Genomic DNA, 56086 nt, shown 5'->3' with positions numbered 1-56086 from the left:
CGCGCAACGATAGGACGTCTGGATAGAGTAACGGGAGCGCAGTACTCGTCTGTGGGGTCGTGGCGCTCAAAGAAAGAGATGACGCAGCCGGTTTCCAGGATCGAAGAGAAGGGAGATGTAGGGGATTATGAAGGATTTTCCGAAGCTGTAGCGGATGCTAGTCGCAGTGGTGACACCTACGGCATCATGTGTCGCTATTTGTTGTTTGGGTCGGAAAATCGGGATCAAGCCGAAGAGATGCTGGAACGTGCCGGGCGGGATGGAAATGCATACGCCCTGATTGAATTCGCAAACAATAGGGAGAATAACGGTAGGCTGGGTGAGGCGGAAGCGTTATATCGAACGTTGCTTGACTCTGGCAATAATGCTCCGTTGGCCCCCCTCGCTGGATTGATGAAAAAATCTGGAAATATTAAAGAAGCTGAGTCTCTTTATTGGCGAGCAATTGAAGCGGGAAGTACGTATGCCATGTGTCGACTCAGTGAACTCAAAGAAGATATGGGTGACCACGCTGGTGCTGAGGAGATTGCGCTACAGGCTGCTAATGCCGGGGACGGAGCTGCCGTACGTGCGCTATCGAAGGCGAGAGCAAGACGCGAAGAGTTCGATGACCCGTGGCCGTATGGCCTCGACCCGGACGGCACGCCGACGGCTGAACCTTGGTAGCTGTGACGTGGCTCCTGGGGATCAGGTGGAGGGCGCCAGTATGTGAACGACCTGGACGCCAGAGGCCGCGTCTGCTCGGCTCAGCCTGGGGCGACGGTGGACGGGATGAGAGCCCCCGCGCAGGCCACAGCGAACTCGCAGTAGACAGCGGCGATCCCAGCGCCGGCGCTCAGCCGACTCATGTCTGACGGAGCGCGGGCGCAGTCGGACCTTGTGCAAGTAGAGAAGGTCCCATCAAGCCGACGAGGCAGCGGAGTCTGACCAACATCATGGTCCTGCCCAGCATGGGAAGCTGGGATAGGACGATTGGCTGAGGGAGAGGGAGAGCGGGTGTCGCAGCAGGCCAACCCTCGGGGAACCTTCCTGAAGATTGCTGACGCGCTGAAGACGCAGATTGAGGGAGACCCGGACATGACGGTGCTGCCGTCACTGACCGAGGTTGTGCGCGATTACAAGGTCTCGCGTGGCGTGGCTGTCCGCGCGTTCGGCGTGCTGAAGCAGGAAGGCATTGCCGAACCGGCGCCGGGCGAGCGGTGGCGCGTCGTGCGCTCGGGGGTGCAAGTCGAACGGCGTCCGCTCCATCAGAGGATCGCGGACGTCATCACGGCTGATGGGCTCGAAGTAGGGGAAGCCTTCCCGAGTGCTTCGGCGCTTGCCGAGCGGTTCGGCGTCTCACGTCCGACGGTAGCCAAGGCGCTGGAGAAGCTGGACGCCGCCGGCGTGCTGGCGGAGGGAGGGCAGGGCAAGGTGCGGACGGTCCGCGCCGTGCCGACGCGAGAGGAGTGTTCGTAGCTTGCCGAAGTTGACGGAGTGGGCTTATCCCCTAGCTGAGTCCCTGCTGGCTGAGCCGTTGCCGCGACGGTGGAAGCACTGCCTGGGGGTCGCAGAGAGGGCGCGTACGATCGCGCTCATCCTCGACCAGGACGCGGATCTGCTGGAGGCTACGGCGGTCCTGCACGACGTCGGCTACGCACCCGACCTGGCCAAGACGGGCTTTCATCCGTTGGACGGCGCACGCTATCTCCGGGACGTGGCTGGCGCAGATGAACGGGTGATCAACCTGGTCGCCCACCACTCCTGTGCCTGGATGGAGGCGGAAGCCCGAGGCATGCGCGAGGAGCTGGAAGGGGAGTTCCCCCGCGAGCGCGAGCACCTGAACGACGCCCTCTGCTACTGCGACATGAACACCACACCGGACGGTTCGCCGACGAACCCGATCGATCGGATCAACGAGATCGCGGGGCGGTACGGGCCGGACAGCCTGATCGGGCAGTTCATCCGCCGAGCCGAACCCGAGATCCTCGCGTGCACGTCTCGCGTGCTCGATCGGGTTGCCGCGGCCAGGCGTCAGCCGATGTAGGGAACCGGACGCGTCCGGTCCATGGCGTGCTCGATCCGGAGCCGCATGGTCGGGTGCACGTCCAGCGTCGCCAGGTCCGCGGGGGCGACCCAGCGGACCTGAGTCGTCTCGTTGCTCGTGCGGAGGTCGCCGCCGACCGGCCGGGCGCGGAAGCAGATACTGAACTGCTGCCGCACCTCGCCGTCGTCGTACTGCATCACGTGTCCGGGGTCCGTGTAGAGCCCGGACACGTCGGCCACTTCCACCTTGATCCCAGTCTCTTCCCAGACCTCGCGCACGACTGTGTCGCTGATGGATTCGCCCACGTCGTGCCCGCCACCAGGGAGTGCCCAGCGTCCGTTGTCAGATCGCTGAATCATCAGCACCTGGCCGGCGTCGTTCCGCACGAAGGCGACGACAGACGGTACAACCGAGTTGGCCGGCGGGGCATCGGGATCATGCAGGTAGTCAATGCGTCCCATGCTCAGGCTCCTGTGAGGTCTCGATCTGTGACCTGGCGGGCACCGCCCCAGGTCTGCTCGATGCTATTCGCGTAGGTGTCGAACAGGCCGCCGCCCGGCATGCGCCGGAGGTGAAAGACCGGCGCCATGTAGGCCCCGATGCCGTAGACATGGGGGTTGACGAGCATCTCGTCATCCGACCGATATACGGAGTTGTAGAGCGTCGTTGCATGTAGCCGGAAGCCGATTTCTGGGTGGCTCTCGAAGAGGGGCCTGTAGTTAACCAACGCGTTCCGGATCTTGCCGTCCATGATCCGGTGCCCTTCATCGATGCCGCGCTGCCGGACCGCTTCGCACTCCGGGTCCCCCAGCAGGATGCGCACCTGGGTGGCCCCTTCCACCTTTCTCTTCAGGAGGTCGAGGAAAACAGGATCCTCGGACAGGAAGAGCCCCGAGTAGACGAGCACATCTAGGTTGCCCTCTGCACGTGCGTAGAGGTCACGCCAGAGACCTGAGGGCACAGTGTGCCGATGCGGGTAGACCGCAATGATCTCAGCCTTGGTCAAGTCCGTCGCGCTGTCGACAGCACGACTGTCATCCCAGAGCGTCGTCACGTCGACCTTCAACGCCGCCGCGGTCGCGTACTGGTGACGCCGGTACGGAACCTTGCCCTGCGTGATCCAGCGCTCGACAGTCTTCGGGTTGACCTCGATCAGCTCGGCGAGGCTCTGCACAGTCATGCCCCGCGCGAGGAGGGCGGACCGTAAACGCTCGTTCGACATCTGCACCACCGTCGGGACCTCTAGGGACTTCTTGACCGTAGTCAGAAGTCCTACAGCTGTCCATGCCTGGGGTAACCAACGCCCCTGATCTGCACCGATTCTGAATGTGCGCCAAGAAGTTCCGGCGCGAGACCAAGGGGTTCCAGCAACGTACTTGACGAACCCTTATGCAGTACCTGTAAAACAGGTACTGCAACGCTGAAGGCAAGCAACTCGGCAGAAGGCGACTTCATGCCGCATGCGCAGATGGCGGGGACGCTGCAATCCCGCTAAAGGCCAGGTGGAACAGGGTTCCGACCCGTACTGGCGAGGTGGCCCGGCGACCGCGAGCAACGGCCGGAGAGTGGGGACACAGTCCCCCTTGCAGTGCGTATCCCCTGATCAGAGCCCTGAAGGAGTGGAAGTGAGTCGACGACATACGACGGTGCTGCCGGACGGACCGGCCGGCAGCACCGCAGTACCTGTTCCGGTCCGTTCTGGCTTCGCGGCGCTTGGCGCTGCGGCCGGCTGCCTCTCCCGCCCGTGTTCCGGTCCGCTTGTGCGGCCGGGGATAGGCGGGGGTGCGGGGAGTCGGAGCCGCCGACCCCACGGCGAGCGGCTCCCGGGGTGCCACCCGGGAGCCGCGTTCGGGCCGTTCCCAAGCGAAGGAGTCACGACCCATGGAGTACATCGGTGCTGTTCAGGCGGTTGTTACCGCTGCTGAGTACGACCGCGAGCCGACGGCTGCGGAGCTGGACGCGATCGACGCGGAGATGCCGCTGATCTCCGCTGAGGTGGAGCTGTTGGACGTGCGGATCGCCCTCATGGACCGACCCGCCAACCCCCTGGCCACGCGGCGGCTACGCAGGGCGGAGCACCGCGTGATGGCTGCCCGGCGCGACCTGGCCAACCGTGGCGGCGCCGGCATGCCGGAGGTCGCGTGATGCCGAAGGAGTTCACCGCGCAGATCGCGGTTCGGCGGGGCTGCGGCCGGTGGCGCCTGTACGTGGCGCTGCTGAACACCACCGCCCCCTGGCCCGAGCGCATGTTCAACCGCACGGTGCCGACGTTCACGCAGCGCACGGAAGCACTTAGCGCGCTGGGCTACGAGCCGGTGCCGGACGCTACGTGGACGTGGGAGGAGCACGGCGAGACCCACGGCGATCCCTCTTCGCCGGTCTTTCTGTTCGCCTCGATCCGGGTGCGTTCACGGGCGGGGGTGGTCGCGTGAACGCCGTTCATATCCGTTCAGCCGAGCGCGCGCTGTCGGCCGGGACGTGGCTGATCGTGGCCGGGGCGATGCTCTACTCGGTCCTCACCGTCACACCCCTCGCCGCCCAGCACACCCCCGCCCGGTGGGACTGGACCGCGCCGATCCTGCCGCTCGTGGTCGATGCCGCGGTGGTCATCGTGGTCCGCCTGGACGCGGTCCTCGCCCGGCTCGGCGGACACGGCGGCCGGTGGCCCGTCGTCCTGCGGTGGATGACCGGCTGCATGACCCTCGCCCTCAACGTCGCCGACTCAGCCCTGAATAACGACCTGGTCGGCGTTGCCGTGCACGCGGTCGCACCACTCCTGCTCATCGTCACCGCAGAGACCGGACTCGCCTACCGCCGCGCGATCACAGCGGCCGTGACGAGGCTGGAGGCCGAGCAGCGCGCCGAACACGAAGCCCGCGAGCGGGCCGCGGTCGAGCGCCGTGAGGCGGCCGAGCGGCGGGCCGGGGAGGAGCGCGAGCACGCGGCGATGCTGCTGCGTGAACAGCGTGAGCATGAAGCCCGGCTGGCCCGTGAGCAGACCGAGCGGGAGGAAGCCGCCCGCCGCGCCGAACGGGCCGAACAGGTGGAGCGGGAGCGGGTGGAGCGGGAGGCCCGTGAACGCCGTGAGCGTGAGCGTGAACAGCAGCAGCGCGAGCGTGAACGCGTCGAGCGGGAGGCCGCTCAGCGCCGGGAGCGGGAGCGGCTGGAGCGTGAGCAGGAGGCGCGCCGGCAGCAGCAGGAGCGGGCCGAGCGTGAACGACGTGAACGCGCCGCGCTCCTCGCCGCCGGCCCTGCCTCCGAGAAGCTCCCGGAGGACCGGGCCCGTCTCGTGGTGCATGCGGCGTTCGGTGAGGGCCTGCCGGTGCGGGCGGCTGCGGAGCTGTGTGGCTGGTCGGTCGGCTGGGTTTCGGCCCGCTACGCCGAGCACCGCGACGGCACCGGACTCGTTCTCGAAGGCACGTCGTCGTGAGCACGCTGCCGGTGTACCGGTGGCGTCTCGCCCCGGACGGGTTGGCCACGCGCCGCCAGCTGCGTGCGCTCGGGATGCGGCCCGGTGGTCAGGACGTGGCTGCGCAGGTCGAGCGGCCGCGGCGCCGTCGCGGTCCGCTGGTCGCCTACCTGTATGCGGTCGAGCAGGCCAAGCCCGTCCGGCCTATGGCCCCCGCGAAATGGGCGGCCCTGGCGAAGGCGAATGCCGCCCGGCGCACCTGTCCGCAGTGCGGTCGAGACGCCGGATACGTCATCCCCACGGCTCTTGGTGCCTGCGGGGCCTGCGCCTACCCCGAGGAACAGCGCGCTGCTTAAGCCCTGTTGGCAGGCCCGGCCGGACGACTTCCTACGGCCCCGGCCGGGCCCTACTCCCGTGAAGGAGTGCTCTCAGCATGACGGATCTCAGCACTGAGCCGGTAGCCGTCGAGGCTGCCCCGACCGCACCGCCCCCGCCGGACGCTCCCTCTCCGGGCGCGGACGGGAAGGAGGTGGAGCACACGCCCGGTGGCTGGCCGGTCGTCCCTCTCGCCCTGTCCGGGGCGAACACGACCGTGAGCATGGTCGCTGCCGCCTCGCTGGCCGGCGGGCCCATCGCGGCCGCGGTCGCCGCTACCGGCGCGGTGGTTCTGGGCACGGTCGCCGCCAACCGCTCCCGCAAGCCCAACCCGCGCCGAGACGCCCGGCGAACCGCGGCCCGCGTCGCCGGCCGCTCGGCCGCCCGCACTGCGGCGCTGCGCCGCGGCGGCGCCGGAGCCGGAGGCGGCCGGGTGGGAAGCCGCGCGGCTGGCCGTTCCGGCGGTCGGTCGAGCGGCGTGCCAGGCCAGCGCCGGGCCACTGGCCTGGCCGCCCGCAACGGCAGCACCGGAGTCAGCCCGAAGACCGGCCGCAAGCTCGGGTCGGGCTTGTCCAAGCCCGCGGCCGGCGGCGCCGGTAGGGGTGCCGGGCGGGCCGGGCAGGTCAAGGCCCTGCGTGCCGGGCAGAAGGCCGCAGGCGGATCCCGCGGGGACAAGCGGGCGCAGACGACCGCGGCCCGCAGGGCGGTAGCCGACGCTCGGCGCAACGCCAAAAGCACGCCCGGTACCAGCCTGGGCAAGCGCACCAAGGGCACAGGCAGTGGTCGGCTGTTGGGCGGTGCCGCCCGCAAGGCGCGCGCGGCACGAGACGCGGCGGCCGCAAAGCACCGCACGAAGCGGGACGCGAAGACTGGCGCCACTGTCGCCGCGCAGCGCGCCGCGGTCCGTAAGGCCCCCGCTCGCCGGGCGGCCCGGCAGGCGCTGCGCCGGTCCGCAGCCCGCTTCCACGGCCGCCGCCTGCTCGCCGCCCTGCTGGCTCTGCCGGTCGGTCTCATCGGCTGCCTGACCACGCCAATCGGCCGCAAGCTCGGCATCGGCTGGCTGATGTATCCCGGCCGCCGCCTCTACCGGCGCCTGGCCGGTCTCGCAGTCGAGCAGCGGGCCGCGCGTGATGAGGCGATCCGCCAGGAGCAGGCCGAGCAGGAGGCCAGCGCCGACGCGGAGGCCGCCAAGGACGGCTCGGACGGTATTGCGGACGGCGTCGAACGGCCCGCGGTCACGGTCCCCACCAGCACCAATCCCGAGGTGAGTGAAGGAGAGCACGTGTCCGGTTTCCGGTTCGAGGAGGCCGCTTCCGAGATGGAGCAGGCCGCCACCCAGTACGACCCCGAGAACGCCATGGAGATCCTCGCCATGGTCGAAGGGCTGCCGGCCGCGCTCACGAGCGTGGCGAACGTGATGAAGACCCTCGCGGAGCGCTCCGACAGTGAGTTTCCGCTGGAGAAGGAGGTCGCGGACGGCTTCAACGACATCTTCGGCGCCCTGATGAGCGCCGTCGCCGTGGCGGAGGACATGGGCCCGCTGTTTAGGCAGGCCCACGAGCAGGACATCGCCCGCCACGAAGACCCCCGCAACGGCACCGAAGCCGAGAAGGGCTGGAACGTCTGAGATGAGCAGCACCGCCACCGCCAAGCAGGCTGCCGGCAGTGGCCCGGTGCTGGACTGGGCTGCCGGTCACGGACCCGTGACCGGCGCCCTGTCCGCCACCACCGGAGCCTTCGCCGTCGCCACCACCGGCGCCGCCACCACAATGCCACCCGGCTGGGCCCTCGCCGTCGGCACCGCCGGAGCACTCGGCCACACCATCGCCGGACTACGCGTCCGCAACGCGGGCCGCACCCTCGCCGCCCGCGCCGGATCCTGGCTCGTGGGCGCCGGGTGGACGACCTGGGCCATGACCCACGGTCCCCTCACCTGGGCCGCCCTCGGGTCGCTGGCCACCATCGGTGTCGGTATCGGCGCCGCCACCCGCTCCACCAACCTCTACGAAGAAGCCCGCGAAGAAGAAGCCCTCGCAGCCGAGCAGCGCGCCATCGCCGCGGAGCTGTCTGCGGAGCGGCGGGCGATCGCGGCGGAGTGGGTGGACCGTATCCAGCGCGTGTGCAGCATCTCCGTGCGTGTGGTGGGGGTGGAGCGTTGGGAGACCGGGACCGGGTACTCCATCGATGCCGAACTGCCGCCGGGCGGCGCGACCTGGAACAAGATTGCCGCGGAGTCGGCGCGGCTGTCCGCGGATGCGCGGCTGCCGCACGGCTGCACCGCCACCGCCTCCCCCGGCATCCACCAGGGCCGGGTCATCGTCGATGTGACCACGGTCAACGTGCTGGAGGAGGAGCGGACCTACCCGGCCGACTACGGGCCGCTGTCCCTGCACACCGGCATCCCCTGGGGATATCGCACCAACGCCGAGGAGATCCGCACCTACCTGCGCGAGCAGTGCGCGCTCATCGTCGGGCCCACGGGGTCGGGTAAGACGAACCTGGTCCACTCCATCCTGGCCGGGTTCGCCCGCGCCGAGGACATGCTCACCTGGGTGATCGACCTCAACGCCGGCAGCGCCGGCCTGCCCTGGGTCCTGCCCGCCCTCAACGGCGAGATTCAGGCCGAGGACGGCAAGCCTGTCCGGCCGGGCGTCGACTGGCTCGCCGGGACGTTCGACGAGGCCGTGACGATGCTGGAGACCGCGGTGAAGGTCGCCAAGCAGCGCAAGATGGGCTATCAGGACCTGCTCGCCAAGGCGAACACGGACCTGCTGCCCATCAGCGCGAAGATTCCACAGATCATGCTGGTCATCGACGAGGGCGCGGAGATCCTGGCCAGCCCGGACCGGCAGATGCGCAAGCTCGCCGAGCGGATCCTTGAGGTCATCCGGATCGCCCGCGCCATGGGCATCCGCACCGTCCTCACCGCCCTCGGCGCGACCGGCTCGGTGTTGAGCAACCTGATGATCCGCCGGGAGGCCAAGGTCCGGGTCGCCCTGACCGGGGGCGAGACCGAGGGCATGGACCTGTCCAAGATGTTCCCCGGCTCCCGCGGGCTGCGCGTCGACCAGGCCCCCTACAAGGGCGCCGGGTTCATGGGCACCCCCGAGTCATCGGCCGCGCTGTTCAAGGCGTGGCGGATCCTGCCCGACCAGATCCGGGAGATCATCGCCGCCACATCCGACCGACACCCCGTCCTGGACGAGGTGTCGGCGAAGGCGGCCGGCCCCGCCTACGCCCGCCGCTGGGATGCCGACCGCACCGCCTGGATGCTCGACCGCACGCCCGCCGAGGAGCCGACCGACAACGGCACCCCGGCCGGAGCGTTGAACCTCTCCGCTCTGCGGCAGGAGCGGCTGGCGGAGAAGGCCTCGCCGGAGGACGAGATGCTGCGGCGGTTCCGGGAGCAGATCGACGCCGAGTTCGGCACCGCCCCCGACCCGCGCACCCCCGCCCCGGACGGCCCGCCGCCCGCGGCGGCCGGGTTGAACCTGTCGGCACTGCGGGGCGAGCAGGACAGCCCCGCGCAACAGGATGCGCTCGCGCTGCTGCTCGCCGCCGGACGCGAGGGCACCGGAGCGTCCGCGATCGCCCGCGCACTCGCTAACGCCCACGGCACGAACCGTCAGACGGTAGTCGGCTGGCTCAAGACCTGGGTGCAGGACGGTACCGCCGTCCGGATCGGCGAGGGCACCAAAGCCCGCTACGTCCACCGCCACCACGCCCCCGAACAGCCCGGCGAGGACTGATCACTTGTCGCTTGTCGATCGCCCCAAACGCAAGCCGCCGGGTCGGTCCTGGAGGCCCGGAAACGGCTTGTGACCTGCATGGCGACAAGCGACAAGACAAGACAAGCGACAAGCCGCACGACAAGACAGAAGACAAACAACGCGACAAGCCACAGCGCGGGCAGCACCCGGCGGGTGCTGCCCGCGCGATGTCTCCCGGGAGGTCGTTCGTGATCGTGACCCTGTCCGCCGTCGCACTCTTTGGGGTGCTGGCCTTCGTCCTGCTGCGCGGCCGCTATGTCGGCCCGTTCAGCGCCCTCGTCCTGTTCTTGTTCGGCTTCTTCACCGCCGGCACCGGAGCCGCCGGCCCCGTCCGCGCCCTGTGCCGCGCTCTCGTCGAAGCCGCCCAACAACTCACCTGACCAAGGCAGGAGCCCTCCATGCCCGACCACGACCAGCCCACCGCCTGGCACCCGCACCTGACCGACGCCGAAGCCACCGCGGAAGCCCGCCGCATCCTCACCGAGGCATACCGGCCCACCCCGCAGATACCGACCGCCTACCGCGACCCGAGCCCCCTACCCGCCTACGGCAGCACGCCCCCGGTCCTGCAGCCGGACCGGCGGATCGTCCCGCCGTGGGCCGCGGGCACGGCCGTCGTCGGTATCGGCGTCGGCGCCGGATGCGTCGGGCTCGGCTGCGGGATCTGGCTCGCCTGCCAGGGACTCGCCGCCGTGACCCTGACCAGCGTCCTGTTCATCACCCTCCCCATCGCCGCCCTCGCCGCCGTCACGGCCGCGGTCGGCTCCGCGGTCCGCTCACTCAAGACGGTCCGCACCGAGACCCACCACCACTACGCCGGCCCGGTCCGGCAGGAGACCAACACCATCACCGCCCCCGCCTACGGGCTGATCGCCCGCAACCGCAACACCCTGTCCCGCTGACCGGAAGGAACGCTCACATGTCGTTCGGAGAGACCCCCGTGACCCTCGTCGGCAACCTGACCGACGACCCGGAGCTGAAGTTCACCGAGGGCGGCGCCGCGCTCGCCAAGTTCACCATCGCCGTCACCCCGCGCAGCTTCGACCGCACCTCGAACCAGTGGAAGGACGGCACCACCGCCTTCTACCGCTGCGCCGCCTGGCGCACCCTGGCCGAGCACATCGCCGACAGCCTGAAGAAGGGCTCCCGCGTCGTCGCCTCCGGGCGGATGCGGCAGCACGACTGGACCACCGACCAGGGCGAGAAGCGCTCCATGCTCGCCGTCGAGGTCGACGACATCGGCGCCTCCGTCCGCTTCACCACGGTGCAGATCAACGCCAAGCACGCCACGGCGTCCGGCCCGGCCGGCGACGACCCGTGGGCCGCGGCCAACAGCTCCGCCGCCGCGGGAGCGGACGCCGAGCCCCCGTTCTAGCTACGCCAAGGGCGGCCCCCTCGTCTCGCCAAAGTCGCGGGGCCGCCCTTGCCCAACCAATCCAGATCAGATCTGTTGGAGGTCTTCCAGCATGACCCAACCCACCGGCATCCGGCGAGCCTTACAGACGGCTCCGCTGCACATCGAACCGCTGACCGTGGACCTGGAATCGCTGCACCTGTTCACCGCGGCCCTGCTCGCCGCAGAGCGCGACTGGCCCGTCATCCCCCTGCACCCCGGCACCAAACGGCCCGCCGGACACCCCGAACGGACCTGCCCCCACACCGGCCGCTGCGCAGACGGGCACCGCACCCCCGAGCAGCGCGCCACCACCGACCCCCAACTCATCCAGATGGCATGGGCGAACCGCCCCTACAACGTCGGCATCGCCACCGGCCCCGCCGGCCTGCTCGTCGTCGACCTCGACGTGCCCAAGCCAGGAGAAGAAGGAGCGCCTGACGGCGCCACTTCCTTCACGGCGCTCTGCGAGCGCGCCGGACAGCCCAACCCGCTCACCTACCAGGTGCGGACCCCCAGCGGGGGACGACACCTGTACTTCACCACCCCACCCGGCGCGCGGCTGAAGTGCAGCGTGAAGCGGCTAGCCCCGCACATCGACACCCGCGCCTGGGGCGGATACGTCGTCGCCCCCGGCAGCACCACCCCCGAGGGCACCTACGACATCGCCGAGCTGGCGCCCGTCGCCCCGCTACCCGTCTGGCTCGCCGACGTGCTCGCCGGGCCCGCGAAGCTCGAAGCCGCGACGGTGCCCGGGCGGGTGGGGGACGGCACCAAGGCTGCCCGCACCGCGCTGGAGCGGGAGTGCGCGGTCATCCGGGCCGCCAGTGAGGGCGGGCGGAACACCACCATGTATCGCAGCACGTGCAAGGTGGCCCGGTTCGTCGCCTGGGGACACATCGCCCGCCACACGGTCGAAGAAGCAATCCAGGCGGCGGGGGAATCGGCGGGACTGCCGGCGGCCGAGTGCCGCACGACGATCCGCAGCGCCATGGAATGGCTCCTCGCCAACGCCACACCGCGGGATGCCGTATGACCGGCCCCCGCTCCCCCCGCCTGGATTGCCTCACCCCCACCACCGACCGGCCGTACGACGCCCCGCCGACCGGTCGCGGGACGGCCGTGGGCGCCCAAGAGAAGGCCGCCCGCCAGGGCGTCCTTTCAGCCCTTCCCACGACTCACCGCACCCTGCGACCGCACACCAACCCCGAAGGGAGGAACGCCGCATGACCGCCAGCATCGACGGCGCCGCATTGCTCGACGAGGTGGAAGCCTTCCACCGACGCTTCAACGTCTTCCCCACCGAGGCCGCCTACGTCGCCGTGACCCTGTGGGACGCCCACGCCCACCTGATCGACGCGTTCGACGGCACCGCCCGCCTCGCGTTCCTCTCGCCGGAACCGGGCTCGGGCAAGTCCCGCGCGCTGGAGATCGTGGAAACCCTCACCCCGCGAGCGGCGACGACCGTCAACGCCTCCGCCAACGCGCTCTTCCGGCTCGTGGAGGCCGACGCAGGAACACCGACGCTGCTCTTCGACGAGATCGACACCGTCTTCGGCCCCAAGGCCGGCGGCAACGAAGAGGTCCGCGGGTTCCTGAACTCCGGCTACCGGCGCGGTGCCAAGTCCCTGCGCTGCGTTGGCGACGGATCGAACCAGAGCACCGAGTTCTTCTCCTCGTTCTGCGCCGTCGCCATGGCCGGGCTCGGCTCCCTCCCGGACACGATCCTGACCCGCTCCGTCATCATCCGCATGCGCAAGAAGGCACCCAACGAGAAGGCCGAGCCCTACCGCCGGCGCGTGCACGAGAAGCAGGGCCACGCCCTGCGCGACCGACTCGCCGAGTGGGCCACCACCGTCCATGGCAAGGTGGCCGAGGCGTGGCCGGAGATGCCTGAGGGCGTCACCGACCGGCCCGCCGACGTGTGGGAACCGCTCCTGGCGGTCGCCGACGCGGCCGGCGGCCAGTGGCCCGAGCGCTCCCGCGTCGCCTGCGCCGAGCTCGTCAAGGCTGCGCAGGCCGGCGACGAAGCATCCCTCGGAGTCCGCCTGCTGACCGACCTGCGGGACAAGGTGTTCTGCGGCGCCGACCGCATGCCCACCGCCGCCATTCTCGAAGTCCTCCTCGGACTCGACGACGCGCCCTGGGGCGACCTGAACGACGACGGGAAGCCACTCACCTCTCGCGGCCTGTCCAAGCTCCTGAGCCAGTACGTCCGGCCCGACAACACCCCCATTAGGCCACGCGGCATCCGCGTCGGCAGCGGCACCCCCAAGGGCTACTACGCCGACGACCTGACCGACGCCTGGGCCCGCTACTGCCCCCCAACCCCCGAGAAGTCCGCAACATCCGCAACATCCGCAACACCGCAGGTCAGTGAGGGTGGATCCGTGGCGGAAGACCCCGTCGAGACCCGCCACACGCTCACGGAAGCCGACACGCGACGGCTGCGCGTCGCCGGCTGACCGCCCTCACTACAACAGGTGCCGCCGCGCTACCGCGCGGCGGCACCTATCCGCAACACAACCGGCATCCGCAACAAAATCAGGCCGCTGACCTGCAATGTTGCGGCGTTGCGGATGTTGCGGATTCCCAGAGGGCCTACAGAGCGAGCGATCTATGAGGGAGGAACCCATGGACACGGCTGCCACCGCTTCTCTGGCACAGCGCCGTCTTCACAGCGTGGAAGCCGCAGCCACGCTCATCGGGATCGGTCGCACCGCGACCTACGACGAGATCCGTCTCGGGCGACTTCGCACCGTCCGCTGTGGCCGCCGGCGCCTGGTGCCCACCGAGTGGATCGACGAATACGTCGAACTACTCAAGCGTGAGGCTGAAGCCGCCGCTTAGCTCCGGCAACAACGCAGGGTCACACCCCAGGGTGTGGCCCTGCTTTTCTTGGAAGGCGAAAGCACATGACTGAGACGCCCAAGGGGCTTGCCAGAGCCGGGCACGGCGACGACTCGATCTACTGGGACAAGTCCAAGAACAGGTACATCGGCGCCGTGTCTCTGGGTTACACCCCAGCCGGCAAACGCAATCGGCCCAAGGTGTCGGGCAAGACGAAGGCCGAAGTCCGTCACAAGCTCCGCGAGTTGAGGAAGGAGGTGGCCGCGGGCGTCAGGGCGCCCGCCAACTACACCGTTGCTCAGGCTGTGACCGACTGGCTTGCCCAAGGACTCAAGGGCAGGGAAGTAACCAGCGTCGACACGTACAAAAGCCTTGCCGAGAACCACATCATCCCTCAGCTGGGTAAGGGCAAGCTGCGTGACCTCGAAGCTGATGATCTGGATGAGTGGTTGGAGGCTGAGGCCGAGACGCTGGCTACCCAGTCTTTGAAGATGGTGCACTCGGTCCTCCGCCGCTCGATCAGCCATGCTCAGAGAAGAGGCAGGACTGTCCGCAACGTCGCTGAACTGGTCGAGGTGCCAGAGGGACGAGCGGGGCGGCCAAGCAAGTCCCTCTCCTTGGAGCAGGGCGCGGCGGTCCTTCGTTCGAAGGAAGGTACCTGGATCCACGCCTACGCGGTCCTATCGCTACTCGTGGGGGTCCGGCCCGAGGAGGCGCGGCCCCTGACCTGGTCGCACGTTCACCTGACACGGTCAGGAATGGAGAAGCCGCACGTAGACGTGTGGCGCTCGGTACGCCGGCATGGCGACACGAAGACCCGGAAGAGCAGACGCTCGCTGGCCATGCCGCAGCAAACCGTCGCCGTCATGAGGGCTCACAAGCGTCGCGAACAGGCTGCATGCCTCACGGCCGGCGATGAGTGGACCGATGAGCGACTGGTTTTCCCGACGGAGACAGGCGAACTCCGTAGTGCCTTGAACGTGCGCCGGAACTTCAGGACTCTGCTCAAGGAAGCTGGTTTCGAGAACCCGAAGGAGTGGACTCCGCGTGAGCTACGGACGAGCTTCGTGTCCGTGCTGTCGGACCACGGGATCCCTATCGAAGTGATCTCTCGTCTCGTTGGGCACAACGGCAGCGGGACGACCGAGAGGGTCTATCGGAAGCAACTGCGGCCGGTCATCTCCGAGGGTGCGGAGGCCATGGATGTCATCTTTGGGGACGATGACGACGTGGTCGGGGGCGAGTCTCGAGACGGTCCCTGATTTCGAGGCCGTGGCTCCCCGTTTGGCTCCCCCCGCATATAAGGGTCCCGGATGGCCTGCCTCTGAGCTGCGCGAATGCCGTTCAGAGGGGCCTTCGGGCTCTTACGGCGGCGTTAAGCGAGCGCTGAGGCTGCGCTCAGGCAGGTACCGTGCGCGGCATGTCGAACGAGGGAATCCGGCCGGCCGGCACCGCCGACGTGCCCGCCGTGAAGTCCGTGACCGACGAGGCGTACCGCCCGTACATCGCGCGCATCGGCGTGGTGCCGATGCCCATGGAGGCGGACCACGCGGCGAACGTGGCCGCGGGCCGGGTGTTCGTCGCCGAGGACCTGATGACGGCCCGGGTGATCGGCCTCGTGGTGGTCGAGGCACACCCGGACCACCTCTTCCTCGACAGCATCGCCGTGCGTCCCGACGCCCGTGGCACGGGCGTGGGACGCAGGCTGCTGGAGTTCGTGGACGCACGCGCGCGTGCGCTGGGCCTGCCCGAGGTCAGGCTCTACACGAACGCGATGATGTGGGAGAACCAGCGGATCTACCCGAAGTTCGGCTACGAGGCCGTGGGGCGCCGGGTGGACGGGCCCTACGACCGGATCCACTACCGCAAGCGGCTGGTCCGACGCGTCCCCCGTCCCGGGCCCGCCGGCCGTCAGCCGTCCGGCCACCAGGTACGGGCGATGTCCTTGCGCACCTCGGGGCGGCCGGCGGGGCGCTCCTCGGCCTCCTCGCGGACCCGGCGGGTGTCCGTCTTCCTCAGGGGCTTCTGCACGGTCGCTCGGCGCATCGCTGCCTCCTTCGACGCCTACCGGGATCCGCGTTCCCACGGAGGTAGACCGTTCGGGTGAGAGTCACTCATCGGTGCGGGTCTGTCTGTGGCGGCCGTCACGTTGCGGCGGCCGGGGCGCTGTCAGTGGCGCGTGTCACGCTGGGGACCATGCGGACACGGATGACGACAGGCGCTGGCGGTGCGGCCCCGGAGGCCCCCGTGGACTGGGACGCGCAGGCGGCCGTCTTCGACGAGGAGCCGGATCACGGGCTGCGCGACCCCGAGGTGCGCGCCGCCTGGGCCGAGCGGCTGCGCTCCTGGCTGCCCGGCCGCCCCTCCGACGTCCTCGACCTCGGATGCGGGACCGGCAGCCTGGCCCTGCTCGCCGCCGAGCAGGGCCACCGCGTCACCGGCGTCGACCTCTCCCCGGCCATGGCAGCCCGGGCCCGCGCCAAGCTCGCCGGCCGGGCCGCGGAGATCCTCGTCGGCGACGCGGCCGCCCCGCCGGTCGGCGAGCGGCGCTTCGACGTCGTCCTGGTCCGGCACGTGCTGTGGGCGCTGCCCGCTCCGGAGCGGGTGCTGCGCCACTGGCGGAGCCTGCTGCGCCCGGCCGGACGGCTGGTCCTCGTCGAGGGCCTGTGGGGTTCGGTCACGCCGGTCGGCATACCCGCGCACCGGCTGACCATGCTTCTCGAACCCCTCGGCGGCCGCCTGCGCACCGAGCGGCTGTCGGACGACGCCCTGCTGTGGGGCAAGGAGGTGGACGACGAGCGGTACGCGGTGGTGGCGACGCTGCCGTGAGGCCGGGCCGGGGTCAGTGCGGGAGGGCCGTGAGGCCCCCCGTGCGGGCCAGGTCCTCCAGCGCGTCCAGCGCGGCGACGGCCGCCGCCGCGGCCGCGGGGTCCCGCTCCGCCAGGCCGCTGCCCGCGAACTCGTCCTCGTCCAGCCGCCGCACCTCCCCGCCGTCGGCCGGGCACCACAGGTCCAGGTCCAGGTCCTCGACGACGAGTACCGCGCCGGAGCGCTCGGCGGGCCGGGTGACGTCGCAGTACCAGCCCTTCCGGCGGCCCGCGGAGTCCCGGACCTCCTTCACCGAGTACCAGCGGTCCCGCCAGTAGTGCTCCGTGAAGACGTCACCCGGTTCGAACCGCACGAAGCCGAAGTCGCGCACCCCCTCGCCCGCCCAGGGCGCGCGGACGGAGATCCGGGTGCCGTCGTCCGCCAGCAGCCGCGCCGGGTAGCGGATCTTCGTACGGCCGCCCTTGACGAGGACGACCTCCAGCATCCCCTCCGTCTCAGGCCAGTTCCCGGACATGACGCACCTCCGTCGCGCAGATCTCGTACCCGAACCAGGTGTTGATCGCGATCATCGGCCCGTTGCCGGTGTCGTTGCCGGTGAACGCCTCCGTGCATCCCGCCGCGCGGGCACGGTGCAGGGAGTCGTTCTTCGCCAGCTTCGCCAGGCCCCGGCCGCGGAAGTCCCGGGCGGTGCCGGTCATGACCGTGCCGTAGCGCGTCCCGCCGTCCGTGCGGGCGGCGCTGAACGCGGCGGGTCGCCCGTCGACCAGGGCCACCGAGGTCAGCGCGGGGCTGAACAGCGGGTGCCGCCAGGTCTCGGCGAGCCAGGCCTCGTAGTCGGTGAACTGCGCGTCCACGTCGCTCGGTTCGTCCGCCATGGTCTCCGCGTCCAGCAGGAACAGGGGGCGCGGGTCGTCGGCGAAGTCCGCACCCGTGCGCAGTTCGACCCCGGGCGGAGGGTCCTGCCGCGGCGGAAGCGCGCCGCCCGCCAGGTCCAGTCGCAGGAAGTGCGCCGAGCGGCTCGCCCGGTAGCCGTGCCGTTCGGCGAAGGCGCGGTTGCCCGGCTCCTCCAGCACCCAGGAGAGCAGCCGGCGCGCGCCGTGCGCGGCGAGGTGCTCCTCGGCCGCGCGGACCAGCAGGTCGCCGGCGCCCAGCCGGCGGCGCCCGGGATGCACGTACACGTTGATGCTGCCCTGGCCCGGCTCGCTGCTCTCCCGCGCGAGGTGCACCTGCGCCGTGCCGATCACCTCGCCGTCCGCCACGGCCACCAGCGGCCGGTAGTGGGCGTCGGGATGCATGTGGAGGAGGTCGTGGGCGAGCGACTCGGCGGTGGCCAGGATGAACGGCAGGGCGAGGTGCCGGACCCGGGCGAAGCCCTCGAGGTCGGCCGGTGCGTCGGGGCGCAGGTCGCGCACGATCAGCGTCATGGGGGCGCACGCTACGGGGCGGGACGGACGGGCCGCCTCCCATTTTCCGGCCGGTACGCGACAATCACGGGGTGACACTGGAGATCGACATCGAGGACGGTGCGCCGCCGTACGAGCAGGTGCGGGCGCAGATCGCCGAGCAGGCGCGGTCCGGGGCGCTGCCCGTCGGGTACCGGCTGCCGACCGTGCGGGGGCTCGCCGAGTCGCTCGGACTCGCGGCGAACACGGTCGCCAAGGCCTACCGGGCGCTGGAGGCGGACGGGGTCGTCGAGACCCGGGGCCGCAACGGCACCTTCGTGGCCGCCGCCGGTCCGGCCGCCGAGCGGGAGGCCGCGGCGGCGGCGCAGGCGTACGCCGAGCGGGTGCGGCGCCTGGGACTGGACGAGGCGGCGGCGCAGGCCGCCGTGCGCGACGCGCTGCGGGCGGCCTACGGGAGCTGAGCGCCGCCGCTCCGGACCGGGGCCGCCACCGGACGTACGGTCGTGTGCCGGGGCGTGCGGGTCACGGTCAGCCCCGCCGCCGCGGCGACCCGCGCGAGGACCGTCGCGTCCTGGACGGCCGCCCCCGCGACGTCGTTGTTGAAGTACGCGTAGACGTCCGCACCGGCCGGCCAGGTCGTCGCGATCCGGTCGGCCCAGGTCTCCAGGGACCGCCGGCCGTAGTGGTGGGCCCGGGCGCGGCCCGCGTGGAAGCGGACGTACCCCCATCCGGCGGTGCGCCACAGCGGTGTGGCCGGGCGGGCGGCGACGTCCGCCCAGCACAGCGCGGCCCCGTGCGCCCGGAGCACCGCACGCACCCGCTCCGTCTCCCACGACGGGTGGCGCGGCTCGACCGCGACCCGGGTGCCTGCGGGGAAGCAGGCCAGACAGGCGTCGAGCAGCCCCGGATCCCCGCGCAGGGTCGGCGGGAGCTGGAGCAGCACCGGGCCCAGCCGGTCGCCGAGGCCCGCGGCGTGCGTCATCAGGCGCGCCACCGGCTCCGCGGGCTCCCGCAGCCGCCGGATGTGCGTGAGGTAGCGACTGGCCTTGACCGCGACCACGAAGTCCGGCGGGACCCGCGCCCGCCACCCGGCGAAGGTCTCCCGCTCCGGCAGCCGGTAGAAGGCGTTGTTCAGCTCCACCGTGGCGAACTGCGCGGCGTACTCCTCCAGCCAGCGCCGGACCGGGCAGCCCTGCGGGTACAGCACCCCCCGCCAGTCCCGGTACTGCCAGCCGGACGTCCCGACGAACAGGGTCATACCCTCATCAAAGCACCGTCCGGCCCGTCCCCGCACGCGCCTGCGCGCCCGGCCCGTGCGGGGCCCGGCCTACAGGTACAGCCCCGCGTCCGCCCCGCCGCGCGGCTCCGGCAGCGCCGTCGGCGACGTGCCCCGGCGCAGCGCGTACAGCTCGGCGAGCGTCGCCCCCTCCCGGCCGACGCCCTCCTCGGTGCCCAGCCAGTTCACCGACTCGGCGCGGGTCAGCGGGCCCACCTCGATGCGGGCCAGGCAGCGGCCGGGCCGCACCACGGCCGGATGCAGGCGCTCCAGGTCCTCGTTGGTCGTCACGCCCACCAGCACGTTGCGCCCCTGGCCGAGCAGGCCGTCGGTGAGGTTCAGCAGCCGGGACAGCGCCTGCCCCGCCGTGTGCTTGGCCTCGCCGCGGATCAGCTCGTCGCAGTCCTCCAGCAGCAGCAGCCGCCAGCGGCCCCGGCCGGCCGCGTCCTCCTCGCCGATGGCGATGTCCATCAGATAGCCGACGTCGGAGAACAGCCGCTCCGGGTCCAGCACGCAGTCGACCTGGCACCAGTCCCGCCAGGAGCGGGCCAGCGTGCGCAGCGCCGACGTCTTGCCGGTCCCCGGCGGCCCGTGCAGCAGGAGCAGCCGGCCGGCGATGTCCTCCGGGGTCGTCTTCATCAGCCGGCCCATCGCCTCCGCCACCGGCGCCGTGTAGTTCGCCCGCACCTCGTCCCAGGTGCCGGCGGAGATCTGGCGGGTGGTGCGGTGCGGGCCTCGGCGCGGGGAGACGTACCAGAAGCCCATCGTCACGTTCTCCGGCTGCGGTTCCGGCTCGTCGGCCGCGCCGTCCGTCGCCTCGTCCAGCACCTTCTCCGCCAGCTCCGCGGTGGTCGCGGTGACCGTGACGTCGGCGCCCCGGTTCCAGCGGGAGACCAGCAGCGTCCAGCCGTCGCCCTCGGCCAGGGTGGCGCTGCGGTCGTCGTCGCGGGCGATGCGCAGCACCCGTGCGCCCGGCGGCAGCAGGGTGGCGCCGGAGCGCACCCGGTCGATGTTGGCGGCGTGCGAGTACGGCTGCTCGCCCGTGGCGAACCGGCCGAGGAACAGCGCGTCGACGACGTCGGACGGCGAGTCGGAGTCGTCGACGGTGAGCCGGATCGGCAGAGCCTCGTGCGGGTTGGCAGACATGCCGCCATGATCCGCCACGGGGGCGCCGGACGCACCCGCTTTCCGCGGCACGCGCGAAGTGTCGCGATCCTGCCCCCCGTCCGCGCGGCCCCCGTCCGTCCCCGCCCCCTCCGTGCCCGGTCCCCGCCCGTGCCGTGACGGAGTCGTGCTGCGGCGATACCTGCCCCGCGGGCGATTTCCGCCGTTACTGTTGCCTTTGATGGGACGTCAAGGGTGGTGGTCGGGGGCACGGCGGTGGCGGCTCACCGCTCTGCTCGGCGTCGGCGCGGCCGCTCTCGCCCTGGTCCTGACCCTGCTGCACGGCCCGCCCGGCAGCGGCAGTACCGCCGGCACCACACCCGACGGCGACAAGGCGCACGGCACGCCCGGCACGGCGCCGCGGCACACCGGGCCGGACGTCGGCTGGGGCTTCACGCACACCCAGTACAGCGCCGACGAGGGCGACCCCGCGGCCGTCGGCCGGGTCGCCGGGCTGCTCGCGGCGTCGCCGGGCCTGCCGCAGAACCAGCACATCATGGGCTGGGGCGCCGACAACCCCGAGCCGGTCCGCGGGCACTACGACTTCGCCGCGCTGGACCGCCGCATCGACTTCGTCCGCCGCTCCGGCGGCACCCCGGTCGTCACCCTGTGCTGCGCCCCGGACTGGATGAAGGGCGGCCGGGCCGGCGCGGACCGCACGGACTGGAGCCGGTCCGCGCTGGAGACCGCGCCGACGCCCGCCCACTACCGGGACTTCGCCGCCCTCGCGGCGACCGTCGCCCGCCGCTACCCGGACGTCCGGCACTTCGTCGTGTGGAACGAGTTCAAGGGCTTCTGGAACGACGCCGAGGGCCGCTGGGACTACGAGGGGTACACCGCGCTGTACAACCTCGTGTACGCGGCGCTGAAGAAGGTCGACCCCGGCATCCGGGTCGGCGGCCCGTACCTCGTCATGGACAGCGTGGACCCGCGGGGGCGGTCGAACGCCTCCGCCGCCGTGCGCGGCCCCTGGGGAGCCATGGACCAGCGCGTGCTGGACGCCTTCGCCTACTGGAACGCGCACAAGGCGGGCGCGGACTTCGTGGTCGTCGACGGCTCCAGCTACACCAAGGACGACGCGCTGCTGCCCGACGCCTTCGGCGCCACCCGCAAGTTCACGGACGTCGGCCGGTGGGTGCGGCGGCAGACGCACGGCCTGCCCCTGTGGTGGGCCGAGTACTACGTCGAGCCGCCCGTGCCCGCCGACGACCGCCGCGGCTGGAGCGAGCCGCGCCGGGTCGCCGTCCAGGCCGCCGGCCTGATCGCCCTGGTCCAGGGGGGCGCCTCCTCCGGCTTCTACTGGAACCCCGAGAAGGAGGAGGGCAGCACCTGCCCGGGCTGTCTGTGGACGCCGACGGACACCGCGGACGGCGGGCGGGCCAAGCCCATGTACGACCTGGTGTCCCGCTTCGGCCGGGCGTTCCCGCCGGGCACCGGGTACACGAGCGTGCCCGTCGCCGGGGAGGACGCGCCCGGCCTGCGGGTCCTGGCGAGCGCGGCCACGGTCCTGGTGGTCAACACCCTGGACCGGACCGTCACCGCGCGGGTCGACGGCCGCCGCCTCACCGTCCAGCCGTACGGGGTGACCTGGCTGAAGCGCTGACCGGCCCGGCCCGCACCGCCGTCCGGCGACCCGCCCGGGCCGCGCCGGCGCTCGGGCCCCGGCACGGCCCCGCCGCTCAGCCCCGGCCCATCGTCAGGAAGCGCTGCACCAGGGAGGCGAGCAGCAGCGCCAGCAGCGGCAGCGAGAACCAGAAGCCGCCCTGCACCCACCGCAGCCGCCGCGGCCCGGGCCGCATCGCGACCCGCGCGACCTCCCGGGCCGTGAGCACCAGCACCAGCACGAGCGCGGCGATCCCGCCCGCCACCGACCACGGAGTCCACGTCACCCGCGGCCCGATCGGCCCCGGCCGAGGCTCGGGCACCGCGCCCGCCGGACGGTCGCGCAGGGCGTACAGCGCCGCGTCGCCGTTGGCCATGACCTTCCGGAGGTCCTTGCGGCCGTCGAGGCTCCGCATCAGCCGACCTTCCCAGCCGGCCGGGTAGCCCACGTCCATCCGCAGATAGGTGACCTGACTCCGGTTCACCATCAGGTACGCGTTCGGGCCGGCCTCCCGCAGCCCCGCGACCAATCCCGACACCCGCGCCGGGTCGGTCGGGGCGAGCGTCGGGACGTAGTTCACGCGCTCCATGTCGCGTGCGCCCCACGGCATGGCCGGGGTCACGTCGTTCACCGTGTCGTGGCTCAGCCACAGCAGCCGCACCGTCGGCCGGTCGTGGGCGTAGACGTAGTCCATGGCGGCGACCTCGCCGGGCCGGATCCGCTCGAAGGCCTCGTTGCCCCACCGGGCCACCAGGAAGCCGCCCATGAGCAGCAGCCCCGTCAGCAGTGCGGCGACCGGCGCGAGACGGGCCCGGACGCCGCCGGGCCGCTGCTCCCCGTCGTCCGTCCCGGCGCGCGGGAAGAGGGCCAGACCGGCGAGCAGGCACGCCCCGGGCAGGGCGAACATGAAGACCCGCAGCGCCATCTCCCCGCCGTAGGACTGCATGCCGAAGCCCAGGAACGGGACGAAGGTGAGGACCAGCAGCGACCGTTCGCCCCAGCGGTGCCTGCGCCGGCGCCACCAGCCCCAGCAGGCGAGGGCCAGCACGGCCCCGGCGAGCAGCACGCGCGCGTACAGCACCAGCTGGTGCGTGGGATCGCCGCCCTGGATGCGGCCGGACACGGACGTCGACACGTTGCTGCCGACGCCGCCCACCCCGCCGAACAGCTCGTCGAAGTGCCCGGACCAGTACGGCTCGGCCATGAAGCCGACCCAGAACGCGACGAGGACCGCGAACAGCAGCGGGAGGCCGCGCAGTTCGGACCGGCCCACCAGGACCAGCACGGCCAGCACCCCGAGCATGACGAACGGGGTGAGCTGGTGTGCGGGGACACTCGCCGCGAACAGTCCGATCAGCACGGCCAGCAGCACCGCCCGCTGCCGCCGGCCGGCCGGCTCCGCCTCGGTCTCGCCGGGCCGGACCCGGCCCCGGACCGCGTGCGGCGCCCGGAACCAGACCAGCAGCACGGCCACGAAGACGAGGTACAGCAGATACGTGAAGCCCTGCGGGGAGAAGTAGTCCTGCCCCACCCAGCCGCTCAGCACGAAGACCCAGATGCCCGTCCAGCGGGCCCGCCAGCTCGCCCGCATCGTCCGGGTCAGCAGGAACAGCGGGGGCAGGTAGAGCAGTTGGACGGTCAGCGGCCACCAGCGGATGACCTCGGTGAAGTCGCCGACGCCGCAGGCCCGGCCGGCGAGGGCGGCCACCGCGAAGAAGCCGGGCCAGCTCCAGCGGGCGTCCAGGTCCGGCACCGCCGACCCGGTCCGGTCGATGTAGTCGAGGAAGCCGAGGTGCTGCCAGGCCGTCGCGAACCGCGGTTCGGTCTCGATCACCGCGGGCAGCGCGTGCAGCGAGACCACGGTCGCCACCAGGGTGACCAGCAGCAGCACCCGGTGCTCGCGGCGCAGCCGCAGCAGCGCGGCGAACACGGCGGCCAGCAGCGCCGCCCCGGCCAGCGTCGGCACCGGCAGCACCGAGACCAGCCCGAGCCCGCCCATCCGGTCCAGGTCCCGCTCGCCGAGGCGCAGCGCGGGCACCCAGTACAGCAGCAGCGCCACGGCCAGCAGCGAGCCGAGGACGACACCGGCCCGGGTCGGGGCGTGCCGCGCCCACCGGGCGGCCGTGCCGCCGCCGGGCCCCGGCCGCCCGGGCGGTGCGGATGCCTCGGGCGCCGTGCCCTCCACGGACGTCCCTCCCGCAGGCCTCCCCTCCGCGGGCATCCCCTCCGCGGGCGTGCCCTCCGCGGGCGTGCCCGGCGGCGGGGTGCCGGGGCCGGGCCGCACGTCGGGCCGGCGTTCCTGGTGGTCGAAGTCGACGCGGACGCCGAGCGCGACGGTGTCGGAGTCCAGCGCCCAGGCCGGTCCGCGCCGCCGTGCGGTGGCGGCACCGGCGGGAACCTCATGCGCCCCCAGGTCGGCGAGGTCCCCGTCCGGTGCCGCGTCCTCGGGGACCTCCGGGGCCGGAGCGGCCCGGACGATCCGGTACAGCCGGGGCGCGGCGATCCCCACGAGCACGGCGAGGCTGGCGACCTCGGCCACGCCCGCACCGGTGAGACCCGTCCGGGGGAGCAGCAGCAGCGTCAGCCCCAGCACCAGCAGGCACAGCAGGCCCTGCAGCCAGGCGAGTCCGGCGGTGCGGCTCCGCGCGCGCAGCACCGCGAAGTACGTCTCCGTCACGACCCGCAGCAGCGCCCCGACCGCCAGCCAGCGCAGCAGCGGGGTCGCCGCGTGCGCGTACCCCGCGCCGAACACGTGCAGGATGTACGGCGCGCCGAGGAACAGCACCCCGCACACCGGCAGCATGATCCGCGCCATCCGCAGCAGCGCGGCCCGGGTGTCGGCGGCCAGTCGCCCCGGTTCGTGCGACCCCTCGACGGTGAGCGAGGCGCCCATGTTGATGGCGAGCAGGTCGACCGTGCCGCCGATCGTGGTCGTGATGTAGAAGTACGCGTTGTCCGCGGCGCTGACCTGGGAGGCGACGATCACCGGCACCAGGTAGACCACGGCGAGGGAGAACAGGGAGCCGGTGTAGTCGCCGGCCAGGAACCGGCCGATCTCCCGCGCCGCCGGCGGTCTGGCGCGGGCCCGGGTCGCCTCCACGTGCCGCGGCACCAGACGCCGGAACACCAGCCAGCCCAGCGGCACCACGGACGTGGCGATCGCCAGCACCCAGGAGACGAAGACGCCGCTGGTCGGGATCGTGGCGGCGAGCCCGACCAGCAGCGCCAGCTTCACCGCCGAGAACACGGAGTTGCCGACCGGCACCCACGGGGCGCTGCGCAGCCCGGTCAGCACCCCGTCCTGCAGCGTGAGCAGGTTCCAGGCCACGACGGCGACGACGAACCCCAGGCCGTGGCCGGGACCGTGCAGGAAGCGGTACGACGGCCCCCACAGGTCCAGGGTGAGCAGGAAGACGCCCGCCCCGGCCGCCACGAGCAGCGAACTCCCGCCGTAGGTGCCGGCGATGAGACGGCCGGTGGTGCGTCCGGCGACCGGGATGAAGCGGGCCAGTGCGCCGGTGAGCGTCACCGCGGTCAGCCCGGCCAGGAACTTCATCGCGGCGATCGCGGCCGAGCCCTGGCCGACCGCGGAGTCGGAGTAGTAGCGGGCGGCGATCAGCCAGTAGCCGAGGCCCAGCACCGCGGAGATGCCGGTGTTGAGCATCAGGGCGTAGGCGTTGCGGAACAACGGGCTGCCGCCGGGGGACCCGCCCGGGACGGGCAGGCGCAGGCGGCGCCCCGGCCGCTCGGGCGCCTCGGTGGCGGAGGCCGCGGCCCCGGTCGTGGTCGTCGTCGTGTCAGACACGGGCTGCGATGGCCTTCCGGCGTACCTGTCGGGCTCTGCGGACCACGGCGTAGCCCTTGGTGAGGGCGCGGTCCCGGGCGAAGTTCCGGGTGATCGCGCGGCCCTGCACCAGCCGCTCGAACTCCTCGGCCGTGGTGCTGCGGCGCACGGTGAGCCGCTGCAGTGCGTACGGCCCCTGGCCGCGCCGCGCCAGCCCGTTGCCGACGGCGAGCGCCTGGGCGAAGCCGGCCCGGCGGACCCGGGCGCGCACCCGGCGGCTGGAGTAGCCGTAGGGGTAGGCGAACGAGGCCGGGCGGGCGCCCAGTTCGCCGGCGACGACGTCCCGGCAGCGGACCAGCTCCGACCACAGGGCGTCGTCGTCGAGCTGGTCGAGCTGCGGGTGGGTGTGGCTGTGCCCGCCGATCTCGACCCCGCCGGCGGCGAGGGAGCGCACCTGGTCCCAGTCGAGCATGGTGTCCAGGGCGCCGCCGGTGTCGTGGTCCCCGCGGATCCAGCCCGTCGACACGAACAGCGTGGCCGGGAAGCCGTGCCGCGCGAGCACCGGCAGCGCGTACCGGTGCACGCCCTCGTAGCCGTCGTCGAAGGTGATCAGGACAGGGTCCGGCGGAAGCGCGGAGCCGGAGGGCGTGCGCCAGTGCGCGGCGAGCCCGGCGGTGGTCACCGGGGTGAGGCCCAGCCCGCGGACCGTCTCCATCTGCTCCGCGAACTGCTCGGGGCTCACCGAGAGATCGCGGGTGAGCGCGTTCGGCTCGCGTGCGACCGCGTGGTACATGAGCACCGGTACGGGTCCCGTCATGCCGGTCTTCCCCCCTCGTCGTGGCCGTCGCCCGCGCCGCGGGCTCCGATGAGCCGGGCCCCCGCCCCGCCCGGCGGGCCGCCGTGCGCCGGTTCCCGTCCGTCCGTGCGTGCCGCCGGGCCGGCGACGGGTGGGACGCGGAACGCCGTGCCGCTCCGGCGGGCCCGGAGCGTCCCGACGGCGTAGCCGCCCGCGGCCGTCAGCACGCCCGCGACGATCGCGCCCGCGCGGCCCGCGCCGCCGGGGCGGGCGAGCAGGGCGTCCCGCAGCCCCCGCGCCACCCCGGCGGGCAGCACCCGGGTGGCGTAGCGGCGTTCGGACTCCAGGCCCTTGCCGGCGCCCACGCTCCGTGCCACCAGCGCCTTCGAGAGCCCTTCGGCCCAGGCCCGGGAGCGGAAGTAGCCGAAGCGCTCGCGGGCCGCGGGCACCCGGTGGTGGATCACCGCGCGGTCGTCGAGGAGCAGGACGGCGTCGGGCCGGGCGCGGGTGAGGCGGATGCACAGCTCCGTCTCCTCGCAGCCCAGAGGCCGCCGGTCGCCGTCGCGGCCGATGCCGGTCGCGAACCCGCCGGCCGCGTCGAACGCGGTGCGCCGGAAGGAGGCGTTGCCGCCGAGGACGTTGCGGACCCGGGCACGGCCGCGCGGCAGGCCGCGGTAGGTGCAGCCGACGACCCAGTCGAACTCCTCCGGGAACCAGGCGGGCCGCCGGCCCGACGCCCACACGGGCTCGGTCCGGCCGCCGACCGCCATCACCCGCGGGTCCGCGTACCCCTCGGCGAACCGCCGCAGCCAGTCCCGCTCGGCCACCGCGTCGTCGTCGAGGAAGGCGACGACCGCGCCGCTCGAGGCGGCGATGCCGGTGTTGCGGCCCGCGGACAGGCCGCGGGGGCCCGCGTTGGCGAGCACCCGCACCCCCGCGTCCTGCGCGAACCGCCGCGCCAGCCGTTCCAGGAGCGCCGCGTTGTGGTCGACGACCAGCAGCGTCTCCCGGGCGGGCCGGGACTGCGCCCGGACCGAGGAGACCGCCGCGAGGATGTCCTCCCAGCGGTCCTCGGTGTAGACGCAGATCACGACGGAGATGTCGGGACCGGTCAAGACACCTCTCCCCGCCCGGTGCCCGGCAGCGGCGCACGGCGCGTGCGGCGGCGCAACACCCGCCGGTTGGAACGCTCCCCGAGGATCACCCGGAGCACCCGCAGCCCGTCCCGCACCGCGCGCAGATTGCTGGCGCCGTGGATGCGCAGGTACTCGTGACTGGGAATCTCCTGGACCTTCAGCCCGGCCTTGACCACTCTGATGTTCATGAGGGTCTCGACCTCGAAGCCGGTGCAGTCGAGGTCGATCTTGTCCAGGCAGTGCCGCCAGAAGGCGTTGTAGCCGTAGCACAGGTCGGTGTAGCGCGCGCCGAACTTGCGGTTGACGACCGCGCAGAGGACGCGGTTGCCCAGCTTGCGGATGAAGGTCATGTCGTCGGTGCCGCCGCCGTTGGCGAAGCGCGACCCCTTGGCGAAGTCGGCGCCCGAGACCAGTGCGGAGACGTAGGACACGATCTCGTTGCCGTCGGCCGAGCCGTCGGCGTCGACCATCACGATGATGTCGCCGGTGCACGCCTCGAAGCCGGTGGTGAGGGCGTCGCCCTTGCCCCGGCCGCGCTGCCCGACGACCCGGACGCCGGGCCACAGGTCGCGGGCGACCTGCACGGTGTCGTCGGTGGAGTTGCCGTCGACCAGGACCACTTCGTGGATCCAGTCGGGAAGGGTCTTGAAGACGTACGGGAGATTCTCCGCCTCGTTCATGGCGGGGATCACGACACTCACCGGCGGTGTGATCGCCAGGTGTGTGGAGATCGGCCGGTAGTGCCGGTGCAGGAACGGATCCTGATCCGGCGCCGGCGGGCGCAGAACGGAACTCATGGGACTGGTCCCTCTCGTCCGGTGGACCGCCCGCCCCCGGGCGGTCCGGTGTGATGTCCGGTTCGAAAGGGGGGTTCTCGCCCGGAGCGCGGCGGAACGGATCTCCACGCTGCCCGGACGAGCTGGCAAAGCTGGCCGGACCGCCGGGAAAACGGCAGCCGGTCGCGCGGCACGGCCCGGTCACCCCAGTGGCCACCGGGCACGGCACCCCCCTACCGCGCCCCGCGCCGGTACGTCGCGGTCCTTGAGCCCTCCCCTGAGCCGCGGTGACGGACCGATGCGGGTGAGATGTATGACGGTATTGATGATTGAGCCTGTATGGCAAGACCTGAGCCGAATCCTCGCGTTTTTGTTGTTTTGCCCGTTACGCAGATGTGGCCGGATACGGCTCAGTTCTTCGAACGGATCTCTCCCATCCGTCTCAGCACTCTGTCCGCCGGTTCGAACAGCTCCGGCCGTGACAGCACCACATTGCGCAGCGCCCGGACCGGGGCGCGCCGCGCCCGGTGTCCGACCGCGATCGGGTGACGTCGGGTCACCCACCCCTCGGACACGTGGATGTCCCGTGTCTTCAGGGAGTCCTTGTACTCCTTGCGGCCCCGACCGAGATCGAGATGGGCGATGCCGTCGGCGGCCGCCGCCTCGGCCATCCGCAGGTGCAGGATCAGCCCGGGGGAGTACCTGGCGTACGCCGGGTCGTACGCCGGGAACCAGCACGCGAGCACCCGCTCGGTGCGCAGCCCGAAGTGAGCGGCGACTGGCCGGCCGTCCGCGTACAGCACCGACAGGATCCCCGCGAAGGGGTCGGAGCGGGTGTGGAACAGCCGGGTGACCAGGCGGGTGATCCAGGCGTGGGCGAAGCGGTCGCTGCGCCCGGTCCGGCGGTACTGCGCGGACTTCCAGGCCGTCAGCGTGCGCAGTACGGCCGGGTCCCGCTCGTCGTGGACGTAGGTCACGCCCTCCGAGTCCCGGCCCAGCCGGCGCTCCTTGGCCAGTGTGGTCCGGGTGAACTTCGGCGACCGGGCGCGCAACTCGCGCAGATAGGCGTCCCAGCCCTGGTCGACGTCCATGACGGGGGAGGCGAAGGTGCCGGTGGCGCCCGACCCGAACGGCTCCTGGCCCTGCACCAGGTGGTCGAACTCCCAGACCGCGAGCCCGCAGGCGCGCAGCAGTTCACGGGCGTCCCAGGTGAAGCCCGGCCGGTGCACCAGGCCCTGGCAGTCGGAGACGCCGAGGCCGACTGCGCGGCCCACACCGGCCGCGGACCGCTGGAACGGGAAGAACGCCGCCGGCTCCCCGTCCTCGCGCACCACCGCGATCCGCACCCCGCGTCTGCACCGGCCCACGGCCAGCGCGAACTCCGGGGACAGGAAGGGGTTGGCGAGCTGCGGGGCGCCGTGCAGATGGGCCTTGGACTGCAGCGCCGTCCAGGCCGCCCGGTCGGCGGCCGTCAGCTCGCCGGGGCGGTACACGCTGATGTCCACGTCAGGCGCCCTGTCTTCCCGCCGCTCGGCCGTGCGGCCGCCGGAGCAGGGCCGGCAGCAGGACGACGAGGCTGAGCGCGGCGACCGCGACGATCCCGCCGCGCACGGACCACCGGTGCACCGCCAGCATCCCCTGGGCCACCAGCATGTCCAGGACGACCGCCCCGGCCAGCGAGGCGAGGAGGCGGCCGAAGGGATCCAGTCCGCGCAGGGCCGCCCCGACGGCCGCGGCCGGCGTCGCGAGCAGGAAGAACAGAGCGAGCGGGCCGCGCAGGACGGACGCCGAGCCGGTGAGTGCGAGCAGTGCGCCGGCCCCCGCGGCGGCGGTCGCGGCGCCGGTGAGCAGCGGCGCCAGGTCCCTCCCCGGCCCTGGCCGCGCGCGCCGACTGCCGGCCGCTGAATCGGTCTTGATACGTATGGTCTGCATGGGCGACTTTGCCCCCCGAAGCGCCGGATGCCGGGCTTCAATGTCGCGCAGCGCCGTGGGGGCCGTCAAGACGCACCTGCCCGCGGTGGGGCTCCGTACCCGGCTCGCCGCGGGGGCCGGCGGCGCGATGCCGGAGGCCGGAGCGGTGAGTGCCCAGCGGAGTAACTCGTTCGGGTGAAATGCCTGACGTCTCGTCACGGCATGTGCGCGCTACGCCACCCCATGGACGGTGAATCTCTCGGGCCGGTTCTGTTGAGAGCTGGAAAGTTTTGGCATGGACACTTCCTGTCAACACGCGTAGCTGCTACCACAGTTGTGGCAGAGATCCTGCTAAAGGGAGGTTCCATGAGACGTTCCCGACTTACCGCATACGTCAGTTCCCTCCTCCTCGCCTCCGGCCTCGCCCTCACCGGGGCGGCCTCGGCACAGGCCTCGCAGTCGGCCTCCGGCGGCTACGTGGCCCTCGGCGACTCCTACGCCTCGGGCGTCGGCGCCGGCAGCTACATCGGCTCCAGCGGCTCCTGCGACCGCAGCACGAACGCGTACCCGTACCTCTGGAACGCCGCCCACGCCCCGTCGTCCTTCTCCTTCACCGCCTGCTCGGGTGCCACCACCGACGACGTCCTCGCCAACCAGCTCGGCCCCCTCGGCTCCTCCACCGGCCTCGTCTCCATCACCATCGGCGGCAACGACGCCGGCTTCTCCGACGTCATGACGACCTGTGTGCTGCAGTCCGACAGCAGCTGCATCTCCCGGATCAACACCGCGAAGGCGTACGTCGACTCGACGCTCCCCGGCAAGCTCGACAACGTCTACTCGGCGATCCGCTCCAAGGCACCCTCCGCCCGGGTCGTCGTCCTCGGCTACCCCCGCTTCTACATGCTCGGACAGACCTGCCTCGGCCTCTCCGAGACCAAGCGCAGCGCCATCAACGGCGCGGCCGACTACATCGACGCCGCGATCGCCAAGGTCGCCGCGAACCACGGCTTCGCCTACGGCGAGGTCCGCACCACGTTCTCCGGCCACGAGATCTGCTCCGGCAGCTCCTGGCTGCACAGCGTCAACTGGACCAACATCACCGAGTCGTACCACCCGACCGCGGCCGGCCAGTCCGGTGGCTACCTTCCGGTCCTGAACGGCACGGCCTGACCTCTCAGGGGGTGGCCGAACCGCTCGGCGAGGAGGAGACCCCGCCCGTCGGGGTCTCCGTCCCGCACACCACCGTGAACGGCACCGACTCCGAGGCGGTGCGCACCGGCTCCCGCACCTCCACCCGGATCGTGTCCCTGAACGTGCCGCCCTCCGCGTACGAGGTGAGCGCCACCGTCTCCTGCCGGGACGTCCCCCCGCCCGCCGGGAACGACAGCGTCCGCCACCCGTGGCCGGGCACCTCGGCACCGTCCAGCACCCACCGGTAGGTCACCCGCGCGGGCAGCCGCCCCACCGTGAACAGGGCGGTGAAGGCGGGCGCCTGCGCCTGCGGCGGCGGGCACGCCCCCGCGTACGCCGTGTGCGTGCCCGTCAGCGCGACCCGCACGGTCTGCGCCGGCGGCGCGTGCCCCGTGCCGCCCGGCGAGGACCCCGAACCGCCCCCGCTCACCGTGCGGTTGCCGCTCGGCCCCGGCGCCGGGGCGGAGACCGCGGGACCGCCGCCGGACGCCGTGCCCCCGCCCGTCCCACCGCCGTCGCGGTGCAGCAGCGCGTACGCCAGCCCGGCCACCGCCAGTGCCAGCGCGGCCACCCCGGCGGCCAGCACGAGCGCCGCGCGGCGGCCGGGCCGCGCCGGCCCCCGCGGTTCCCCCGCCGTGCCGTACACGGTGCCCGGGCCGGCGGGCGCGAACGGAGCCTCCGGCTCCGGCTGCCGGGTCCGGGCGGGGGCCGTGGGCGCGTACCGGCCCGCCGCGGCGCCGTCCGCGCGGGGCGTGCCGCCCGCCGCGACGAGATGCAGCTCCTGTTCCGCCCGTGCGGCCGCGAGCCGTGCGGCCGGGTCCTTGCGCAGCAGCCCCGCCACCACCGGGGCCAGCGGGCCGGCCCGGCGCGGCCGCGGGAACTCCTCGTCGACCACGGCGCGCAGGGTGCCGAGCGGCGTGTCCTGCCGGAAGGGCGAGCCGCCCTCGACGGCCGCGTACAGCAGCACCCCGAGCGACCACAGGTCCGACTCCGGGCCCGGGGTGCGGCCCAGGGCGCGCTCCGGGGCCAGGAACTCCGGGGAGCCGACGACCTCGCCCGTCATGGTGAGCGCCGAGCTGCCCTCGACGGTCGCGATGCCGAAGTCGGTGAGGACCACCCGGCCGTCGTTCGACAGCAGCACGTTCGCCGGCTTCACGTCCCGGTGCAGCACCCCGGCGGCGTGCGCGGCGCGCAGTGCCGACAGCACCTCGGCGCCGATCCGTGCCGCGCGCTGCGGGGCGAGCGGGCCCTCGGCCTCCAGGACGTCGGCCAGCGACAGGCCCCGCACCAGCTCCATCACGATCCACGGCCGGCCGTCCTCGGTGGCCACGTCGTACACCGTCACCACGTTGCGGTGGGCGACGCGGGCCGCGGCCCAGGCCTCCCGCTCCAGCCGCGCGTACATCCGCTCCACGTCGGACGCGGGCAGCCCGGCGGGCGCGCGCACCTCCTTGACCGCGACCTCGCGGTGCAGCACCTCGTCGCGGGCCCGCCACACCGTCCCCATGCCGCCCTCGCCGAGCGGGGCCACCAGACGGTAGCGGCCGGCGATCACCCGTTCACGACCCGGTTCCTTGGACACCGGCGCCCCCTTCGCATCCGGACTCGGACTCGACTCCACCCGACGCGCCTGGTTTCTCCCCAAAAGTAGCTCAGCCCAGTGCCGTTGCCGCCCCCCTGAGCACCAGTCCGGCGCCGAGGGCCAGGACGACGCAGGCGGAACCCAGCGGTGCCGTCCGCCGCACCAGCGCGGGCAGCGGGCCCGCGGTCCATCGCGGACGGCGGTCCAGCGCCCGGGCCGTGGTCGTGCCGAGCCGCACCACGGCGAACCCGGCGGCGGTCAGGGTGAGGGCGAGTCCGGCGCCGTAGGCGACCACGAGCAGCAGCCCCAACCAGGCCTTGCCCAGCGCGGCGGCGCCCACCAGCACCACCACCGCGGACGGGCTGGGCACGAGCCCCCCGGCGAAGCCGAGGAGCAGGGTGCCGCGGAGGGTCGGCGCGACGGCGTGGGTGTGGGTGCGACCGCCGTGGGTGTGGACGACGCCGGGGTGCGGGTGGTCGTGGCTGTGGCTGTGCTCGTGCGGGTGGTCGTGGCCGTCGTCGTGGCTGTGCTCGTGCGGGTGCTCGGAGCCGTGACCGTGGTCGTGTTCGTGGTGACGAGCGTGTTCCGGTCCGTGCGCGTGCGCCTGGTCCGGTCGGTGCGGGTGGGGGGTGCGGTGGCGCCAGGCGCGGCGGACCAGCCGGACGCCCATCGCGGTGACCAGGACCCCGCCGGCGATGCCCAGCCAGGCGATCACCGAGGGGGCCGCCGCGGATCCCGCCGTCACCAGCAGGCCGAGTGCCACCACGCCCAGCGTGTGCGTGACGGTCACCGACGCGGCCAGCGGCAGGACGTCCCGCATCCGGGCCCGCCCGCCGCGCGCGGCCGCCGACGCCGCCATGACGGTCTTGCCGTGCCCCGGGGCGAGCGCGTGCAGCGCACCGAGACCGACCGCGACGGCCAGTGCGAGGGCGGCGAAGCCGGGGGTGAGGTCGTGCCGCGCGACCAGGTCGTCCAGGGCGCGGGTCCAGCGGTCGGCGCCGCGCGGGAGGACAGCCGCCCCGGGCGCGGGGGCCGCGCCGCCGGCGAGGGCGGGGCCGCCGGGCCGCACCCGCAGGGACGCGGTCGAGGTGGCGGCCGGGGAGGACAGCAACCCGGCGGGGTAGCGGGTGAGTTCGTGCGAGGACGACACCGCGGGCACGTCGGACGCGGTCAGGGTCGTCCGGTCGCCGCGCGCGGTGATCTCCCGCCAGCCGGGCCCGTCGGCGTTCCCCTCCCCGTGGAAGACGACGGCGGCCGGCCGCCCCGCGGGCAGCGGGGCCGTGAACCGGCACTCCACCCGCAGGGTGTTCAGGCCCGCCTGCCCGGGACGCAGCCGGGCCCGGCTGCGGGCGGCCGTGAGCGGGACGTGCCGTCCGTCGACGGCGACCCGGCTGCCGCGGGCCGCGTCCGCGCACCGCTGCCGGGCCCACGCCGTCAGGCCCAGCCGGTCGATCCCGGGCCGGGCCTGGGTCGCCGGGATCTCGGCGAGGTCCTCGACGTGGTCGACACGCAGCAGGCCGGGCGCGGCGACGAGCCCGTCGTAGTGGTTGACGGTGAAGTTGCCGAGCGGGTGCGCCGCCGCGGTGCCCGCCGGGACCAGGGCGAGCGCGGCCGCCGCGGCGAGGACGGCGGCGGCCCGGGCGAGCGGTCGGCGGACGGCGGCTCGCGCCGGGATGCCCGGCCTCACCGGGACGCCTCCAGGGACTTCAGGGCGGTACGGGCCGCGCGGGCGCCGAGCGGGGAGAAGCCGGGGTTCAGGTCGAGGGCGGCGGCGAGGTGCGTGCGGGCGGGCCCGGTCCGGCCGGCGGCGCGCTCGATCATTCCGCGGTGGTAGAGCAGGACGGCGCTGCGGTATCCGGTGGCCGTCGCCCGGCGGGCGTACGGAAGGGCCTCGCGGTCGCGGCCCTCGGCGTGCAGGGCCCAGGCGAGGGCGTCCGCGGTGTGCACCGTCTCGCGGCGGGCCCACTCGGCGCGGGCCGCGCGCAGCGCCGCCGCGGAGTCGCCGTGGTCGGCGGCGGCGAGCGCGGTGTCCAGGTCGGCGTCGACGCCGTTGGCGCGGGCGAGGGAGGTCCAGGCGTCGACGAGCGCGTACTGGTCGCGGGCCCTGGCCCGGTCCCCGGCGGCACCCCGGGCCTCGTACAGTTCGCCGAGCTCGACGAGCGGGCCGGGCAGCGGGGAGCGCGCCACGACGTCCCGCATCCCGCGCAGGGCGGCCGCGCGGTCGCCGCTCGCGGCCTGCGCGCGGGCCCGTCCCTCCAGCGCGGGCAGATACGTGTCGTCGGCGGCCAGCGCCCGTGCGTACTGCGTGAGCGCGGTGCGGTAGTCGCCCTGGTTCCAGGCGAGTTGGCCGAGCTGGGTGGCGACGTAGGCGACGTCGCCGCGGGAGGAGGCGGTGCCGAGCGCCTGCTCCAGGACGCGGCGCGCGGTGGCGACGTCGCCGCGCAGCTCGTGGACGTAGGCGTACCGGGTGAAGACCGGGATCCCCGGGTGCCGCGCGTCGGCGGTGTCGGCGGCCTTCGACGCCTCGTCGTAGCGGCCGAGTTCCACCAGGGCGTCGACGCGGGAGCACAGGGCGCGCTCGCTGTAGGGGTTCCGCCGCAGCGCGCGGTCGGCCAGGGCGAGGGCGCCGGCGAAGTCGTGCCGGGCGGCGGCGAGCGCGGCCCGTCCGGCGAGCGCGCGGTCGTCGCCGGGGGCCAGCGCCTCCGCCCGCGCCAGCGCCTTCTGGGCCTGCGGGTAGCGGGCCGGGTCGCCCTTGGTCCGCGCCTGCTCGACGTAGGCGAGCCCGAGCACGGCCCAGGCGTCGTGGTCCCGGGGCTGGGCGCGCAGGTGCGCCTGGAGCGAGGCGACGCCCGCGTCGAGGCTGCCGCCCGCGAGCAGGTCCGGGGTCACGGCGCCGGCCGGGGACGCCGCGGCGGCCGCCCCGCCGTCGCGGGCCGCCCCCAGGGCGACGGCCCCGCCGGTGAGCGCCACGGCCAGCAGCAGTGCCTGACCGCTGCGGCGCAGCCCACGCCACCGCCGCCCGGCCCGGACGACCCGCCGCAGCGCGGCCACCCTCTCGTCCGGGCCCCCGCGGTCCGCCGCTCCGACGGCCTCCGGCCCGGTCGCCGGGGTCAGCGGTGCCGGGGCGGGGCCGGGTGGGACCGGTGCCGGGGTGGGGTCGGGGGCCGGGCGATCGTGGGGGTCGTCCGGCTCGCTGTCGTTGCTCCGCGGGGGCATGCGCTCTCCTCCGTCGCCTGAGTGGTGCGGTGTGCGGGACGCCCGGTGCCGGGCGTCCGGTGGGGCGGCGCGGCCCGCGCCGTGGGGGACGGGTGCACGCGGGCCGCGCCGGTTCATGGGAGGGGCGGTCAGTAGGGGCGCCGCATCCGGCGCCGCCACCAGGCCAGCCCGGAGCCGGCCAGCAGGATCGCGGCCGCGCCCGAGGCCGCCGAGGCGGCGATCAGGACGGTGTCGCTCGAGCCGGGGGAGCCGCCCGGCTCCAGCGCGTCGTCCAGCCGGCTGCGCACGTCGGCGCCGTCCGTGCCCTTGGCGAGGGGACCGCGCGAGCCGGACGTCGGCTGGGCCACGTACGGGAAGCTCTTCTCGAAGGTCCGATCGTTCGCGTCGACCGCGTCCCCCAGGTCGTTCTTGGCACCGACCAGCTCGCCCTCCATCACCTGCAGGGCCGCGTCGACCACGTCGTCGCCGAGCCGGCGGCCGTTGGGGAAGCCCGCGTTGTCGCCGTCGAGGACGCCGAGCCGCTTGGGGTGCGCGCTCGGCTTCACGGAGGTGTTCAGGCGCAGTTCCTCCGACGGCCGCACGTGCGGCGGCTGGTTGAGGCCCTTCACGCCCTTCAGGAACACGTCGACCAGGTCGTTGCGCGGTTCGGCCGGTGCCTTGATCTTGTAGATCTGCTCGACCAGCCGGGGCAGTTCGGGGTGGGTGACGTTGGTCAGGAACTGCGCGTCGCCGTAGGGCGAGGAGGCGTTGAACCGGTCCTTGTCCCGCTGCGGGTTGACCACCTCGTTGACCAGTGGGCTGCCCAGGCGCGACACCTGCGACCAGCCGCCGCGGGCGTTCCTGCGCTGGGTGGTCGACCAGATGCCGACGACCGGCTGGTCCGCCGACTCGCGGATCAGCTCGTTCGGCACCTGCAGGGCGATCGAGTTGACGTTGTAGCCCTTGAGGGTGTCGCGGCCGACCTCGGAGAGGTTCCCGCCGTACAGCAGGTCGAAGACGCGCAGGTCGAGGAAGAAGGGGTCGTCGGCCTGGCCGGCGAACGTCGTCGCGCCGCCCGGCGCCCGGTACACGGCCTGCGACCGCAGTCTGCCGTAGTCCGGCATCGACGCCCTGCCGACGTTCGACGGGGCCACCGGCACGTCGTCCGCGAGGCGTGTCTTCGAGACGAGCTTGTCGTGGCGCAGCCGGATCAGGTCGATGTCGTACGTCTGCGTGATGTTGAGGTCGGGGTCGTCCAGGCTGGTGACCGGGCCCGTGTTGTAGAGGAAGGTCTTCCCGTTCTTCCGGTGCGTGCTGAAGGTGTACCGGAAGATCAGCTCGCTCTGCGCGTCACCGTTGTTGTCGACGTGCAGGTCGTACTGGGCGTCGTCCGCGAAGGTGTAGAAGTTCGGCCCGCCGGCCGGCTCCTCGAACGGTATCCAGTTCGCCACGAGCGTCGTGGTGTCGGGCTTGTCCGGGCTGACGAACGCGTACACGTCCGTGTTGTCGTACTGCGGCGTCCCCGAGATCAGGGGGGCCTCCCGGTGGCTGGAGGCGTGGGCCGCCCCCGGTTCCAGCGTGGCCGCCCCGGCGGCCGCGAGCCCTCCGGCGGCCAGCGCCGCGCAGACCAGGCCGGCCAGGCCCCTGCGTCCCCGACCGCCCCGGGCGGGACTGGAAATAGGTGTCATGCCGTCCGTCCTCCGTGCCGACGTGCTGTCGACGGGGCATTCGGAGGCCCCGTCCGGCCGGATTGGTCGGGCGGGGATTTTTTTCTCCCCCCGTCCCGACCCGCGTTTTCGGGCCGCCGATCCGTAACACCCCCCGAGGGCGCGCCCGCCGTGGGTGCGCCCGGGGCGGGCCGCCGACGGCCCGCCGGGACGGGGGAGGGAGCGGGAGTTGGAGGCGGACGATCTTCTGGTGCTCGTCGCGGACGGGGACCAGAAGGCATTCGAGGAGCTGTACGGGCTGGTGTCCGGGCCCGTCTTCGGGCTGGTGCGGCGGGTGGTCCGCGACCCGGCGCAGTCGGAGGAGGTGGCCCAGGAGGTGCTGCTCGAACTGTGGCGGTCGGCGTCCCGCTTCGACCCCGGCCGGGGCAGCGCCCTGTCCTGGATCCTCACGCTCGCCCACCGGCGCGCCGTCGACCGGGTGCGCAGCGCCCGAGCGGCCGGGGAGCGCGAGCAGCGCGAGGCCCTGCGCTCCGCGGGACCGGCCTTCGACCACGTGGCCGAGGAGGTCGAGGCCGGGCTGGAGCGCCAGTGGGTGCGCCGGTGCCTGCACCGCCTCACCGCACTCCAGCGCCAGTCCCTCACCCTCGCCTACTACGACGGCTACACGTACCGTGAAGTGGCCGAGCGGCTCTCGCTGCCGCTGGGCACGGTCAAGACGCGGATGCGCGACGGGCTGACCCGGCTGCGCGAGTGCCTGGGAGGTGCCGCGTGAGCCTGCTCGACCGGCTGTTCGGCCGCGACGACCTCCACTCCCTGGCCGCCCCCTACGCCCTGGACGCCCTGGAACCGGGCGAACGGGTCCGCTTCGAGAAGCACCTGAAGGGCTGCGCGCCCTGCTCCGCCGCGGTCCGGGCGCTGTCCGAGGACGCGGTGCGCCTGGCCTGGTCCACGGCCGCCCCGCCGCCCGCCGCGCTGCGCGAGCGGGTCCTGGCCGCCGTGCGCACCACCCCGCAGGAGCCCTCCCCGGCCCGTGGCCACACCCCGCAACTCCCGCCGCACGTCTGGGGGATGCGGCCGCCGCCCGCCCGCGCCCGGGGGCCTCGCCCGCGCCCTCTGCTCGCGCCCTTCGCCACCGTGACCGCCGCCGCGGCGCTCGTCGTGGCCGCCCTCTTCGCCGTCCAGGCCCGGCAGACCCAGCAGCAACTGGACGCCCAGCGGGACCGGTCGCGTGAGATCGCCCACGTTCTGGGCGCCGCCGACGCGCGCGCCGCCACTGGGCGGGACGGCGGAGGCGGCAGTATCGGAGTGATTGCTTCCGCCTCCGAGGGGCGCGCCGTCGTCACCCTGAGCGGGTACGGTCCCGCCCCCGGCGGCCGGGTGCGCCAGCTGTGGCTCATGCGCCCCGGCGCACCACCGCGCTCCCTCGGGCTCCTGGACGGCGACACGCCCTTGGCCGCGGCCGGCCTCGCCCGCGCGGCGACGTCACTGGCCGTGACCGTCGAACCGGACGGGGGGTCGGCTCGGCCCACTACACAGCCAATTGTTCAACTCGCCTTGAAATCGGTCGGATTCGGAGAGTAATCGTCAACGCCCTTGCGGGGTAGGTGAATCCTGTGACCGGTATGCACGAGTGCCCCTGCGGAGCGATAGGGTTACTCTGCCTGGGCCGGGTGGACTCGTACGGGTGGGGAGTGACATGGAGCAGATAACGGTGCGCAGCAGGGCGAGGGTCCCTGCGATCACCTGCGGGAGCAGCGCGACCAGCTCGCGGCTCGACCGTCATCTCGCGGTGCTGGGGGGCCCCGCCCTGCCGCAGCGGGAGACGGCCGACGCCACCTCGCTGATGCGCGAGCTGACCGCGCGTGCCCCGCACGACCGCACGGGCCGGGGCGCACGGGTGCGCCGGGTGTCGCTCTTCGCGCCCCTGCGCCGGCTGCGCCGCTCGCTGTTCGGCGGGCACTAGGGCCCCGGCCGCCCGATCCCTCTCCGACCCGACACGGCCGTCGGCGTCCCACCGGCGGACCGCCGCCGGGCCCTTCCCCGGGGCTCGCGCTCAGGCCGCCACACCGTCCCTGCGCAGTGCTGCGATCTCCTCGTCCGTCATCCCCACGGCTCGCAGCAGCGCATCGGTGTGCCGGCCGAGCGCGGGCACGTCCCCCATGGCCGGCTCCGCCCCGCCCGGCAGGGTGATCGGCGGCAGCAGCGCCCGCAGTGACCCGGCCGGCGTCCCCACCTCCCGCCACCGGTCCCGCGCCGCCAGCTGCGGATGGTCCGCCACCTCGTGCAGGTCCCGCAGACGTGCGCAGGCGATGCCCGCCGCCTCCAGACGCCTCTGCGCCTCGTCCGCGTCCAGCGCCCCCAGCGCCTTGCCGACCAGTTCGTCGGTGCGCGCGCGGTGCGCGACGCGCGCCGCGTTCGTCGCGAACGCCGGGTCCGTCGCCACCTCCGCCTGCTCCAGCACCTGTTCGGCCAGCCGCCGCCACTCCCGGTCGTTCTGCACCGACAGCAGCACCCGTCCGCCGTCCGCCGTCGCATAGGCGTCGTACGGGGCGATGACCGCGTGCGCGAGCCCCGTGCGCGCGGGGGAGGCGCCCCCGTGCATCGTGTGGTGCAGCGGATGCCCCATCCACTCCGCGAGCGCCTCCAGCATCGACACCTCCACCGGACCGCCCCGCCCGGTCGTGCCGCGTCGCACCAGCGCCGCGAGGACGCCCGAGAAGGCGTACATGGCCGCCGCGATGTCCGCCGCGGGGATCCCCGCCTTCACCGGCTGCCCGGGGGTGCCGGTCACCGAGACCAGGCCCGCCTCGCACTGCACGAGCATGTCGTAGGCCCGCTTCCCGGCGTACGGGCCGGACGAGCCGTAGCCGGAGATGTCCACGGCGACCAGCCGCGGGTGCGCGGCGCACAGGGTGGCCGCGTCCAGCCCCAGCCGGGCCGCGGCGCCGTGCGCGAGGTTCTGCACGAACACGTCCGCGTCCGCGACCAGCCGCCGCACCACCGCGAGCCCGCGCGGGTCCTTGAGGTCCAGCGCGATCGACTCCTTGCCGCGGTTGCACCACACGAAGTGCGAGGCGAGGCCGGCGGCGGCGGTGTCGTACCCGCGCGCGAAGTCGCCGCCGTCGATCCGCTCGACCTTGACGACCCGGGCGCCGAGGTCGGCGAGCTGGCGGGTCGCGAAGGGGGCCGAGACGGCCTGTTCGACGGCGACGACGGTGATGCCCTCCAGGGGCAGCGGCTGACGGTCCATGGGGGCGATCATGTCCCGGGAACGGCGGTCCTGTCAGCAGCCGGACCCCCGTACCGGCCGCCCGGACCGCCGTACCCCTAGCGGAGCGCGGGCCACCGCCCGCCGCTCACCCCTCGCCGCGCGCGTACCGGCGGACGGCCGGCGGCACGGACACCGCGAGCAGCAGCACCGACCAGGCCGGCGAACCGGCGGCCGGGTGCGCCACCGGCCAGGCGGCGCCCTGCGGTACCGGGGCGTTGCCGAACAGGTCGCGCAGGGCCGTGGTGACCGTGCTGATCGGGTTCCACCCGGCGGCGTGCGCAGCCCGGCCCGCGAGGTTGCCGGTGGGGATGCAGGCGCTGGACAGCAGCGGCAGGACGAAGGTCGCCGCGCCGAGCTGCCCGGCGGCCTTCGCCGAGGACGCTGGGCCGATCGGCCTGGAGGCCGTGTTCGAGCGGGCGCCGGGCCGCGTCCTGGACGGCTTCGCGCCGCGTGGCTGAGCCGCCGCCGGGCGGTCAGACCAGGGCGAGCTGGCCCTCCGGTCCCTCCTCGCGGTGGTCGAGCACCAGGGCGGGGCGGCGGGCCGCGTCCGGGACCGGCAGGACACCCGCCGCCCGCAGGTCCGCGGCGGTCACGGCCGTGGACCCCGGCTCCCGATCCGGCCCGGGCGCCTCCGCGAGCAGGGTCAGGACCGTGATCAGCTCCAGCAGCTCCGAGGTCCAGGACTGCGTCCAGGCGGCCGGCCGCACGGCCTCCAGGGTGCCCGGCGGCGCTGGTGCCGTCCGGGCCGCGAACCACCGCTCCAGCACCCGCACCCGACCGGCCTCGAAGTCCCAGGCGGCGGGCGGCACCGGGGCGATCCGGCCCTCGTCGACCAGGAGGGCCTCCTCGTCCCGGTCGTAGCGCAGGGTCAGGGGGCGGGCCGGCAGGGGAGCGCGGACGTAGGGGCGGCGCCCGCCCGGCAGTTTGGGGCGCTCCCCGTCGCGGCGCAGCAGCCAGAGCGTCCGGCGGCCCGCCTCGACCCCGCGGGCCCACCGCTCCGGGTCGGCGGTCAGGGGGACGGCGGGTCCGTGCGGACCGGGGCGCACCGCCGCCAGGATCCAGGCGAGCACGTCCTGCGGGGCGGGCACGTGGCCGAGCGGGGCGGCCAGGTGCTCCAGGAGGCCGGGCGCCAGGTTCGGCTCCCGGGCCCCCGGCCGCCGGTACAGCGGGCGGATCCGGCCCGGGCCCAGCACGGGCAGCAGCGAGGTCGCCAGCAGCGCCGGACCCGCCCCGCCGGACGCGGCGGGCATCTCCACCGCGAACACCTGACGGTCGTCCCACACCCGCCACAGCTCGGGACGCGCGGCGTCGATCAGACGCTGGTCCGGGATCAGCCACTGCTCGTCGAACGGGGCGCGCAGCACGCGCACGGGCTCCGGGCAGGGGCCCGAGGCGCGGATCAGCCGCCCGGTGCCGGCGGCCCGGCCGGGCAGCTGCCCGACGGCCGTGGACGCGGTCCGCGCCCGGCTCGGCTCGAACAGGGCGCGGCGCTCGGGCCCCTCGGCCTTCAGCAGGGTCTCCCAACGGGTCTTCAGGCAGGCCGCGTCGGGGGCCGCCGGCCATCCGCGGCCGAGCCGCGGCGGTGCGACGGACCACGGCATGAGGTCCGCGAGGAGCGGAGCGTCGTCGGTCGTCACGCCGGGCATCGTACGACGCCCCCTGCGTCCTCCGGGCCCGGGTCAGGTGGCATCGAGCGTGACCGTGAAGGAGAACCGGTCCCCGCGGTAGTGGATGACCGCCACGTCCAGGGCCCGCCCGCCGGTGTCGTACGTGACCCCCGTGTAGTGGAGGATCGGGCTGAGCAGCGGGACCTGGAGCAGCCGCGCGGTCTCCGGGTCGGCCAGCCGCGCTTCCACCGTGTCCGTGATGCGGCCGATGTCCGCGCCCACCACGTCCCGCAGCACCTTCGTCATCGGCCACCGTGCGAGGTCGTCGCGGTCGATGCGCCGGGCCAGCTCCGGACGGACGTAGTTGCGGGCGTGGTTGGTCGGCTCGCCGGTCTTCTCGTCGCTGCGCAGCCGGTGGTACGCGGCCACCTCGCCCAGGTCCGGGAAGTACTCGGCGAGTTCGCCGGGCACCGGCGCCGGACCGTGGGCCAGCAGTTCGGTGGCCATCCCGGACTGCTGGGCCACGATCGCGTCGACCGAGCCCAGCAGCCGCACCGGGGCGCCGCGGCGCACCCCCGGCTCGATGAAGGTGCCGCGGCGGCGGTGCCGGGTGATCAGCCCCTCGTCCTCCAGCTCCTTGAGCGCCTGCCGCATGGTCAGCACGCTCACGCCGTAGTGCCCCGCCAGCTGCTCCTCGGTGGGCAGGCGCAGCGGGTCCTGCGCGGAGCGGCCGAGGATGGAGGCGCGCAGCGACTGCGACACCTGGTACCACAGCGGCAGCTTGCGGTTCAGGACGATCGAATCCGGGGCGAAGGAGGTCACGGGCTATCCGTACCGGTCGGAAACGCTCAGCGCAACGGGCCGAAGTGCCGTTCCAGGCCCTGCCACACGTCGTCGTAGCGCTGCTGCAGGTGCTCCGCGCGCGCCGCCTGGGGCGCGAGGGTCACCGGCCACCGCGTCTCGAACATGAACGCCAGCCCGTCGTCGACCCGTTGCGGCCGCAGCTCGGCGGCGCTCGCCCGGTCGAAGGTCTCCCGGTCCGGGCCGTGCGCCGACATCATGTTGTGCAGCGAGCCGCCGCCCGGCACGAAGCCCTCGGCCTTGGCGTCGTAGGCGCCCTCGATCAGGCCCATGTACTCGCTCATCACGTTCCGGTGGAAGTACGGCGGCCGGAAGGTGTCCTCGCCCACCAGCCAGCGCGGCGCGAACACGACGAAGTCGACGCCGGCCAGACCCGGGGTGTCGGACGGGGAGGTCAGCACCGTGAAGATCGACGGGTCCGGGTGGTCGTACGAGATCGAGCCGATGACGTTGAAGCGGCGCAGGTCGTAGACGTAGGGCACGTGGGTGCCGTGCCAGGCGACCACGTCGAGCGGCGAGTGGTCGTAGGTCGCGGTCCACAGGTTCCCGCAGAACTTGTTCACCACCTCCACCGGCCCCTCGACGTCCTCGAAGGCGGCCACCGGGGCCCGGAAGTCACGGGCGTTGGCCAGGCCGTTGGCGCCGATCGGGCCGAGGTCGGGCAGGACGAAGGGGGCGCCGTAGTTCTCGCAGACGTAGCCGCGGGCCGACGGGGTGCGCCGGCCGTCCTTCGCGGTGTCCAGGAGCTCGACCCGGAAGCGGACCCCGCGCGGGATCAGTGCCACGTCGCCCGGTTCGGCGTGCAGCATGCCGAACTCCGTGCGCAGCAGCAGCCCGCCGCGCTCGGGGACGATCAGCAGCTCGCCGTCGGCGTTGCCGAACACGCGCTCCATCGAGACGTCGGCCTGGTACAGGTGCACGGCCATGCCGGTGCGCTGGGTGGCGTCCCCGTTGCCCCCGAGGGTCCACAGGCCGGACAGGAAGTCGGTGCCCGCCTCGGGCTCGGGCAGCGGGTTCCAGCGCAGGCGGTTGGGGTCGGGCACGGTCTGTGTGAAGGGCGCGGTGCGCAGCGCGCCGTTGCCGGCGCGGGTGAAGGCCGGGTGCGCGGCGGAGGGCCGGATGCGGTACAGCCACGAGCGGCGGTTCCGGGCGCGCGGCTCCGTGAACGCCGTCCCGCTCAGCTGCTCGGCGTACAGCCCGAGCGGGGCGCGCTGCGGCGCGTTGCGCCCTTCCGGCAGTGCGCCCGGCACCGCCTCCGAGCTGTGCTCGTTGCCGAAACCGGAGAGGTAGCTCAGCCCCTCGGCGGTCTTGCGTGCGTCCCCGGTCATGATCGCTCCCTCTGGCACCTGATTCCTATGCAGTACCGTAGGATTGCGCTTTCCCCGGCGCAAGGGGGCCCGGCCCGCCGGTACGGCCGGACGGCGGGAACCGGCCGACCGGGGGCCCGCGGCCGGACCACCGGGAGGATCCCGCTTCACCGGGCCACGGGGGAGGGGCATCATGAGGTGCGTGCCCCACGCGACATCGCTCCGCCGCGCCCCTGTGCAGCAGCGCAGCGCCGAACGGCTGACCCGGATCCTCGACGCCTGCGCCGATCTCCTCGACGAGGCCGGCTACGAGGCGCTGAGCACCCGGTCCGTCGCCGTGCGGGCCGGGGTGCCCATCGGGTCGGTCTACCGCTTCTTCGGCAACAAGCGCGCGATGGTCGACGCCCTCGCCCAGCGCAACCTGGAGCGCTACACCGAGCGGGTCCGCGAGCGGCTGGGCGGCGGCGGGACGGCGGCTGCCGCGGCCGGCGCGGCCCCGGGCCCGTCCGTCCCGTCCCCGGAGCCGGCCGCGGGGGCCGGCGCGGGGCCGGAATCCGGCGGTGACTGGCGTGCGGCCATGGACGCCGTCCTCGACGAGTACCTGGCCATGAAGCGGACCGCGCCCGGGTTCTCCCTCGTCGACTTCGGCAACCAGATCCCCCTGGGCTCCCGGCACGCCGAGCCCAACCACCGCGTCGCCGACCTCCTCGCCGACCTCCTCTCCGGCCATCTGAACCGGGAGCCCGACGCGGAGCTGCGGCGCGTCTTCCTGGTCGCCGTGGAGACCGCCGACACCCTCGTCCAGCTCGCCTTCCGCGTCGATCCTGAGGGAGACGAGGGGGTCATCGAGGAGACCCGCACACTGCTGCGGGCGTATCTGGGACGGGTGCTCGACTAGCACCCGCCGGCGCGCCGGCGGCCTCGGCTCGCGGCACCGGCCCGCCGGGGACGGCCGGCCGCGCGGGGCCCGGCCCGGCAGGGCCCCCGTCCGGTTCCGGTCGATGCCTCCCCTCCATGCGTACCGGTCGGTATGCTCGCTGCGTCCGTGTGCCGCCGTCGCCGCCCACCGGGAGGACCCGTGTCCCGCACCGCCCTGCGAATCTGCCCCCTGTGCGAGGCCACCTGCGGGCTGACGCTCACCATCGAGGGCACCCGGGTCACCGGGGCCCGCGGTGACCGCGACGACGTCTTCAGCAAGGGCTTCGTGTGCCCCAAGGGCGCCTCCTTCGGCGCCGTCGACGGCGACCCGGACCGGCTGCGCGCCCCGCTCGTCCGCCGCGACGGCGCGCTGCGCGAGGCCACCTGGGAGGAGGCCTTCGACGCGGTCGCCGCCGGCCTCCGGCCGGTCGTCGAGCGGCACGGGCCGCACGCCGTCGGCGTGGTCCTCGGCAACCCCAACGTGCACACCGTGGCCGGCGCCCTCTACCCGCCGGTCCTGCTCGGCGCCCTCGGCACCCGCAGCCTCTTCACCGCCTCCACGGTCGACCAGATGCCCAAGCACGTCTCCAGCGGGCTCCTCTACGGCGACGCCAACGCGATCCCCGTGCCCGACCTCGACCGCACCGACCACCTCCTCGTGCTCGGCGCCAACCCCCTGGAGTCCAACGGGAGTCTGTGCACCGCCCCCGACTTCCCCGGTCGGCTCAAGGCGCTCCGGGCCCGCGGCGGCACCCTCACCGTGGTCGACCCCCGCCGCACCCGCACCGCCCGCCTCGCCGACCGGCACGTCGCCATCCGCCCCGGCACCGACGCCCTGCTGCTCGCGGCCTTGGCCCACGTCCTCCTGGAGGAAGGCCTGGCCGACCTCGGCGACCTGGCGCCGCACGTCCAGGGACTCGGCGAACTCCGTTCCGCCCTGGCCGACTTCACCCCCGAGGCGGTGGCCGCGGCCTGCGACGTGGAGCCCGCCGTGACCCGCGCCCTCGCCCGCGAACTCGCCGCCGCCCCGACCGCCGCCGTCTACGGCCGCATCGGCAGCTGCACCGTCCCGCACGGCACCCTGGCGAGCTGGCTCGTCGACGTGCTCATGCTGCTCACCGGCAACCTCGACCGGCCCGGCGGCGCCCTCTTCCCGCTCGCCGCCACCGACCGCACGCCCCGTCCGGCCGGCCCCGGCCGCGGCTTCGCGCTCGGCCGCTGGCGCTCCCGCGTGAGCGGACACCCCGAGGCCAAGGGGGAGTTGCCGCTCTCCGCCCTCGCCGAGGAGATCGACACCGCGACCGGGGACGGCGAGCCGGTCCGCGCCCTCGTCGTCGTCGCGGCCAACCCGGTGCTGTCCGCGCCCGACGGCAACCGGCTCGACAAGGCCCTGGAATCCCTCGACTTCATGGTCTCCGTCGACCCGTACCTCAACGAGACCTCGCGCCACGCCGACGTCGTGCTCCCCCCGCCGCCGCCCGCGCAGAGCCCCCACCACGACTTCGCCTTCAACACCCTCGCCGTGCGCAACCAGGTCCGCTACACCCGCCCCGCCGTCCCGCTGGAGCCGGGCCGGATGGCCGAGGCCGAGATCCTCGCCCGGCTGGTCCTGGTCGCGACCGGCATGCACGGCGCCGACCCGGGGACCGTCGACACCGCCGTCGTCGAGCAGACCCTCGGCCGGGCGGTCCGCGCGCCGCACTCCCCGGTCCACGGCCGCGATCCCCGCGAGCTCGCCGCCCGGTTGCACGGTGCCGACGGCCCCGAACGCCGGCTGGACATGATGCTGCGCCTGGGACCCTACGGCGACGGCTTCGGCGCGCGGCCGGACGGACTGAACCTGGAGCGCCTGCTCGCGCACCCGCACGGCATCGACCTCGGGCCGCTGCGCCCCCGCCTGCCCCAGCCGCTGCGGACGGTCAGCGGGAAGGTCGAGCTTCTGCCCCGGCCCCTCGCGGACGATCTGCCGCGCCTGCGCGAGGCCCTGCACGTGCGCCCGGACGGACTCGTCCTCGTGGGCCGCCGCCATCTGCGGTCCAACAACAGCTGGATGCACAACGTGCCCGCCCTGACGGGAGGTTCGAACCGCTGCACCCTGCACATCCACCCCGAGGACGCCGCCCGTCTCGGTGTCCGGGACGGCGCCGCGGTGCGGGTCAGGGGTGCCGGGGGAGAGGTGACCGCCCCGGCGGAGGTCACCGACGGCGTGCGGCCGGGCGTGGTGAGCCTGCCGCACGGGTGGGGTCACGACCGCCCCGGCACCCGGCTGACGCACGCCGCCGGCAACCCCGGCGTCAACGTCAACCAGCTGCTCGACGGCAGTCTCCTGGACCCTCTCTCGGGCAACGCGGTCCTCAACGGCATACCGGTCGAGGTCGCTCCGGCCGTGTGACGCCGTAGCCGGTACGGGCAGCCCGTGCGTCCCGGGTTGGGCCGGAAGGGCGATATCCGACGGCGCGTCGGGCGACGATGCCCGGTTGGGCGGGGCGATGTGAAAGAGAGTCAGATCGAAGAATGATTTGTATGAAAATCGTCTGACTCGGAGGAACTCGCATGCCCACCCTGACACTCCCACGCATCAACGGCACCCGTGCCGGCGCCGTCGCCGCACTCGCGGCCTTCACCGCGGTGGGCGCCTCGTGGCTGGCGGCCCCGGCCGCCGTCGCCGCCCCCGGCGACAACGGTGACATCAAGATCCACCGGGTGGGCGTGCCCTTCGGCGTCTCCAAGGACGACCCCGTGGTGTGCCGGTTCTACCTCGACGGCGTGAACTTCGACGCGCTCACCGCCGTCACCTACACCATCCAGGCGCAGCCCCCGCTGCCGACCGCCTCCACCGTCACCGGCTCCGTCGTCCTAGCCGGCGGCGCCGGGCACACCGACCCGATCGGGCTGACCGACGGCCAGTACAAGCTCGTCTGGGTCGTGCCCGGCGGCAACCCCAAGGAGAAGATCTTCCGCGTCCACTGCCGTGAGGAGAACACGCGGCCCGGCGGCGCGCTGGGCCCGGGCGGACGGATCGAGGACCCGGGCCGCGGCGGTGAGGAGCAGGGCCGGGGCGACGGCGACCAGCACGGTGCGGCGACGGCGGAGGGCGACCACCGGGGCGGGCCGCAGGGCGGGGTCCACGCCGGCGGCGGCGGGCTCGTCTCGGCGGCCGCGGCCTTCTCCCCGGTGGCCGGTGCCGCGGCCGTCGGCCTCGTCGTGATCAGCGGCGTCGTGTACCTGCGGATGATCCGCCGGCGCAACCATGGTGCCGCGTAGGCGCAGACGCAGGCGGCCCTGGTACCGGACCCGCGCCTTCCGGCTCACCCGGACGACCGTGCTGGCGGTCCTCCTGGTGACGGCGGGGGTCCGGTGCGGGGGGCCCGGCGAGCCGCCCGCGCCGGCCGGCGGGGACGCCGCGGCGTCCGGCTCGGCCGCGCCGCGGCCGCTGCCCCGCTCCCGGGCGACCTCGCTGCGGATCCCCTCCCTCGGCATCGACACCCCCCTCGTCGGCGTCCGGCTCGACGCCCACCGGGAACTGGAGACGCCGCCGGTCGACCGGCCCCGGCTGGCCGGCTGGTACGCCGACGGGCCCACACCGGGCGAGTCCGGCACCGCCCTCGCCGTCGGGCACCGGGACACGAGGACGGGTGCCGCCGTCTTCGCCGCGCTCGGGCAGCTGGCCGCCGGCAGCCGGATCGAGGCCCGGCGGGAGGACGGCCGCACCGCCGTCTACACCGTCGACAAGGTGCGGGTCTTCGACAAGTCCGGATTCCCCGACAAGGAGGTGTACGGCCCGAGCCGCCGGCCCGAACTCCGGGTCATCACCTGCGGAGGCCTCTACACCCGCAGGACCGGCTACACCAGCAACGTCGTCGTCTTCGCCCACCTGACGTCGACGACCTGACCCGGGCCGGGCCACCGCCCCGGAACGCGGCGGCCGGGGGCATGCCGCCGGGAGCGCCGTCCCTCGTCGGGCACCACGGGCAGCGGGCGTCTGGCGCCGGAAAACTATCGGCGCTAGTTTGTGGGACTGTCGGCAGGTCGCGACGCGGCGCCCCACCCCGCCCGGAGGAGCACGATGAAGGCACACGACGGCATGTACATCGACGGCGCCTGGCGCCCCGCCGGGGGCCGGGACGTCATCGAGGTCGTGAACCCGGTCGAGGAGCAGGTCATCGCCACCGTTCCGGCCGGAACCGCCGAGGACGTCGACGCCGCCGTACGGGCCGCCCGCGCCGCCCTCCCCGGCTGGGCGGCGACCCCGCCCGCCGAACGGGCCGCCGTCCTGAGCGCCCTCCGTGACCGCCTCGCCGCCCGCAAGGACGAGATCGCGGAGACCGTCACCGCCGAACTCGGCTCGCCGCTCGCCCTCTCGCAAGCCGTCCACACCGCCCTGCCGATCGCCGTCGCCGGCTCCTACGCCGAACTCGCGGCCACGTACGCCTTCGAGGAGCGTCTCGGCAACTCCACCGTCCACCTGGAACCGGTCGGCGTGGTCGGCGCGATCACCCCCTGGAACTATCCCCTCCACCAGATCGTCGCCAAGGTCGCCCCCGCCCTGGCCGCGGGCTGCACCATCGTGCTGAAGCCCGCCGAGGACACCCCGCTCACCGCCCGCCTGTTCGCCGCGGCGGTGCACGAGGCCGGCGTCCCGGCCGGTGTCTTCAACCTGGTCACCGGCCTCGGTCCGGTCGCCGGGCAGGCCCTCGCCGAACACCCCGGCGTCGACCTCGTCTCCTTCACCGGCTCCACCGCCGTGGGCCGTCGGATCGGCGCGACCGCCGGCGCCGCCGTGAAGCGCACCGCCCTGGAGCTCGGCGGCAAGTCCGCCAACGTCGTCCTGCCCGGCGCCGACCTGGCCCGGGCGGTCAACGTCGGTGTCGCCAACGTCATGTCCAACTCCGGCCAGACGTGCAGCGCATGGACCCGGATGCTGGTGCACCGCGACCGGTACGACGAGGCGGTCGCCCTCGCCGCCGCGGCCGCCGAGAAGTACGCCGACCGCATCGGCCCGCTGGTCAGCGCCCGCCAGCGCGACCGCGTGCGCGGGTACATCGAGAAGGGCCTGGCCGAGGGCGCCCGCCTGGCCGCCGGCGGCCCCGAGTCGCCCCGCGAGCGGGGCTACTACGTCAGCCCCACGGTCCTCGCCGACGTCACCCCCGGCATGACCGTGGCGCAGGAGGAGATCTTCGGCCCGGTGCTCTGCGTCCTCGCCTACGAGGACGAGGAGGACGCCCTGCGCATCGCCAACGGCACGGTCTACGGACTCGCCGGAGCCGTGTGGGCGGCGGAGGAGTCCGAGGCGGTGGCCTTCGCCCGCCGCATGGAGACCGGCCAGGTCGACATCAACGGCGGCCGCTTCAACCCGCTCGCCCCCTTCGGCGGGTACAAGCAGTCGGGCGTCGGCCGGGAGCTCGGCCCGCACGGCCTCACCGAGTACCTTCAGACCAAGTCCCTCCAGTTCTAGGAGCGCTGCCCGCCATGGCCGTACGCGCCGCCGTCCTCCCCGCCGTCGGATCGCCGCTGGAGATCACCGCGATCGAGCTCCCGGAGCCGGGTCCCGGCCAGGTCCGGGTGCGCCTCGCCGCCGCCGGGGTCTGCCACTCCGACCTGTCGCTGTCCGACGGCACCATGCGGGTCCCGGCGCCCGCCGTCCTCGGCCACGAGGGCGCGGGCACCGTCGTCTCCGTCGGCCCCGGGGTCGCCCATGTCGCCCCCGGGGACGAAGTGGTGCTCAACTGGGCCCCCTCCTGCGGCAGTTGCCATGCCTGCATGCTCGGCGAGGTCTGGCTGTGCGCCCACGCGCTGGACGGCGCCGCCGCCGTCCATGCCCGCACCGCCGACGGCCGGGAGGTGCATCCCGGCCTCAACGTCGCGGCCTTCGCCGAGGAGACCGTGGTCGCCGCCGCCTGCGTGCTGCCCCTGCCGCCCGGCGTCCCGCTCACCGACGCGGCGCTCCTCGGCTGCGCCGTGCTCACCGGGTACGGCGCCGTGCACCACGCGGCGCGGGTCCGGGCCGGTGAGACGGTGGCGGTGTTCGGCGCCGGCGGCGTCGGACTGGCCACCCTCCAGGCCGCGCGGATCGCCGGGGCCTCCCGGATCGTCGCCGTCGACGTCTCCCCGGAGAAGGAGGAACTGGCCCGCGCCGCCGGGGCCACCGACTACGTCGTCGCCTCCGAGGAGACCCCGCGCGCGATCCGGGCGCTGACCGGCCGCCAGGGCGTCGACGTGGCCGTGGAGTGCGTGGGCCGCGCGGTCAGCATCCGCGCCGCCTGGGAGTCGACCCGCCGCGGCGGCCGGACCACGGTCGTCGGCATCGGCGGCAAGGACCAGCAGGTCACCTTCAACGCGCTGGAGCTCTTCCACTGGGGGCGCACCCTGTCCGGCTGCGTCTACGGCAACGCGGACCCGGCGAAGGACCTGCCGGTCCTGGCCGAGCACGTGCGCGCGGGGCGCCTGGACCTGAGCGTCCTGGTCACCGACCGGATCGCCCTGGACGGCATCCCGGCCGCCTTCGAGAACATGACCTCCGGCAAGGGCGGCCGCGCGCTGGTGGTCTTCTAGGGCGCGAGGCCCGCGTGCACGCCCTCGCGGCGGGCGCCGGGGGCCTCGGGCCCCGGGCGCCCCGGCTCCCCGTACGGCGAAGGCGTGCCCGTGCGTCCCTACGGCGCCCGCTCGGGCCGGGGTTCCGGCTCCTGATCGGGGGGTGCCGGGACCGCCTGCGGCAGGGGGTCCGCCGTGGCCGCCGCGCCCGCGGCCGGGCGGGGGGACCGGGAGCCGGAGCGGGACACCGCCACGCCCGCGAGGCACAGCGCGCCGCCCGCCAGTGTGACCGGACCCGGCACTTCTCCGAGCGCCAGCCACGACATCAGCACGACCAGCGCCGGGACGGCGTACGTGGTCGCGCCCATCCGGCCCGCCGTCGTCCGGGCCAGGGCGTAGGCCCAGGTCGTGAAGGCCAGCGCGGTCGGGAAGACACCCAGGTAGACCATGTTGAGCGTGGCCGTCAGCGGGGCGCGGGCCGCGTCCGTCACCAGCTGCCCGGCGAACGGCAGGCACACCACCGCCCCGACCAGGCAGCCGAAGGTCGTCACCTGCAACGCGCTCGCCCGCCCCAGCGCCGGCTTCTGCGCGACGACCCCGGAGGCGTAGGCGACCGCCGCCAGCAGGCACAGCACCACCCCGAGCACCGAGGCACCGCCCCGGCCCGACATCGACAGGCCCACCGTCACCGCGCCCGCGAACGACACCGCCATCCCCGCCAGCAGCCGCGGCGGCAGGGAGTCCCCCAGCAGCCGCGCCCCGAGCAGGGCGATCAGCAGCGGGCCGATGTTGACGACCAGGGCCGCCGTGCCGGCGTCGACCTGCTGCTCGCCCCAGTTCAGGGCGACCATGTAGAAGCCGAACCAGAGGAGCCCGGAGACGGCGATCCCGGGCCAGGCGGCCCGCGGCGGCCATCCCTCCCGCCGTACGAGGCAGATCACCCCGAGCGTCACCGCCCCGGCCAGCAGCCGCCCCAGCGCCAGCGCGCCCGGCGCGTAGGCGGCGCCCGCACTGCGGATCGAGACGAAGGCGGAGGCCCAGAGCGCGACGGTGACGCCGGCCGCGACCGCGGCCGGCCGGGAGGAGGGGGTGTTCGGCATGCGTCCGAGGCTACGGGGGCGGCGGCGGGCGGGTCTCGCGGGTTTCGGACATGGCCTTCGGGCCGGCCTGCGGCCCACCGGGCGGGGGCGGGCGGAGCGGCGGCGGTCTACGACGGGCGGGCCACCCGCCCGTACTGCTCCGCCAGCCCGTCCAGCAACGCGGTCAGCCCCGTCTCGAAGGCGCGCTCGTCGATCTTCTCCTGCTGCTCGGCCAGCAGGTGCGCCTGGCCGAGGTGCGGGTAGTCGGCGGGGTCGTAGGCGCCGGCGTCGCCCACGAAGCCGCCGGCGAAGGAACCGAGCGCCGACCCCATGACGAAGTACCGCATCAGGGCGCCGATCGAGGTGGCCTGCGCGGGCGGCCAGCCCGCGTCCACCATCGCGCCGTACACCGCGTCGGCCAGGCGCAGCGCGGCCGGGCGGCGGCCGGGGCCGCGGGCGAGGACCGGGACGATGTTCGGGTGGTCGCGCAGGGCGGCCCGGTAGGAGAGCGCCCAGTCGTGCAGCGCGGTGCGCCAGTCCCGGGCGTCCTCGAACATCGCCAGGTCGACCTGGGCGCTCACCGAGTCCGCGACCGCCTCCAGGATCTCGTCCTTGGTGCGGAAGTGGTTGTAGAGCGAGGGCCCGCTCACTCCGAGCTCCGCGGCCAGCCGCCGGGTGGAGACGGCCGCCAGGCCCTCCGCGTCGACGAGGGCCCGTGCCGTCGCGACGATCCGGTCGGTGCTGAGGAGGGGCTTGCGCGGTCGGGCCATGGCGCACATAGTAGGGCTGCAGCTTTAAACTAGCAGTGCTAATTAAAGGCCCGGCCGGCCCGGTCCGTCACATGTGGGGTGATCCGTCATGAACCTCGGGCTCAGCGAGGAGCAGAGCGCCGTCCGCCGGCTGGCGCGGGACTTCGTCGAGCGCGAGATCACCCCCCACGTGGTGGCCTGGGACCGCGCCGAGGAGGTCGACCGGGCGATCGTGAAGAAGCTCGGCGCGGTCGGCTTCCTCGGGCTGACCGTCGGCGAGGAGTACGGCGGCTCGGGCGGCGACCACCTCTCCTACTGCCTGGTGACCGAGGAGCTGGGCCGGGGCGACTCCTCCGTGCGCGGCATCGTCTCCGTCTCGCTCGGCCTGGTGGCCAAGACCATCGCCGCGTGGGGCAGCGAGGAGCAGCGCCGCCGCTGGCTGCCGGGCCTGACCTCCGGGGAGCTGGTCGGCTGCTTCGGGCTGACCGAGCCGGGCACCGGGTCCGACGCCGGCAGCCTCGCCACCCGCGCGGTGCGCGAGGGCGACTCCTGGGTGCTCAACGGCACCAAGATGTTCATCACCAACGGCACCTGGGCCGACGTCGTGCTGCTCTTCGCCCGCTCCACGGACGACCCCGGCCACCGTGGAGTCTCCGCCTTCCTGGTCCCCGCCGACACGCCCGGCCTGACCCGCCGCACCATCCACGGCAAGCTCGGCCTGCGCGGCCAGGCCACCGCCGAGCTGGTCCTGGAGGACGTCCGCGTGCCCGCGTCGGCGCTGCTGGCGCCCGAGGGCAAGGGCTTCTCCGTGGCCATGTCCGCCCTCGCCAAGGGCCGCATGTCGGTGGCGGCGGGCTGTGTCGGCATAGCCCAGGCCGCCCTGGACGCGGCGGTCGGGTACGCGGGGGAGCGGGAGCAGTTCGGCCGGCCCATCGCGCACCACCAGCTCGTCCAGGAGCTGATCAGCGACATCGCCGTCGACGTGGACGCCGCCCGGCTGCTGACCTGGCGGGTCGCCGACCTGATCGACCGCGGGGAGCCCTTCGCGGTGGAGTCCTCCAAGGCCAAGCTCTTCGCGTCCGAGGCCGCGGTGCGCGCCGCCAACAACGCCCTGCAGGTCTTCGGCGGCTACGGCTACATCGACGAGTACCCCGTCGGCAAACTGCTGCGCGACGCCCGGGTGATGACCCTCTACGAGGGCACCAGCCAGATCCAGAAACTGGTCATCGGCCGCGCGCTCACCGGGGTCTCCGCGTTCTGAGGAGTCCCGCCTCCGGGCGCGGGGCCCGCTCGCGGCGCGGCTGAGTACGTCGTCTGAGTACGCGCGCGGATGTGGGGGCCGGTGTGCGCGCCGAAGCTGATCCCATGAGTGAGACACCGGTCAAGCAGCAGAACACCGCGGCCTACTACGGGCAGGCGGTCGCCTCCTTCGCGGTGGCCATGGCCGCGACCGCGATCGGCATCTTCCGCCTGCAGGCGGACGCCTGGGTGCGGGCCTTCCTGGCCATCGCGGTGCTGTACCTCGTCACCTCCGCCTTCACCCTCGCCAAGGTGATCCGCGACCGCCAGGAGGCGGGGCAGATCGTCAGCCGGGTCGACCAGGCCCGCCTGGAGAAGCTCCTCGCGG

At 73.7% G+C, this 56086-nt stretch carries 53 protein-coding genes and 3 pseudogenes (2 of these 56 cut by a window edge); 33 read left to right on the top strand and 23 right to left on the bottom strand.

The window, feature by feature from the left end:
- The 3 genes from P3H78_RS15415 to P3H78_RS15405 all read left to right on the top strand — a co-directional run.
- Positions 1-666, top strand: partial view of a helix-turn-helix domain-containing protein gene (locus tag P3H78_RS15415; protein ID WP_276109540.1) — the final stretch only. It extends 1896 nt beyond the left edge of the window; only the last 666 of its 2562 coding nucleotides appear in the window; the start codon falls outside the window, past its left edge; it ends in the stop codon at positions 664-666.
- Positions 667-996: 330 nt separating this feature from the next.
- The gene (locus P3H78_RS15410; RefSeq protein ID WP_276109539.1) at positions 997-1458 is read left to right on the top strand and encodes a GntR family transcriptional regulator; all 462 of its coding nucleotides are present in this window, start codon (positions 997-999) and stop codon (positions 1456-1458) included.
- A gap of 1 nt (position 1459) precedes the next feature.
- Positions 1460-2026, top strand: a complete 567-nt coding sequence (locus tag P3H78_RS15405; RefSeq protein ID WP_276109538.1) for an HD domain-containing protein — start codon at positions 1460-1462, stop codon at positions 2024-2026.
- On the opposite strand, the gene P3H78_RS15400 is transcribed toward P3H78_RS15405, so the two are convergent.
- On the bottom strand, positions 2014-2487 hold the full coding sequence (locus P3H78_RS15400; RefSeq protein ID WP_276109537.1) for an NUDIX domain-containing protein: 474 nt from the start codon (positions 2485-2487) through the stop codon (positions 2014-2016). The two genes, P3H78_RS15405 and P3H78_RS15400, sit on opposite strands and share 13 nt — an antisense overlap.
- Before the next feature lie 2 nt (positions 2488-2489).
- On the bottom strand, positions 2490-3248 hold the full coding sequence (locus P3H78_RS15395; protein WP_276109536.1) for a helix-turn-helix domain-containing protein: 759 nt from the start codon (positions 3246-3248) through the stop codon (positions 2490-2492).
- A 659-nt stretch (positions 3249-3907) separates the two neighbouring features.
- On the opposite strand from P3H78_RS15395, the gene P3H78_RS15390 reads away from it, so the two are divergent.
- The 15 genes and pseudogenes from P3H78_RS15390 (at position 3908) to P3H78_RS15320 (ending at position 16652) form a co-directional block, all read left to right on the top strand.
- Positions 3908-4171, top strand: coding sequence for a DUF6284 family protein (locus P3H78_RS15390; RefSeq protein WP_276109535.1), 264 nt, complete (start codon positions 3908-3910; stop codon positions 4169-4171).
- Positions 4171-4458, top strand: coding sequence for a DUF6303 family protein (locus tag P3H78_RS15385; RefSeq protein WP_276109534.1), 288 nt, complete (start codon positions 4171-4173; stop codon positions 4456-4458). Before P3H78_RS15390 ends, P3H78_RS15385 begins: the two co-directional genes overlap by 1 nt.
- Positions 4455-5456: a DUF2637 domain-containing protein gene (locus P3H78_RS15380; protein WP_276109533.1), complete on the top strand. Its 1002-nt coding sequence runs from the start codon at positions 4455-4457 to the stop codon at positions 5454-5456. The genes P3H78_RS15385 and P3H78_RS15380 overlap by 4 nt, the downstream gene beginning before the upstream one ends.
- Positions 5453-5791: an RRQRL motif-containing zinc-binding protein gene (locus tag P3H78_RS15375; protein WP_276109532.1), complete on the top strand. Its 339-nt coding sequence runs from the start codon at positions 5453-5455 to the stop codon at positions 5789-5791. Before P3H78_RS15380 ends, P3H78_RS15375 begins: the two co-directional genes overlap by 4 nt.
- A 242-nt stretch (positions 5792-6033) precedes the next feature.
- Entirely contained in the window at positions 6034-7437 is a 1404-nt protein-coding gene (locus tag P3H78_RS15370) for a hypothetical protein (RefSeq protein ID WP_313884404.1), read from the top strand.
- Between the two features lies 1 nt (position 7438).
- A complete protein-coding gene (locus P3H78_RS15365; RefSeq protein WP_276109530.1) occupies positions 7439-9559 on the top strand; it encodes a hypothetical protein in 2121 nt (706 codons plus the stop codon).
- 209 nt (positions 9560-9768) lie between these two features.
- A complete protein-coding gene (locus P3H78_RS15360; RefSeq protein ID WP_276109529.1) occupies positions 9769-9960 on the top strand; it encodes a hypothetical protein in 192 nt (63 codons plus the stop codon).
- A gap of 18 nt (positions 9961-9978) precedes the next feature.
- Complete coding sequence (locus tag P3H78_RS15355) at positions 9979-10482, top strand: hypothetical protein (RefSeq protein ID WP_276109528.1); 504 nt, start codon at positions 9979-9981, stop codon at positions 10480-10482.
- 17 nt (positions 10483-10499) lie between these two features.
- The gene (gene ssb / locus P3H78_RS15350) at positions 10500-10955 is read left to right on the top strand and encodes a single-stranded DNA-binding protein (RefSeq protein WP_276109527.1); all 456 of its coding nucleotides are present in this window, start codon (positions 10500-10502) and stop codon (positions 10953-10955) included.
- A 91-nt stretch (positions 10956-11046) separates the two neighbouring features.
- Positions 11047-12009, top strand: coding sequence for a bifunctional DNA primase/polymerase (locus P3H78_RS15345; protein WP_276109526.1), 963 nt, complete (start codon positions 11047-11049; stop codon positions 12007-12009).
- Positions 12010-12199: 190 nt separating this feature from the next.
- The gene (locus tag P3H78_RS15340) at positions 12200-13438 is read left to right on the top strand and encodes a DUF3631 domain-containing protein (protein WP_276109525.1); all 1239 of its coding nucleotides are present in this window, start codon (positions 12200-12202) and stop codon (positions 13436-13438) included.
- 169 nt (positions 13439-13607) lie between these two features.
- Complete coding sequence (locus tag P3H78_RS15335) at positions 13608-13823, top strand: excisionase family DNA-binding protein (protein ID WP_276109524.1); 216 nt, start codon at positions 13608-13610, stop codon at positions 13821-13823.
- A 65-nt stretch (positions 13824-13888) separates the two neighbouring features.
- Positions 13889-15085 (top strand): site-specific integrase, encoded by a 1197-nt coding sequence (locus P3H78_RS15330; RefSeq protein ID WP_276109523.1) that lies wholly within the window; start codon positions 13889-13891, stop codon positions 15083-15085.
- Between the two features lie 158 nt (positions 15086-15243).
- Positions 15244-15702 (top strand): annotated as a pseudogene (locus P3H78_RS15325) (GNAT family N-acetyltransferase); the annotation flags it as partial.
- A gap of 329 nt (positions 15703-16031) precedes the next feature.
- Positions 16032-16652, top strand: a complete 621-nt coding sequence (locus tag P3H78_RS15320) for a class I SAM-dependent methyltransferase (RefSeq protein WP_276109522.1) — start codon at positions 16032-16034, stop codon at positions 16650-16652.
- Between the two features lie 13 nt (positions 16653-16665).
- Here the strand turns inward: P3H78_RS15320 and P3H78_RS15315 are convergent, their stop codons facing one another.
- Together P3H78_RS15315 and P3H78_RS15310 are read right to left on the bottom strand one after the other, a co-directional pair.
- Positions 16666-17166 carry a ribonuclease FAU-1 family protein gene (locus tag P3H78_RS15315; RefSeq protein ID WP_276109521.1) on the bottom strand — a complete coding sequence of 167 codons (501 nt, stop codon included), beginning with the start codon at positions 17164-17166 and terminating at the stop codon, positions 16666-16668.
- Positions 17147-18076, bottom strand: a complete 930-nt coding sequence (locus P3H78_RS15310; protein ID WP_276109520.1) for a GNAT family N-acetyltransferase — start codon at positions 18074-18076, stop codon at positions 17147-17149. Before P3H78_RS15310 ends, P3H78_RS15315 begins: the two co-directional genes overlap by 20 nt.
- A 71-nt stretch (positions 18077-18147) precedes the next feature.
- Here P3H78_RS15310 and P3H78_RS15305 point away from each other — a divergent pair, with 71 nt between their 5' ends.
- Entirely contained in the window at positions 18148-18516 is a 369-nt protein-coding gene (locus P3H78_RS15305; RefSeq protein WP_276109519.1) for a GntR family transcriptional regulator, read from the top strand.
- On the opposite strand, the gene P3H78_RS15300 is transcribed toward P3H78_RS15305, so the two are convergent.
- Positions 18504-19313 (bottom strand): DUF72 domain-containing protein, encoded by an 810-nt coding sequence (locus P3H78_RS15300; protein ID WP_276109518.1) that lies wholly within the window; start codon positions 19311-19313, stop codon positions 18504-18506. The genes P3H78_RS15305 and P3H78_RS15300 overlap by 13 nt on opposite strands.
- 69 nt (positions 19314-19382) lie before the next feature.
- Positions 19383-20477, bottom strand: coding sequence for a DUF5925 domain-containing protein (locus P3H78_RS15295; protein WP_276109517.1), 1095 nt, complete (start codon positions 20475-20477; stop codon positions 19383-19385).
- Between the two features lie 199 nt (positions 20478-20676).
- On the opposite strand from P3H78_RS15295, the gene P3H78_RS15290 reads away from it, so the two are divergent.
- Positions 20677-22098 carry a GH39 family glycosyl hydrolase gene (locus P3H78_RS15290; RefSeq protein WP_276109516.1) on the top strand — a complete coding sequence of 474 codons (1422 nt, stop codon included), beginning with the start codon at positions 20677-20679 and terminating at the stop codon, positions 22096-22098.
- A gap of 76 nt (positions 22099-22174) precedes the next feature.
- Here P3H78_RS15290 and P3H78_RS15285 read toward each other — a convergent pair whose 3' ends face one another.
- The 6 genes from P3H78_RS15285 to P3H78_RS15260 all read right to left on the bottom strand — a co-directional run bounded on the left by P3H78_RS15285 (position 22175) and on the right by P3H78_RS15260 (position 30522).
- Complete coding sequence (locus P3H78_RS15285; RefSeq protein ID WP_276109515.1) at positions 22175-25903, bottom strand: lipopolysaccharide biosynthesis protein; 3729 nt, start codon at positions 25901-25903, stop codon at positions 22175-22177.
- Positions 25896-26699, bottom strand: a complete 804-nt coding sequence (locus tag P3H78_RS15280; RefSeq protein ID WP_276109514.1) for a polysaccharide deacetylase family protein — start codon at positions 26697-26699, stop codon at positions 25896-25898. Before P3H78_RS15280 ends, P3H78_RS15285 begins: the two co-directional genes overlap by 8 nt.
- Complete coding sequence (locus P3H78_RS15275; protein ID WP_276109513.1) at positions 26696-27793, bottom strand: glycosyltransferase family 2 protein; 1098 nt, start codon at positions 27791-27793, stop codon at positions 26696-26698. Before P3H78_RS15275 ends, P3H78_RS15280 begins: the two co-directional genes overlap by 4 nt.
- Positions 27790-28611, bottom strand: coding sequence for a glycosyltransferase family 2 protein (locus P3H78_RS15270; protein WP_276109512.1), 822 nt, complete (start codon positions 28609-28611; stop codon positions 27790-27792). The genes P3H78_RS15275 and P3H78_RS15270 overlap by 4 nt, the downstream gene beginning before the upstream one ends.
- A gap of 389 nt (positions 28612-29000) precedes the next feature.
- Complete coding sequence (locus P3H78_RS15265) at positions 29001-30095, bottom strand: GNAT family N-acetyltransferase (protein WP_276109511.1); 1095 nt, start codon at positions 30093-30095, stop codon at positions 29001-29003.
- Between the two features lies 1 nt (position 30096).
- Positions 30097-30522: a hypothetical protein gene (locus P3H78_RS15260; protein WP_276109510.1), complete on the bottom strand. Its 426-nt coding sequence runs from the start codon at positions 30520-30522 to the stop codon at positions 30097-30099.
- A gap of 345 nt (positions 30523-30867) precedes the next feature.
- On the opposite strand from P3H78_RS15260, the gene P3H78_RS15255 reads away from it, so the two are divergent.
- Positions 30868-31671 (top strand): SGNH/GDSL hydrolase family protein, encoded by an 804-nt coding sequence (locus P3H78_RS15255; protein WP_276109509.1) that lies wholly within the window; start codon positions 30868-30870, stop codon positions 31669-31671.
- 4 nt (positions 31672-31675) lie between these two features.
- Here P3H78_RS15255 and P3H78_RS15250 read toward each other — a convergent pair whose 3' ends face one another.
- The 4 genes from P3H78_RS15250 to P3H78_RS15235 form a co-directional block, all read right to left on the bottom strand.
- On the bottom strand, positions 31676-33274 hold the full coding sequence (locus P3H78_RS15250) for a serine/threonine-protein kinase (RefSeq protein WP_276109508.1): 1599 nt from the start codon (positions 33272-33274) through the stop codon (positions 31676-31678).
- 70 nt (positions 33275-33344) lie between these two features.
- On the bottom strand, positions 33345-34961 hold the full coding sequence (locus P3H78_RS15245) for a HoxN/HupN/NixA family nickel/cobalt transporter (RefSeq protein ID WP_276109507.1): 1617 nt from the start codon (positions 34959-34961) through the stop codon (positions 33345-33347).
- Positions 34958-36490, bottom strand: a complete 1533-nt coding sequence (locus P3H78_RS15240) for a tetratricopeptide repeat protein (protein WP_276109506.1) — start codon at positions 36488-36490, stop codon at positions 34958-34960. Before P3H78_RS15240 ends, P3H78_RS15245 begins: the two co-directional genes overlap by 4 nt.
- 128 nt (positions 36491-36618) lie before the next feature.
- On the bottom strand, positions 36619-38157 hold the full coding sequence (locus P3H78_RS15235) for a DUF4331 domain-containing protein (protein ID WP_276109505.1): 1539 nt from the start codon (positions 38155-38157) through the stop codon (positions 36619-36621).
- A gap of 208 nt (positions 38158-38365) precedes the next feature.
- Between P3H78_RS15235 and P3H78_RS15230 the strand changes: the two genes are divergently transcribed.
- The 3 genes from P3H78_RS15230 (at position 38366) to P3H78_RS15220 (ending at position 40099) form a co-directional block, all read left to right on the top strand.
- Positions 38366-38908 carry a sigma-70 family RNA polymerase sigma factor gene (locus P3H78_RS15230; protein WP_276109504.1) on the top strand — a complete coding sequence of 181 codons (543 nt, stop codon included), beginning with the start codon at positions 38366-38368 and terminating at the stop codon, positions 38906-38908.
- Complete coding sequence (locus P3H78_RS15225) at positions 38905-39717, top strand: anti-sigma factor (RefSeq protein ID WP_276109503.1); 813 nt, start codon at positions 38905-38907, stop codon at positions 39715-39717. The genes P3H78_RS15230 and P3H78_RS15225 overlap by 4 nt, the downstream gene beginning before the upstream one ends.
- Positions 39718-39832: 115 nt before the next feature.
- The gene (locus P3H78_RS15220; protein WP_276109502.1) at positions 39833-40099 is read left to right on the top strand and encodes a hypothetical protein; all 267 of its coding nucleotides are present in this window, start codon (positions 39833-39835) and stop codon (positions 40097-40099) included.
- A 90-nt stretch (positions 40100-40189) separates the two neighbouring features.
- Here P3H78_RS15220 and P3H78_RS15215 read toward each other — a convergent pair whose 3' ends face one another.
- Together P3H78_RS15215 and P3H78_RS15210 are read right to left on the bottom strand one after the other, a co-directional pair.
- Positions 40190-41386 carry a CaiB/BaiF CoA transferase family protein gene (locus P3H78_RS15215; RefSeq protein ID WP_276109501.1) on the bottom strand — a complete coding sequence of 399 codons (1197 nt, stop codon included), beginning with the start codon at positions 41384-41386 and terminating at the stop codon, positions 40190-40192.
- A gap of 106 nt (positions 41387-41492) precedes the next feature.
- Positions 41493-41783, bottom strand: a pseudogene (locus P3H78_RS15210) (ABC transporter permease); the annotation flags it as partial.
- Between P3H78_RS15210 and P3H78_RS15205 the strand changes: the two are divergent.
- Positions 41767-41865: pseudogene (locus tag P3H78_RS15205) on the top strand (TetR/AcrR family transcriptional regulator); the annotation flags it as partial. The pseudogenes P3H78_RS15210 and P3H78_RS15205 sit on opposite strands and share 17 nt — an antisense overlap.
- Before the next feature lie 15 nt (positions 41866-41880).
- Here the strand turns inward: P3H78_RS15205 and P3H78_RS15200 are convergent.
- The 3 genes from P3H78_RS15200 to hmgA are packed head-to-tail and all read right to left on the bottom strand — an operon-like array spanning position 41881 to position 45203.
- Entirely contained in the window at positions 41881-43053 is a 1173-nt protein-coding gene (locus tag P3H78_RS15200) for a type ISP restriction/modification enzyme (RefSeq protein ID WP_276109500.1), read from the bottom strand.
- 33 nt (positions 43054-43086) lie between these two features.
- Positions 43087-43836, bottom strand: a complete 750-nt coding sequence (locus tag P3H78_RS15195; protein WP_276109499.1) for a GntR family transcriptional regulator — start codon at positions 43834-43836, stop codon at positions 43087-43089.
- A gap of 26 nt (positions 43837-43862) precedes the next feature.
- Complete coding sequence (gene hmgA, locus P3H78_RS15190) at positions 43863-45203, bottom strand: homogentisate 1,2-dioxygenase (RefSeq protein WP_276109498.1); 1341 nt, start codon at positions 45201-45203, stop codon at positions 43863-43865.
- Positions 45204-45375: 172 nt separating this feature from the next.
- Here hmgA and P3H78_RS15185 point away from each other — a divergent pair, with 172 nt between their 5' ends.
- The 6 genes from P3H78_RS15185 (at position 45376) to P3H78_RS15160 (ending at position 52652) form a co-directional block, all read left to right on the top strand.
- The gene (locus P3H78_RS15185) at positions 45376-46080 is read left to right on the top strand and encodes a TetR/AcrR family transcriptional regulator (protein ID WP_276109497.1); all 705 of its coding nucleotides are present in this window, start codon (positions 45376-45378) and stop codon (positions 46078-46080) included.
- A 180-nt stretch (positions 46081-46260) separates the two neighbouring features.
- Positions 46261-48492, top strand: coding sequence for a molybdopterin oxidoreductase family protein (locus tag P3H78_RS15180; protein WP_276109496.1), 2232 nt, complete (start codon positions 46261-46263; stop codon positions 48490-48492).
- Between the two features lie 161 nt (positions 48493-48653).
- Complete coding sequence (locus tag P3H78_RS15175; RefSeq protein ID WP_276109495.1) at positions 48654-49364, top strand: hypothetical protein; 711 nt, start codon at positions 48654-48656, stop codon at positions 49362-49364.
- Positions 49351-49992, top strand: coding sequence for a class F sortase (locus tag P3H78_RS15170; protein ID WP_276109494.1), 642 nt, complete (start codon positions 49351-49353; stop codon positions 49990-49992). Before P3H78_RS15175 ends, P3H78_RS15170 begins: the two co-directional genes overlap by 14 nt.
- Positions 49993-50166: 174 nt before the next feature.
- Positions 50167-51555 carry an aldehyde dehydrogenase family protein gene (locus P3H78_RS15165; RefSeq protein ID WP_276109493.1) on the top strand — a complete coding sequence of 463 codons (1389 nt, stop codon included), beginning with the start codon at positions 50167-50169 and terminating at the stop codon, positions 51553-51555.
- 14 nt (positions 51556-51569) lie between these two features.
- On the top strand, positions 51570-52652 hold the full coding sequence (locus tag P3H78_RS15160; protein ID WP_276109492.1) for a Zn-dependent alcohol dehydrogenase: 1083 nt from the start codon (positions 51570-51572) through the stop codon (positions 52650-52652).
- Between the two features lie 98 nt (positions 52653-52750).
- Here the strand turns inward: P3H78_RS15160 and P3H78_RS15155 are convergent, their stop codons facing one another.
- A complete protein-coding gene (locus tag P3H78_RS15155) occupies positions 52751-53731 on the bottom strand; it encodes a DMT family transporter (RefSeq protein ID WP_276109491.1) in 981 nt (326 codons plus the stop codon).
- A 107-nt stretch (positions 53732-53838) separates the two neighbouring features.
- Complete coding sequence (locus P3H78_RS15150; protein ID WP_276109490.1) at positions 53839-54480, bottom strand: TetR/AcrR family transcriptional regulator; 642 nt, start codon at positions 54478-54480, stop codon at positions 53839-53841.
- 88 nt (positions 54481-54568) lie between these two features.
- Here P3H78_RS15150 and P3H78_RS15145 point away from each other — a divergent pair, with 88 nt between their 5' ends.
- Positions 54569-55720: an acyl-CoA dehydrogenase family protein gene (locus P3H78_RS15145; RefSeq protein ID WP_276109489.1), complete on the top strand. Its 1152-nt coding sequence runs from the start codon at positions 54569-54571 to the stop codon at positions 55718-55720.
- Between the two features lie 104 nt (positions 55721-55824).
- Positions 55825-56086, top strand: the 5' portion of a protein-coding gene (locus P3H78_RS15140) for a YiaA/YiaB family inner membrane protein (protein ID WP_276109488.1). 26 nt of this gene lie beyond the right edge of the window; the window shows 262 of its 288 coding nt (coding positions 1-262); the start codon lies at positions 55825-55827; its stop codon lies beyond the right edge, outside the window.

It is taken from the genome of Streptomyces tropicalis (genome assembly GCF_029269835.1).
Lineage (GTDB): Bacteria > Actinomycetota > Actinomycetes > Streptomycetales > Streptomycetaceae > Streptomyces > Streptomyces tropicalis.
The sequence above is the reverse complement of the archived record's forward strand: the minus strand, read 5'-3'. Positions and strand labels throughout refer to the sequence as shown.

Bases quoted from the DNA above. Each gene is read 5' to 3' on its own strand.
- P3H78_RS15400 (WP_276109537.1), bottom strand. From the start codon at position 2,487: ATGGGACGCATTGACTACCTGCATGATCCCGATGCCCCGCCGGCCAAC.
- P3H78_RS15395 (WP_276109536.1), bottom strand. From the start codon at position 3,248: ATGTCGAACGAGCGTTTACGGTCCGCCCTCCTCGCGCGGGGCATGACT.
- P3H78_RS15390 (WP_276109535.1), top strand. From the start codon at position 3,908: ATGGAGTACATCGGTGCTGTTCAGGCGGTTGTTACCGCTGCTGAGTAC.
- P3H78_RS15385 (WP_276109534.1), top strand. From the start codon at position 4,171: ATGCCGAAGGAGTTCACCGCGCAGATCGCGGTTCGGCGGGGCTGCGGC.
- P3H78_RS15370 (WP_313884404.1), top strand. From the start codon at position 6,034: ATGGTCGCTGCCGCCTCGCTGGCCGGCGGGCCCATCGCGGCCGCGGTC.
- P3H78_RS15365 (WP_276109530.1), top strand. From the start codon at position 7,439: ATGAGCAGCACCGCCACCGCCAAGCAGGCTGCCGGCAGTGGCCCGGTG.
- P3H78_RS15355 (WP_276109528.1), top strand. From the start codon at position 9,979: ATGCCCGACCACGACCAGCCCACCGCCTGGCACCCGCACCTGACCGAC.
- ssb (WP_276109527.1), top strand. From the start codon at position 10,500: ATGTCGTTCGGAGAGACCCCCGTGACCCTCGTCGGCAACCTGACCGAC.
- P3H78_RS15345 (WP_276109526.1), top strand. From the start codon at position 11,047: ATGACCCAACCCACCGGCATCCGGCGAGCCTTACAGACGGCTCCGCTG.
- P3H78_RS15340 (WP_276109525.1), top strand. From the start codon at position 12,200: ATGACCGCCAGCATCGACGGCGCCGCATTGCTCGACGAGGTGGAAGCC.
- P3H78_RS15335 (WP_276109524.1), top strand. From the start codon at position 13,608: ATGGACACGGCTGCCACCGCTTCTCTGGCACAGCGCCGTCTTCACAGC.
- P3H78_RS15330 (WP_276109523.1), top strand. From the start codon at position 13,889: ATGACTGAGACGCCCAAGGGGCTTGCCAGAGCCGGGCACGGCGACGAC.
- P3H78_RS15320 (WP_276109522.1), top strand. From the start codon at position 16,032: ATGACGACAGGCGCTGGCGGTGCGGCCCCGGAGGCCCCCGTGGACTGG.
- P3H78_RS15315 (WP_276109521.1), bottom strand. From the start codon at position 17,166: ATGTCCGGGAACTGGCCTGAGACGGAGGGGATGCTGGAGGTCGTCCTC.
- P3H78_RS15310 (WP_276109520.1), bottom strand. From the start codon at position 18,076: ATGACGCTGATCGTGCGCGACCTGCGCCCCGACGCACCGGCCGACCTC.
- P3H78_RS15300 (WP_276109518.1), bottom strand. From the start codon at position 19,313: ATGACCCTGTTCGTCGGGACGTCCGGCTGGCAGTACCGGGACTGGCGG.
- P3H78_RS15295 (WP_276109517.1), bottom strand. From the start codon at position 20,477: ATGTCTGCCAACCCGCACGAGGCTCTGCCGATCCGGCTCACCGTCGAC.
- P3H78_RS15290 (WP_276109516.1), top strand. From the start codon at position 20,677: ATGGGACGTCAAGGGTGGTGGTCGGGGGCACGGCGGTGGCGGCTCACC.
- P3H78_RS15280 (WP_276109514.1), bottom strand. From the start codon at position 26,699: ATGACGGGACCCGTACCGGTGCTCATGTACCACGCGGTCGCACGCGAG.
- P3H78_RS15270 (WP_276109512.1), bottom strand. From the start codon at position 28,611: ATGAGTTCCGTTCTGCGCCCGCCGGCGCCGGATCAGGATCCGTTCCTG.
- P3H78_RS15260 (WP_276109510.1), bottom strand. From the start codon at position 30,522: ATGCAGACCATACGTATCAAGACCGATTCAGCGGCCGGCAGTCGGCGC.
- P3H78_RS15255 (WP_276109509.1), top strand. From the start codon at position 30,868: ATGAGACGTTCCCGACTTACCGCATACGTCAGTTCCCTCCTCCTCGCC.
- P3H78_RS15240 (WP_276109506.1), bottom strand. From the start codon at position 36,490: ATGCCCCCGCGGAGCAACGACAGCGAGCCGGACGACCCCCACGATCGC.
- P3H78_RS15235 (WP_276109505.1), bottom strand. From the start codon at position 38,157: ATGACACCTATTTCCAGTCCCGCCCGGGGCGGTCGGGGACGCAGGGGC.
- P3H78_RS15220 (WP_276109502.1), top strand. From the start codon at position 39,833: ATGGAGCAGATAACGGTGCGCAGCAGGGCGAGGGTCCCTGCGATCACC.
- P3H78_RS15215 (WP_276109501.1), bottom strand. From the start codon at position 41,386: ATGGACCGTCAGCCGCTGCCCCTGGAGGGCATCACCGTCGTCGCCGTC.
- P3H78_RS15200 (WP_276109500.1), bottom strand. From the start codon at position 43,053: ATGCCCGGCGTGACGACCGACGACGCTCCGCTCCTCGCGGACCTCATG.
- hmgA (WP_276109498.1), bottom strand. From the start codon at position 45,203: ATGACCGGGGACGCACGCAAGACCGCCGAGGGGCTGAGCTACCTCTCC.
- P3H78_RS15185 (WP_276109497.1), top strand. From the start codon at position 45,376: ATGAGGTGCGTGCCCCACGCGACATCGCTCCGCCGCGCCCCTGTGCAG.
- P3H78_RS15175 (WP_276109495.1), top strand. From the start codon at position 48,654: ATGCCCACCCTGACACTCCCACGCATCAACGGCACCCGTGCCGGCGCC.
- P3H78_RS15170 (WP_276109494.1), top strand. From the start codon at position 49,351: ATGGTGCCGCGTAGGCGCAGACGCAGGCGGCCCTGGTACCGGACCCGC.
- P3H78_RS15165 (WP_276109493.1), top strand. From the start codon at position 50,167: ATGAAGGCACACGACGGCATGTACATCGACGGCGCCTGGCGCCCCGCC.
- P3H78_RS15160 (WP_276109492.1), top strand. From the start codon at position 51,570: ATGGCCGTACGCGCCGCCGTCCTCCCCGCCGTCGGATCGCCGCTGGAG.
- P3H78_RS15155 (WP_276109491.1), bottom strand. From the start codon at position 53,731: ATGCCGAACACCCCCTCCTCCCGGCCGGCCGCGGTCGCGGCCGGCGTC.
- P3H78_RS15150 (WP_276109490.1), bottom strand. From the start codon at position 54,480: ATGGCCCGACCGCGCAAGCCCCTCCTCAGCACCGACCGGATCGTCGCG.
- P3H78_RS15145 (WP_276109489.1), top strand. From the start codon at position 54,569: ATGAACCTCGGGCTCAGCGAGGAGCAGAGCGCCGTCCGCCGGCTGGCG.